Source organism: Bradyrhizobium sp. SRL28, assembly GCF_018596315.1.
GTDB lineage: Bacteria > Pseudomonadota > Alphaproteobacteria > Rhizobiales > Xanthobacteraceae > Bradyrhizobium.
Genome location: NZ_JAHEAG010000014.1, coordinates 112,614 through 168,654, shown reverse-complemented (window position 1 = coordinate 168,654; position 56,041 = coordinate 112,614). Strand labels below are relative to the sequence as shown.

Here is a 56,041-nt window from a genome sequence, read left to right as displayed (position 1 = left end):
CAGCGCGTTCCATGAGCGCGGAATAACCAACCACGTCGGCGGCCAAGATCGCCGCTAGTCGCCTTTGAACCCGGTGCTCCGTCACAGCGCCCTCCGAACGGCCAGGCAAAATTTCGTCGCTGGGGCAACGAGGAGCCTAGCACTTTGTTGCGGACCTGTGAGCGGTAATCGCGGGAGGGCCCTGTTGCCCCAAGCGGCATTTGCTGTGCCCGTGGCACGGCGGCAATATGCGTGCGGCAACTCGGGAGGTCCGAGTTGGGTCAATCGCGTCACTTTGGCCGTCGGCCGACTACTTCCGGTCTTCCCCCGTAAACGGACGTCGTCAGGGCCGGTGAACATGTCTAAAAGGTGCCACAACCGGACTCATGCACCGCAGCAAATAGCATCGCTATTCGATCACCTGGAGTTGCAAACTGGCGGCCCCCTAAACAGACGCCACCGGTCGACGTAGCGTCTTGTTGTCGCGCGAAAATGCCAGATAGATAATGGTCTATCGACAAACGATATTTGAGGAGTGGACCCATTTTGAGGAGTGGACCCATGCTCAAGAAGCCGCGCGTCGTGGCCGCAAAACTTCAGCGTTATCAGTCGTCGCCCTCGCCCATCTTGCCGATATGATTCTGCCCGTAGAGCTCAAGGCCGAGCTTGTCGACGAGATCGAGCTGCGTTTCGAGGAAATCGATGTGGTGTTCCTCGTCCGCCATCAGCTTCTCGAACAGGTCGCGTGTCACATAGTCCTGCGCGGCGTGGCAGTACGTGGCGGCTTCCTGGTAGAGCGTGCGGGCGGAAATCTCCGCCGCCAGGTCGCAGTCAAGCACCTCTTTGACGTCCTGGCCGATGCGCAGGGGATCGAGCAGTTGCAGGTTCGGGAAACCTTCGAGGAAAATGATACGCACGACCAGCTTGTCAGCGTGCTCCATTTCTTCGATCGATTCCTTACGCCACTGCTTGGCCAGATCCTTGTAACCCCAATTGTCGAGCAGCCGGTAGTGCAACCAATATTGGTTGACCGCGGTCAATTCATGCCGCAGCGCCTTATTTAGAAAATCGACGACCTTTGCTTCACCCTTCATAACCACGCTCCTGTTCTGGCCATGGTTCAAACCCTAGAAAATTTACTCTGAACTTCCCAGCAGCACGAGCACGTGATGCCACTGGATGGCGGCACCATGAAGCCTAGGGCTGCTTGTCCGCCGGCGCAGCGAGTACGGCGCCGCCATCCGCACGACCGACTTTCGCTCCGTCAAATACCTCGTCCATGATTTCTCGGATGGTGCGGGCGCAGCGACCGCACCGAGCTCTGCAGCCAAGGCAGCTATAGACATAGCTGGTAGTTCGGCGCGTCGCAGTGTTGGCGACAGCTCGCACCTCGGTTTCGCTTAGGACGTTGCAGGAACAAACGATCATAGGAAGTCCGCTAGCTCAATTCCTACGTCTGCTTTATCACGCTAAAAGCGGACATTCATCACGACAACGGTGACGTCCGTTAAGTGCCAAGACGAGAAAACGCGCGTGCACTCCTCTGGATAATTTTCTGAGTGAAGACTTAGCGTTCACGCGCAAAGGTAAAAATGAACACGCTTTTCTTGTTGGCAAGCGCTGCGGCCGCCTCTCGACGCTGTGCTTGCGCACGCAGCGGATGAGTAAGCCTTTACGAATAATTACGCATCAGATTCTATATTCACCAAAACTTCCCCGGCGATGATTTCGGGGTCTCCAAGATCAAGGTCATGCAGGCTTGCTTGAACAAACTCCAGTATTTTATCGTTCGCCGCATTGGCGCTTTCGCGGTCCTCAAATATCATCACAGCGACGCCGACGCCTTCGCCGCCATCCAGTACATAATAAGATCTGAACCCGTGCGATTCCATTAGGATCTGACCGATCCCACTTTTGGCGCGGCGGGCAGCATCCGCAACCGAACGAACCTTGGTGTACTTTCGAACGAACATGTACATAAGGCCACCCATGCATCTCAGTTCCAGCCCCACGCATCAAGCATATCGGGTTGCTGCTGGACTAGCACCATCTTCCGGGATTGGCATGTTAACCTAATGCCTCGCGCTATCCCGATGCGTCTCGATCCACTTTTTGACGGCATGCTGGAAAGCAGCGATGAAAAGACCCGTGGTGATCCCGAACATCATGAGACCATTGACGGCCTGCAGCGGAGCGATCAGCCGCGCGCGGCCGTTGATTACTACGTCCCCATAACCCAGCGACGTGATGCTGGTTCTTATAATGATTGAAGACATGCTGGCCGACCTTGGAAAGCTGTCGTTGGCAAAAATTATCGGGTCGTCGGGCTTCGTTGCGTCCGTAAACACCATTGCCATTCGAGTTGTTTCAGCGGCAACGACAAACGAGCCAAGCTCCTTCCGAAAGCTCTCGACTTCGGCTTCGGCGACTTTCTGCTGGTCAGACTTTTCCGTTAGAGGCCGCACGACATGCGTGGATGGCTCGCGCAGCCATATCCACCCGTCCGTCACATGCCGCGGTTCAACGCGATCTTCTTGAAGTCATTACCCAAGAAATCGAACTTTCGTTCGATAAGAGTCGCTAACTTATCGTTTGCAGTAGCAAAGAATATCTGACGCTTACCTCGAACCGCAATCTCCCTGAGATGGTCTAGAAAGGACAAGGCGTTCAAATCATCAACATGTGCTATAGGATCGTCAATCAACATAAGCGGCGGCGCGCTCGTTAACTGGCTATTCTGGGCGAGAAAAATTGACAATGCATAACCGTCTCTCCCACAAACGCCGAGCTTTCGACAGCGGTGCTCGCCAGCCTAAAGACGCTTCGAGGCAAGGGCTAGAGCAGCACAATAGCCGCCTTCGTTAGAGAGCCTGTCCCAACAATTCAAATAGCTGGGATGTTTGCTAGCGTGACTGCGTCCGATCGGGCGCCAGTCGCGATCGAACCCTCCAAACGCATGAATGGGCGGCTGGGGCGGCAGGGATCGAACCTGCAGCTCCCTGCTCTCGATTGCCCACGTCTTCGAAAATGTCATCTCGCGTGGCGACTCGGTGGCGATTCTTCAAAAGCAACGGCCGCCTCGAAGGGCGGCCGTTCAAATTAATGCTGATTTATCAGTACGATAGTTGGTTGCGGGGATAGGATTTGAACCTATGACCTTCAGAGCCATATCTGCACCATTTGAGTTTTTCACGAATGAACTGGACATTCCCCGCCATTTGAGTTTTACTCGAATGAGGAGATTCGCTTGCCGACACCAGCTGACATTATCGACGTGATTTCCACGAGATTGTCTTTCCCGAAAAAGACGGTCGCGCAGCAGGACAGGCTGTTAGTCATTAATGGACAGCGAAAAATCTCGGGACGTGGCCGATCAGCAATGGCATCGCCAAGGGACGCCGCAGCTTTACTTATTGCTGTTGCCGCTACACCGATCTCCGGACCGGCCATCAACATCGCCAACTACCAATCGTATGCGAACCTACACGCTGTCCATTTGCCGCAAGGGAAACTCGAGAGTTGGCGGAATATTGTCTCGCTGCGCGATCTCCCTGATGGGCACACACTCTTGGAGGCTCTCTCGCGGATAATCACTTGTCTATCGAAAGGAGCGCTGCTCGCTGACGGCAATGGTCTCATGACGCCGCAGCGTGAGTATCCTCATCACATCAATGTCCACGTCGATCTTTACGCCCCTGTATCAAGAGCGACTGTAACGATCGAGCGGACCACTGAAAATTCATCGGAGCCTGAGTTCGCGGAAGCGCTTCACTATTTTCGAACGATCGATGATGGCGAACCGATAGTACCCCTCGACGTTCAAATCGACTTCGCACAAACAAGATCATTCGGAATACGAACGCTCTGGTCTCTGGCACAGCTCTTCGATGTTGGCGCCCAATCGAAATGAGATCGGTTCGGCTACGCGAAGCGATCGAGCAGACAGGGCCGACCTCGCCTTTGAACGGTACGATCCGGCTTTTCGTGACTTTGCATGAGACTGAGCAATGACGGCAAAAATTCGGGAGAGAAAGGCAAACAACTTGAGCACCGCGACGGTTGCAGTGGTGGACCGATGACTCGCGCAACCGCACTCCCCCCTACACTGGCACCGCGTTTAATCGGCCGGGACGCAGCCGCGGCGTATGTTTCTGTTTCGCCGAACACCTTCGACGCAATGGTGGCCAGTGGAACGATGCCAAAGCCCCGTTGGCTGACCGCCGGTAGGAAGGCTTGGGACGTCCGATTGCTGGATCAGGCCGTTGATCACCTGCCAATCGATGGCGAAGATACTCGCTCGGCTAACGACGGTTGGGACGATTAGCTATGCGTCGAAAGTTGCCTCCGAACGTTGAGCGAAATGTCGTCAAGGGGCATGTCTATCTGTCCTATCGTGTTGGCAAAGGTCCACGGAGCAAGTTGCCCAGCGACCCGACGTCAGATGAATTCAAGATCGCATACGCTGCCGCTGTTACCGGTGAAATTGCGGCACGGCCCACGAAGGTCGTGGCGGCCCGCTCGATCGACGCACTCGTAACGTCATATTTGAACAGCGACGCATTTTCCTCGCTCGGCAAAGGAAGCAAATCAGGCTATCGCAGCCGTATGGATCAGATTCGCCGTGACCACGGTCACCGGGCCGTCGCTGGCCTGACGAAGGACCGGATTGATGAAAAGATTCTCAAACCGCTGCACAACAAGCCAGGCGCAAAAATCGATACACTTAAGAAGCTCCGCATTCTTATCCGCCATGCCATGGACTTGAAGTGGCTTGCGACCGATCCATCCGAAGGCATCAAACGCGGCCGGTCAAAGGAAATCCGCGCATGGACGGATGCTGAGTTAGTGGCCTTTGAAAGCCGCTGGGCCATCGGCACGAAGCAGCGCGCGGCCTACGAGCTCATGTTAAACGTAGGCACTGCGCGTGCTGACACGCACCTGACCACCTGGGTGCAGGCTGATGCCGACGACTTCGAGTACACGCGACAAAAAACGGGAGTTTCTGTCGCGGTCGAGAAAGCTATATCGCTCAAGCAAGCTCTCAGCGCCCTGAAGCGCGTTCACTTTTGCATCATCACCACCGAATACGGAAAACCATTCACGGTCGATGGCTTCAGTGGGTGGATGCGCGACGCAATCAAAGCTTCCGGCATTTCCGACCTGAAGTGTCAGCCACATGGCCTTCGCAAAACGTTCGGGAGATTGCTGGCCGATGCTGGGGCGACGGCACATGAGATCATGGCCGCAATGGGTCACCTCTCGCTCGCTGAAGCAGAGCGCTACACGCGCGAAGCTGATCGCCGCCGCGGTGGTCGCCGTGCAATCGTGAAGCTTGAAGATCACAAAGCGAACAGAAAACCCCAAACCCGAACTGAGAGTTTGGGGAAACGTGCAAAAACAGAAGGAAATTCAAGATGAAGGATAGATGGCTGGCGCTCCCTAGGGGAATCGAACCCCTGTTTCAGCCTTGAGAGGGCCGCGTCCTAACCGCTAGACGAAGGGAGCGTTGGCCTCAGGGAATAGCCGCGAAATGTGCGGCGGGCAAGGCAAGTCTGAAGGCCTTCGCACGGTTGGGTTAAACCTGTTGCCCTGCGTCCCGAGCCGGCCCCTGGGCTTTTTGGGCCGATCGCACAGGCATCAGGGCTCGTTTACGAATTTCAGCTTTCCCGCCGGTTTCAGCGTCTTGGCGTCGAACGTGCGGATTTCGGTCACCCCGGCTATATCCAGCGTCAGCACCAGCCGCTCGCCGGCCACCGCCGTCGAGACGATGCGGGCGCCTTTGGGCAGGGTTGCGATAATGTCCGTCGCGGCGGCCGCGGGGCTTCCCTCGCCACGGTAAAGACGGTACCCGACGGCGGTCAGCACCACGGCCACCGCCAGCGCCGAGGTCAGGCCCGCGATCAGCATCATCCGCCGCACCCGCGCCATCAGCGCGGCCTGCTCGGGGGTCGGTTCGGGCGCAACGGTATCGGTCATGCAGGGCTCTTTAGAGCATGATCCGGAAAAGTGGAAACCGGTTTTCCGAAAGGATCATGCTTCAAACATGAAGGAACAAGGCTCATCGAACGGCGGTCAAAGGCTGGAGGTCACCGTCGGCGGCGACGAGGGGTCGCCCCGTCTCGACCGCGTGCTCGCGGTGCTTCGCCCGGAACTGTCGCGCTCGCGGCTGAAAGCGCTGATTCTGGCCGGTTCCGTCACCGCCCGGGGCGACCCCATCCGCGACCCCGCTTATCATGTCGCGCGCGGCGATACGATCACAATCGACGTCCCCGAGGCGGTGGCGCCGGAGCCGAAGGGCGAGGATATCGCGCTCGACATCATCTATGAGGACGACGACATCATCGTCATCGACAAGCCGAAGGGGCTGGTCGTGCATCCGGCCGCCGGCCACGAGAGCGGCACGCTGGTCAACGCACTGATCGCCCATTGCGGCGCCAGCCTTTCCGGCATCGGCGGCGTCCGCCGGCCGGGCATCGTGCACCGGCTCGACAAGGACACGACCGGGTTGATGGTGGTCGCCAAGAACGACCAGGCGCATCAATCGCTGACCGCGCAATTCGCCGACCACGGCCGCACCGGTCCGATGCAGCGCGGCTATATGGCCTTCATCTGGGGCGTGCCCGGCCGGCAGCGCGGCACGGTCGACGCGCCGATCGACCGGCATCCTTATGCCCGCGAAAAGATGGCGGTGCGCCCGGGCGGACGCGAGGCGGTCACGCATTGGGAATTGCAGGCGGCGTATCAGGGGCGCGACGGCAAGCCGGTCGCCTCGTTTCTGGCCTGCCAGCTCGAGACCGGGCGGACCCATCAGATCCGCGTGCACCTCGCCCATATCGGCCACCCCCTGATGGGCGATGCCGTCTATGGCCCGCACTTCAAGACCAAGGCCGGCCACCTCGGCGGCCAAGGTAAGGATGCGCTCACCGCGCTCGGCCGGCAGGCCTTGCACGCCTATCTGCTCGCCCTGGAACACCCCCGAACCGGAGAACTTTTGCATTGGGAGGCGGCTTTGCCGGAGGATTTGCTCCTCCTGCAACGCGCGCTGGAAGCGGCGCTATGACGCAGCCTTTTCAGAAAAGCCATGATATGACAACAGGTTATAGCAGCCACACGGGGACGTGACGTCAGCATTCCTTCCCTATTAACCCCGGAATGGTGTATGTTGCACGTGCGCTGAATATCCAGCGCGGAACATCGCAGCCTGGTCGGCTTTAACACAGCGATCACCTGCCGGGCCCGCCGCTATCGGGGGCCTGAACCACTGGAGGGCGCTCAATGGCCCGTACAGCTACGCTGCCGGTTCTCAATGGAGAATCCGGCCTTTCTAGATACCTCGCCGAGATCCGCAAATTTCCGATGCTGGAACCCCAGCAGGAATACATGTTCGCCAAGCGTTGGCGCGAACATGACGATCGCGACGCGGCACATCACCTTGTCACCAGCCATCTCCGGCTCGTGGCCAAGATCGCCATGGGCTATCGCGGCTACGGCTTGCCGATTTCCGAAGTCGTTTCGGAAGGCAATGTCGGCCTGATGCAGGCGGTCAAGCGGTTCGAGCCCGAGAAGGGTTTCCGTCTCGCTACCTACGCCATGTGGTGGATCAAGGCGTCGATACAAGAGTACATTCTGCGTTCCTGGTCGCTCGTGAAAATGGGAACCACCGCGAACCAGAAGAAGTTGTTCTTCAACCTGCGCAAGGCGAAGAGCAAGATCTCCGCGCTGGACGAGGGCGATCTCCGCCCCGACCAGGTGAAGCTGATTGCCAAGCGTCTCGGCGTGACGGATCAGGACGTGGTCGACATGAACCGCCGCCTCGGCGGCGATGCGTCGCTCAACGCGCCGATCCGCGACGACGGTGAAGCCGGCGAATGGCAGGACTGGCTGGTCGACAACTCGCCCAACCAGGAAGCCGTGATGGCCGAGCACGAGGAGTTCGATCATCGCCGGCAGGCGCTGAACGGTGCCATCGGTGTGCTCAACCCGCGCGAACGCCGCATCTTCGAAGCGCGGCGCCTGGCGGAAGAGCCGATGACGCTGGAAGACCTCGCCGCCGAATTCGGCGTCTCGCGCGAACGCGTGCGGCAGATCGAAGTCCGCGCTTTCGAAAAGGTGCAGTCGGCCGTCAAGGGCACGATTGCCCGGCAGGAAGCGGAAGCGCTCGAAGCCGCGCACTGATCGCGCGATCGAGGTAACAGTTGACGAAAGCCGGCGGCAACGCCGGCTTTTTGTTTTTGGGCGGATGTTGTTTCAACGAGCGCGTCGTCGTCCCTGCGAAAGCAGGGACCCATACGCCGCGGCGGTAATGATTTTACACGCCGGTAGTCATCTTTCTTCTCCAACTACAACAGCCGCGGAGTATGGGTCCCCGCGTTCGCGGGGACGACGCGTTGAGAGTGCTCGCCCCTACTCGTCCCCCCACTCCCGCGCCATCTTGGCGAGCGCGCAGCCTTCGCAATAACGCGCATCCTTGTAGTCGATCCAGTTATGCGCGTAGACGCGATCGAGCGGGATGCCGTATCGCGCGCGCAGTACCTTAACCAGAATTCGCCACGCCGCGACCTGCGCTTCGGTCGGCCCGCGCGTCACGTCGGGATAGTTGCCGGCGAATTCGACGCCGACCGAATTGTTGCCGACCACTTTCCGATAGGTCGGGCGGTTGTCGATATACTTGTTGTCGTTGCGGTTGGCGCCGTCGCCATGGGTCGGAACGAGATGTTCGGCGACCGCCCAGTACACCGTGCCGTCGGTCTCCACCCAGACCATGACGCCGCGCCGCGTCGGGTTCTTCGACTGCGCCTGCGCGCCGCCGCGCGCCGAGCCGGCCGGTCCTTCGGTCTGGTGCACGATGATGTTGCGCCAGGGATGGGCTTTTGAAAGCTCGCCCCACGGCGCCAGCCACACCATCTTCAGGCCGGGAATATCTGGTGTGCCCGACGAGCGCGCGATTGTCGCGAGGTCAGGCGTTTGTGCGAAGGCGCACGGGGGAAATACGAGGACGAACAGTGCGGCCGCGACGAGGCGAAAATTCATGCTCGAAGTCCAGTGACGGACCAAAGGTAGCACGCCTCACGCGCGTTTGCGCAGAGCCATGTCGGACATTGGCGGGCTTGCGGGTTCGGGCGCCAGTGGCGGCGCCGGGTCGTAGGTCGCAAAGCCGTTGCGGCCGGCCTTCTTGGCGTCGTAGAGCGCATGGTCGGCGGCAGCAATCAGGCGGTCGGGATAGGCGCCCATCTCGCGGGCCCATTGCGCGACGCCGATCGAGACCGCGACCGGAATATCGTTGCCGGTGCATTGTTCGGCGTCCGCACGGCAGACCTCCAGCACGCGGCGCGCGATCATGGCGCCTTCGCGCAGCGTCGAGGACGGCAGCACGATGCAGAATTCGTCGCCGCCGGTCCGCGCCAGCATGTCGCCGGGCCGCAGCCGGGTTTGCGCCATCAGCGTGAAATGCTGCAGGCAGGCGTCACCCGCGGCATGGCCGTGTGTATCGTTGATGCTCTTGAAGCCGTCGAGATCGATCACCAGCAGCGCGAAGGGCTGACCGCTGCGTTCGGAGCGCATGCATTCTTCCGTGAGGCGCTGCAGCAGATAGCGGCGGTTGCCGACGCCGGTGAGGTCGTCGAGCAGCGCCAGATCCGCGACCTCGTTGCGCAGGCGGTCCATCGCCATCAGCAGGAAGCCGAAGTTCAGCGACATCGACAGGAACACCAGCACCAGGATGACGACCGACTGCGCCGGGCTGAAATGCATGTAGGAGAAGCCGCCCTCCGTGCTGGTCAGCGCGCCGAGCAGCCGGGCTGCGAAAATTCCGAGGATGACAATGGTAACGATGCCGGCCAGCCGGGCGCCCGGATTGACGCGCCCTTCGTGCCGCGACAGCAGCAGCTTCAGGCTGTGCAGCATCGGCAGCGCCTGGGCGATCGTAAAGACGGTCATTCGCGCCGGCACGCTGTCGTGGACGAACGTGAAGACGCACAGGCCTGCCGCGCCAAGCCCGGTGACCAGCAGGGTGTCGAGCCAGGAAACCGGCTGATTGAAAAACTTGCGGATGCCCATCGCAGCCAGGCAGATCGCCAGGATCAATGCGGTGCCGGCAAACAGCAAAGGCACGAGCGAGTCCGGGAAAACCACCCGCAGCATCGCCATCGCCGCACCGGCCGCCGCAACGAACGCCGAACCGGTCCAGAACCGCGCGGCTTCGAACGACGGATAGCTGCGCATGACGTAGGCCCAGATCAGGCCCAGCGCGAGAAAATTGATGACGAACACCGTCCAAAGCGTCGGAACGCTCAGCATCGCGAACCCGGGGCGCGCACGTCCCGTCTCCCCTGTTGTCTAACGACCGCTCAAAGACGTCCGCCTCGAGCCTTCCTCCCACGACGATCCCCGTCGTCTTGCGGGACAAAGGTGCATCCGCGCCGCTTAACGGACCCTGACTGCCGCCGGCCAATCCAAACCGTGGTTTTGAATTGATGAAGATCGTCGACGTTGGGACACCGCTAAGCATGATGCGCGCGATGCGAACGGAGGCGACGAGGCTCGTTTCGGCGAAAAATCACATCAAAATGCATAACAACTGTGGATAACGCGATGACAACGCCATGACAGCACGCGGCATGGGCCTGCGAATCTGCTGGGATTGTCATCGAGGATGTTGCGAGGCTGGCCCTCCGCCAAGCATGCCTCGGTGTCGCGTTTCAATCCATGAAAACCTTGAGAGGATACTATGGCTAAGAAAGCGAAGAAGGCGAAAAAGGCCAAGGCGAAGAAGGCCAAGAAGTCGAAGAAGAAGTGAATTTTGGCCCGGGTGGAGTGCTCAGCTCCGCCCGGGCTCCCAACTCCGGGTGCAATTTGGAGAATGGCGGGCCTTCGGTCCGCCTTTTTCGTTTTGGTACGCGCGAACACGTAGCCCGGATGGAGCGAGGCGAAATCCGGGATTATCGCAGCGGAACGACTGTCCGGATTGCGCTTCGCTCCATCCGGGCTACGGCTGAACCGCCTAGCGCTCCGCAAACGCCAGCTTGGCGCCGAGCGCGGCAAATCCCGCCGCGAAGCTCCGGCGCAGCCAAGCCATTGCCTTCGGGCGGGTGATGACGCGGTCGCGCAGCGAGGCTGCGAACAGGCCGTAGACCGCGAACACCGCAAACGTCATCGCCATGAAGGCCACGCTCAATTCCAGCATCCGCGCCAGCGGGTGCGGCTCGTCGACGGCGACGAACTGCGGCAGGAAGGCCAGGAAGAAGATCGACAGCTTTGGATTGAGGATGTTGATCAGGATCGCGGTCACGATGACGCGGCGGCTCGAGCGCGCCGAAGCCGCGGGGCGCGTGTCGATCGAAAGCGCGCCCGTCTCGCGCAACGCCTGCCAGGCCATGTAGAGCAGATACACCACGCCGCACCATTTCAGCGCGGCAAACGCCAAGGCACTCGTGTGCAGCACCGCGGCCAATCCCAGCATGGCGGCCAGCATCTGCGGCACGATGCCGAGCGTGCAGCCAAAGGCCGCCGCGATGCTCGGCCGCGCGCCTGATGTCAGCGCCACCGCCAGCGTGTAGAGTACGCCGGTGCCGGGGGAAGCGACCACGATCAACGAGGTCAGCAGAAACGACAGCGTCATATCCTGCCATTAACACGAAGACATCCGGCGTGGAAGCAGGGCGGCGCGGCCGCTCACGAACGCGCCGCGTCGGCGCGGCGCCTTTCATACACCATCCGTTCCGCCTCGCGGATCACGTCGAGCGGTGTCCACGGCTTGGCCCAGAACTGGACGCCATCGGGCAATTCCTGATGCAGCGGTTTGCCCGAGGTGACGATCACCCCTATGTCGGGATTGTACTTCCTGGCGATGTGCGCGAGCTCAACCCCGTCCATGTTACCGGCGAGCTGCACGTCGGTCAGCATCAAGACCAGACTATCGGCCGCCCGCTCCAGCACCAGCTCGGCGGCCTCCGCGCTCTCGCATTCGATGACATCGACCTCGCTCTCTTCCAAGAGCAGGCAGATCATGTCGCGCTGCATCGGGTCGTCTTCGACGACGAGCGCAGTCGCGCGGAAGGGCTTTGATTGTCCCATACGATCCTCCTTGGAATTCGCGTCGGTTTGGTGATGTCTATTTTGTCGGGTAGTCGACGTTAAGCGCGGAAACCACTTTAAGGTTCGGTTCCAATTTGCGAAAGTTTGCGGGAACCCGTTCTCGACCTGCAAGGAGCTCTCCCGACATGACTGCGATATCTGGAAGCGCGGCCGCCGTGACCGGCGCCGCCAGCGGCATCGGCCGCGCGCTCGCGCTGGAGCTGGCCGCGCGCGGCTGCGATCTGGCGCTCGCCGACCGCGACGAGGCCGGGCTGCAGCAGGTGGCCGCCGAGATCGGCAAAACCGGCACGCGCAAGGTCACGACCCACCGCGTCGATGTCGGCGAGCCCGCCCAGATCCGGGAATTTTCGAACGCGGCCATTGCCGCCCACCCCTCGCTCAACATCGTCATCAACAATGCCGGCGTCGCCCTGCTCGGCGCCTTCAACGAGGTCGACCAGGCGCAGATGGAGTGGCTGATCAACATCAATTTCTGGGGTGTGGTGCACGGCACGCGCGCCTTCCTGCCGCATCTTTCGCTTCAGCGCGAGGCGCATATTGTCAACCTCTCCTCGATCTTCGGCATCATCGCCCCGCCCGGCCAGACGGCGTATGCGGCCGCAAAATTCGCGGTGCGCGGTTTTTCGGAAAGCCTGCGGCATGAGCTGGCGATGGCGAACAGTCCGGTGAAACTGTCGGTCGTGCATCCCGGCGGGGTGCTGACCAACATCGTGCGCAACTCGCGCACCGGCGCTGGCATCACCGACAATGCGCGCCGCGCCGAATCGATCGACCGTTTCGATGCGATCGCCAAGACCACGCCGCCGCTCGCGGCGCAGCGCATCATTGCAGGCATCGAGAAAAACCAGCCGCGCATTCTGATCGGCAACGATGCGCGGTTCATGGATTTGCTGCAGCGGTTTCGCCCGGGGACGTACTGGGCGGTGCTGGCGAAGCGGATCGAGAGGATGGCGGGCGAGAAGGGGAAGTGAGAGAGGCATTCGCCATCGAGCTGGCGGTCAGTTCCCGGATCCACGTCCGACACTACCCCTCAGGTATTCCAGCCATAAGTTGGGGGCGTTCGGCCGCAAACTTCAGACTGTGGTTGCCTTGTCTTCCTTATCCACGCCTCGTGCGACGATCCTGATCGCATCGTCGGGCAATGGCCGTTGCAGCGCCTTGGCCTCATCCCGTGGCGCGCATCCTTTGGCCCGGGAAAGTCTGCCGTCTCCTAACATTTTGGTGTAGGCTTCAGTGGGACAGAGGGAGGCGCGGTGATGCTTAAAGAGAATTACGCTGCCAAGCAGCAACGGATCGGCGAGCGCCTGACGCGTGCGATGGCCAAGGCCCACATGGATCGCCGCGAGCTTGCCCAACTGACGGGCTACAGTGAGGCACAGATCGTGAGCTGGGAGCGCGGGCGCGCGCGGCTGTACCCGATCGAGCTGATAAAGCTGTGTCATGCGCTCGACGTGATGCCGGAGTCGCTGCTGTGCTGGGAGCGCCGCCTCCATTGATCCGAGTCCGTAGGGTGGGCAAAGCGCAGCGTGCCCACCATTTGGCAGCGCGATCAGTGATAGATGGTGGGCACGTCGCTAACGCGCCTTTGCCCACCCTACGAATCTTCGCTATCGCCCGACCAATCTGTCCGCAAAGTACCCGATCGTCTTGCGATAGATCGTGGCCCTGTTCCACTCGCGCATGGCTTCAAAATTCGCGGTGCCCTCGCCGTATGGTGCGCCGCCCTTGAAGCCGGACACGTGCAGCAAGTTCGCGGTTGAGGCGAGCACGTCGGGCACACTGTGGCGGAGGTCGACGTGGCCGTTGCCGTCGAAATCGACGCCGTACTTGATGTAGGACGACGGCAGAAATTGCGTCTGGCCGATTTCGCCGGCGAAGGCGCCGATCATGTCGCGCAAGGGGAGATCGCCGCGCTGCACGATCTTCAAGGCCGCGAGCAGTTCGCCCTGGAACAGCTCGGTGCGGCGGCAATCATGCGCCATGGTGGCGAGGGTGCGGATCACAGGCATCTTGCCGATGTCGCCCTTGCCGTAATCGGACTCCAATCCCCAGATCGCAACGATAATCTCCGGCGGCACGCCGAACTTCTGCTCGATCCGCGACAGCAACGATCCGTGCCGCTGCAGCATCTGCCGGCCGATGTTGATCCGCCCGGGGCCGACGCGAGTGGAAACATATTGCTCGAACGATTTGTTGAAGGTGCCGCGCTGGCGGCGGTCGAAGGCGAGCACCGCCGGATCCTGCGTGACGCCACCGAGCGCCTGGCTGATCACGGCTTGCGAAACCCCGGCCGCCGCAGCCTCCTGCGACATCGCCGCCACGAAGGTGTTGAAATCGCCGCCGCAGCGGGCGGCGTAAGTGGGGGTGGAGCAGATGACGGCACTGAGGAAAATGGCCCAACGAAACATGCGCATGCGAATCCCTTGTTACGTCCCGCGCCAATCATGCCATGGGAAAACGGCGTGCGAAACCTCGTCGTCCCCGCGCACGCGGGGACCCATACGCCGCGGCCGATGTTGTTAAAGCGGACTGGTTGACGCCTTCGCTTCAACAATTGCCGACTGTGGTTATGGGTCCCTGCTTTCGCAGGGACGACGACGCAATTGGGCCCTACTCCCCGCCGTCGATCTGGCGGCCCATCAGCGCAATCGCCTTCTGATACACGCCCGCCGCATTCCAGGCCTGGATCGCCGCAAAATTCGGCTCACCCGGCTGGTAGCCCGCGCCCGTGCGCCAGCCATGGGCTTTCAGAAAATTCGCGGTCGACATCAGCGCGTTCGCCGAGTTTTCGAGATTGCCGGTGCCGTAGGCGAGGATGGCTTTGGGCATGAACTGCGTCTGGCCGACTTCGCCATGCATTGAGCCGCGCTGGCTGGCAGAGAGCGCGCCGCGGTCGATCAATTGCAGCGCGGCGTAAAGGTGCTCGGTGAAATAGGCCGAGCGCCGGCAGTCATAGGCCAGCGTTGCGATCGAGGCGAGCATGTTCTGATTGCCGCGCTGGGTGCCGAACCCCGTCTCCATTCCCCAGATGGCGAGCAGCGGCCCCGGCGGAACGCCGTAGCGCTGCTGGATGGAAGCGAACAGTGCGCCCTGCGACTGCTTCAACTGCCGCCCCTTCGCGACGATGGTTGCAGCACCCCGCTTCGCAAGAAACTGGTCGAGCGAGAGAGAAAAACTGCGCTGGCCGCGGTCGGCATTGATGGTCGCTTGCGCATAGTTCGTCGCCATCAGGGCCTGGATGGTCGAGGCGCTGACGCCCTTGGCCCGTGCTTCGCCTGAAAATTCCTGCTTCCAGGCAGCGTAGCCGGCGGACGAGCTGCCGCATTGGGCGGCGTGGGCCTGGGAGTTGAAGCATGCGAACATTGCCAGGGTGGCGCTGAAAGCAAATGCGATGCGGAGCATGGAAAAGCCATTCCTTAGAGAGCACTGCAAATAAGCATCGGCTTCTAGCACGTCCTTGGCCCTGCTTCGAGGGTTGCGGTAAAGCCCATGGGCAGAATCTCCCCGAAAACGGCCATGATTGCGACTAATTTGAACCGGGTGATCTGCCGGAGCGACCTTTACAAGTTATACTTCGTCCTAACCCCGCCCCTCGATCGTTTCTCGAACAAATGGATTTCCCATGAGCTTGCCGCGCACACTGTTCAGGCCGGTCCTCCTGCTGCTCGCTATGTCGCTTGTCGGGATGACGAACGCCGCCGCGCAGACGCGCGACGTGATCGGCTCGAAAGATTATCCCGGCATCGGCCGCTTCGGCGGCAGCGCCATCACGGGATATCAGGTGAAGGATTTCGATGCGGCGCGGGTGCAGGGAGCTGCGTTCAAGGACGGCCAGCCCACCGATGCGCGGCGGCTGGAGGGCCGCATCACGCGCATCGCCTATCGCACCAATCCGGGCCCCTCGATACTCGAAGTGTCCCGCAATTTCGAAACCCAACTGGCGAAGGCCGGATTCGAAACGCTGCTTGCCTGTGACGTCGATGCCTGCGGCGGCATTCCCTTTTCGGAAGCAATCGACGCACTGCCGATCCCGCAGATGTGGGTGGACGGTTTCAACTACCACTATTTTGCGGGACGCAAGGTGGACGCCGGCCGCGAGACCTACGCCAGCCTCATCGTCAGCGAAAACAACCGCGACATCTATGTGCAGCTCGTCGTCGCCGAGCTAAAGGCGATCGAGAACAAGATGGTGGACGCTTCTGTCATGGCCAAGGGGCTCCGCGAGACCGGCCGCATCGCGCTCTACGGGATCTATTTCGATACCGACAGGGCCGAGGTGAAGCCCGAAAGCCGCCCCACCCTCGAGCAGATCGCGAAGCTGCTGACCTCCCAGGTCGCACTCAGCGTCTTCATCGTCGGCCACACCGACAACCAGGGGCCATACGCCTACAATCTCGATCTGTCGCGACGCCGTGCCGAGGCGATCGCCGCCGAGCTGGTGAAGAACTACGGCATCGGTGCGCCGCGGCTGCGCACCGCGGGTGTCGGACTGCTGGCGCCGGCCGGCTCCAATGCCACCGAGGCCGGCCGCGCGCTGAACCGGCGGGTGGAGCTGGTGGCGCCTTAGCTTCAACGCGTGGGCCGACGCCCGCTTTGGGTGCCAAGGACAATGGCTATGACCAGGTCCAGTGGTTTCAAAGTCGGAATGGGAATTGCGGTTGCCGCGCTGGCGGGAAGCCAGGACGCAGCCGCGCAGGCGCCAACGCTTTCCGTGGACCCGTCACGACTGCCCCGCCTCGGTACCATCGACGTGCGTTTTCAATCGTACAATTTGGAAATGGTCGAGGTCACCGGCGGACGGTTCTGGAAGCCGTACAAGGCGAGTGCCGCAGCGCAGTCAGCGCGCGGCGCTGATAATTCCGGGAATATCCCGACGGGTGCGAACCCGGACCTCTATGCGTATCGGGAGCCTATCGACCTGTCGAACCCGCGACTGCGTGCATTGGCTGCGGCGCTGGCGCCGGCCTATCTGCGCGTCAGCGGTACCTGGGCCAACACCACTTATTTTGCAGAAAGCGATGATGCGCCCTCCACGCCGCCCAACGGCTTCCGCGCGGTGCTAAGCCGCGAACGCTGGAAAGCTGTCATCGACTTTGCCCACGCCGTCAGCGCAGAGATCGTGACCTCGATGGCAACGAGCCCCGGTGCCCGGGACGCAGCGGGTCAATGGCAGAGCGATCAGGCGCGGCGCTTCTTCGCCTATACCAGATCCGTCGGTGGCAGGATTGCCGCCGCCGAGTTCATGAACGAGCCGACGCTGGCCGCGATGGGCGGCGCACCTGACGGTTACGACGCGGCGGCTTACGGGCAGGACTTCAAAGCCTTTGCTGCGTTCATCAAGGCGAGCGAACCGGATGTGATGGTTCTGGGCCCCGGTTCGATCGGCGAGACAGCAGCGCCGCAATCATCGAGGCCGTCCAGCTCCGGATTCATCTCCACGCGCGACTTGCTTGCAGCATCCGGCCCCGGCATCGACGCCTTTTCCTATCATCACTACGGCGCAGTCTCGCAACGATGCGCTCCGGGTCAAACCACGCCCGAGGCAGCGCTGTCGGAAGCGTGGCTGGCGAGCACGGGCCGGACGCTTGCGTTCTACCAATCGCTCAGGGACGAATTTGCGCCTGATAAGCCGATGTGGCTGACCGAAACCGCCGAGACAGCTTGCGGCGGCAATCCCTGGGCCTCCACTTTCCTCGATACGTTCCGATATCTCGATCAACTCGGCCGGCTTGCCAAAGCCGGCGTCCAGATGGTTGCGCATAACACGCTGGCTGCGAGCGATTATGGCCTGCTTGACGAGCAGACGTTGCGGCCACGGCCAAACTATTGGGCGGCGCTGCTTTGGCGCAGGCTGATGGGCACAATTGTTCTCGACGCCGGCGTGCACGATGGGATGCACCTCTACGCGCATTGCCGACGAGGGGCGCGAAGGGCCGTCACGCTGCTGGCCATCAATACCGACAGGACGGCCGCCGTGACCTTGCGATTGCCCGTGGCCAGCGAGCGTTACACACTGTCGGCGGATGATCTGCAAAGCGCCGAGGTGAAGCTGAATGGAACGGCTTTGGAGCTCGAACCGAATGACGATTTTCCGCGGCTTGCCGCGGTGACATCGCCGCCAGGTTCGGTTGAGATCGGACCGGCCACGATCACTTTCCTCACGGTCGAGGATGCCAAAAATCCGGCATGCGATTGAATTTTTTCCGGACGCTGGCCGCATGCTCACCCCCTCGCCTGTCCCGCGGCGCATTGACGAGGCTCACCAGCGTGTAGCTGATGATCAGCAGCAGGAACCAGGAGCCGAGCTTGTCGACGGAAACCATCGACCACCCCTGCCGCTGCGACGGATAGAGCCAGATCCGGGTGAACGTGCCGATGTTTTCCGAGAACCAGATGAAGAGCGACACCAGCAATAGCCCGAGCAACAGCGGCATTGAACGATGGTGGTGCCAAACCCTGAAATGGACGCGGGTGCGGAAGAGCAGCCAGCCGGCCCATGCGAACAGCAGCCAGCGCAGGTCGACCATGTAGTGATGGCTGAAGAAATTGACATAGATCGCGACGCTGAGCGCGGCCAGGCCGAGGCGTCGCGGATGATGGGAGAACTCTAAATCGAACAGCCGCCACGCGCGGCAGATATAGCTGCCGATGCAGGCATACATGAAGCCGGAGAACAGCGGCACGCCGCCGATCCGGAAGAAATTCGGCTCCGGGTAAATCCAGGAGCCAACCTGCGTCTTGAAGATCTCCATCACGGTGCCGACGGCGTGATAGATCAGGATCACCTTTGCCTCGTCCGATGTCTCCAATTTCCCTGCGAGCAGCGCGACCTGAACCGTGATCATGCAGAGAAACAGAAAGTCGTAGCGCGGAAGCCACGTTGCCGCCGGATAGAACCACCAGGTTGCGATCATCAGGAAAACAGCGATCCCGCCGAACAGGCAGGCCCATGCCTGCTTCACGCCGAAACGGAAGAATTCGTAAAGCGCTGATGTCCAGCGGCGGCGGGCCATGAAGCGGCCGAGCCGGTATTCGATCGCGATGAAGCGGCGCAGCGGCGGCCAGATGGCGGCGGCGCTCGGGCCAGGATGAGGGGGAGCGGCAGGCTGGTTCGGGGCGTGATGCACGAAGCGGAACGTGGCGGGGGATCGCGGTCGAAGGTAGGCGGAGATTTGCAGATTTCGCTGAGTTTTGATGCTTGCGCCGGCAAGGCAGGCGTCACGCGGAACGGCCAGTCAAGGCCCGCTATTTTTCTTTGACAACGTCGCCTTGATCGAAGAAAAGCCGCCCATGGCCAAGAAACCCGGGACCAATCCCAAAGGCGAATTCGCCTTCTTCAACGTCGTTTATGAAGACGACTCGCAACGTTCCAACCGGCGCGTGCCCTCCGAGCTGCTCGGCGGACTCGACGGCGACGAGCCGGCGCGCGGCTACATCATGGAGCAGGACCGCGAGATCGCCGAGAAATCCGGCCGCACGCCGCTGGCGATCAAGAGCATCAGCCGGGTTGGGGCGAAGAAGAAGTAGGGCTGCACACACAGCTCTATCCGCGTCATTGCGAGCGAAGCGAAGCAATCCATCGCGCCGTAAGCAGAGGCATGGATTGCTTCGCTTCGCTCGCAATGACGGCGCGAGAGCTGGATCAGAAACAAAAACGGCGGGCCAAAGCCCGCCGTTTTCATTTGGATGGATGCCCGTGAGCTTAGTTGTCCAAAAAGCTCCGCAGCTTCCGCGACCTCGACGGATGCTTCAGCTTCCGCAGCGCCTTCGCCTCGATCTGGCGGATACGTTCGCGCGTAACACTGAACTGCTGGCCGACTTCTTCCAGCGTGTGATCCGTGTTCATGCCGATACCAAAACGCATGCGGAGCACGCGTTCTTCGCGGGGCGTGAGCGAGGCCAGAACCCGCGTGGTGGTTTCGCGGAGGTTGGACTGGATCGCGGCGTCGATCGGCAGGATCGCGTTCTTGTCCTCGATGAAATCGCCGAGGTGTGAATCCTCTTCATCACCGACGGGGGTTTCCAGCGACAGCGGCTCTTTCGCGATCTTGAGGACTTTTCGGACCTTCTCCAGGGGCATGCCGAGCTTTTCGGCGAGTTCTTCAGGAGTGGGCTCGCGGCCGATCTCGTTGAGCATCTGGCGGCTGGTGCGCACGATCTTGTTGATGGTTTCGATCATGTGCACGGGGATGCGGATGGTGCGCGCCTGGTCCGCGATCGAGCGCGTGATCGCCTGCCGGATCCACCACGTGGCGTAGGTCGAGAACTTGTAGCCGCGGCGGTACTCGAACTTGTCGACCGCCTTCATCAACCCGATGTTGCCTTCCTGGATCAGATCGAGGAACTGCAGGCCGCGGTTGGTGTACTTCTTGGCGATCGAAATCACGAGACGCAGATTGGCCTCGACCATTTCCTTCTTGGCCTGGCGGGCCTCGCGCTCGCCCTTCTGCACGCCGTGCACGATCTTGCGAAATTCGCCGATCTCAAGACCCGTGAGCGCGGCCAGCGACTGGATCTCGTGGCGCAGCTCCTTGATCCGGTCCTTCTCGTGATGGACGAAATTCTTCCACCCCTTGGCGGAAAGTTTCGAGACGCGGTTGAGCCAGCGCGGATCGAGCTCCGAGCCCTGGTAGTTGCGCAGGAAGTCCTCGCGCGCGACGCCGTGGCTGTCACCCAAACGAAGCAGGCGGCCCTCGAACGAGACCAGCTTCTTGTTGATGTCGTAGAGCTGCTCGACGAGCGAATCGATGCGCGCCTGGTTGAGGCGCAGCGACTTCACCTCGACGATGATTTCGTCCTTCAGCTTCTTGTACTTGCGCTCCTGCGAGGGCGACAGCGACTCGCTCTGCAGCTGGTTGGCAATGTCCTGTTCCTGCAGGCGGCGCAGCTTCTTGTATTCGGAGGCGATCTTGTCGAACGTCTCGACCACCTTCGGCTTCAGCTCGGCCTCGATGGCGGCGAGCGACATCTGGTTTTCGAACTCGTCGTCGTCCATGTCGCCTTCGGCGGCGGCCTCGGCCGGATCCTTCTCTTCGGTTTCCGCACCGCCCGCAGGCGCGGCACGGAACGGCGTCGGAGACGGCGGAGCGGCGGGCGGGGCGACGTGCGCAGGCGCGGCCGCGCCATTGGCGTCGGCAGCGGGAGCGCCGTCAGCAGTGGCGCCGGCGATCAACGCCGGGTTCATGTTGTTCTTGGCGTCGGGGCCAGCGTAAGTCGCTTCGAGATCGATGATGTCACGGAGGAAGATCTTTCCTTCGTTGAGTTCATCGCGCCAGATGATGATGGCCTGGAAGGTCAGCGGGCTTTCGCAGAGACCCGCGATCATCGCTTCGCGGCCGGCCTCGATGCGCTTGGCGATCGCGATTTCGCCTTCGCGCGACAGCAATTCCACCGTGCCCATCTCGCGCAGATACATGCGGACGGGATCGTCGGTGCGCTCGCCGGGCTCGGACTTCTTGACTTCGGTGACGGCCTTCTGCGTGACCTCGACAAGCTCGTTGTCGGTGTCGTCGTCGGCCTCTTCCTTTTCCTCGTCGGCGTCGGCCTCTTCGGCTTCCGACACGTTGATGCCCATGTCGGAGAGCATCGACATGATGTCTTCGATCTGTTCGGGCGAGGTGGTGTCGGAGGGCAGCACTTCGTTGAGCTGATCGAAGGTCACGAAGCCGCGCTTCTTGGCCTGCTTGATCATCTTCTTGACCGCGGCATCCGAGAGGTCAAGCAACGGCGACGGCGCGTCGGGGCTATCCTTCTCAGGGGCGTCCGCTGCCTTGTCGTCTTTTTCCTTGTCTTTAACCTGCAGCGTCTTTGCCTTGGTGGCCATTCATCAAGCTCCCGAAACGCGCTCGTGCGGGATGGCGCGCAACGCCACCCGCCTCTGAATTACTGAAGTCGTCGGCAGGATGTCTTTTGTTTTAAAAGCCAACCCGCTAGATCCTTGCTCTTAGCGCGTGATCGTTTCGGAAAACCGGATATCCACTTTTCCGGATCACGCTTGTGCCCCTTGAGTATTCGCATGCGTAGGACGCGCAAAGGGCGGCGCAGACTGTCGCCACCCCTTAAACCCGCCATCGCCGGTGTTATGCCAATAGCCCTTCGGCGCCCTTACAGTAACCCTCGGACTATTAAGCTTCGCTTAACCCTGTTTTTGCCGCCAAACCATGGATTTGGCGAGTCTTTTTGCGGGCACGGCCGCCGCCGTCCGCATCATTTTTTTTATCACACGCTCTTCCGGAACCGGCCCGAAAGCTCGCCAAAACCCTCGATCAGGGCGTCCGTGCCGTCAACCGACTCCAGCCGGGCGCTGACGTCCCTCAGCCACGCCATGTTGGCGTCAGTAGGCTCATCGCCCAACGCCAGCTCGGCATCTTTCTTCTCCCTAAGTAAGGCGTGCGTTTTCTGATGCAAGACAACGAGTTGCTGCCAGGTCGCCAAAACATCCTCCCGGGCCGCGCCGGGCTTGGTGGCCCAGACGGCCGAGGTCGTGATCGCCCGCTCAACCCTTTGAAGAACCTCGCCTAATCCGCGCGCTTCGAGATCGGCCCGCATTTTCTCGGCCTGCTCCTCGACATCAGGGGAATGGTGATGGTCGTTGGCGAAGGCTGCGATAATACCGGCGCGGAGCTTGTTGGCCTCGGGATGGGCCAGTTCCAGGGCGGCCACTTCCTCCAGATGGTCGTGCAGGAGCCAGGGGTGATTGATCAGGGACTGCAAAATCAGCGCCTCGCGGCGGGACATGGCGCTGCGCTGGCCGCGCATGATCGGGCTGGTCGCGAGCTGGGGACTGGCCGCCTGGTAGGGGCCGGGCGAGATCACGGAGCTGCCGCCGGTCCCCGGTCCGCGCCTGCCCTGGGGAGCGAATCGGCCGGCCTGGCCGGGGTTGAAGCTGCTGCGGGGAGCAAAACGGCGGCCTGATTCGCCTCCCCCTCCGCCGCGGAAATTGCCCCTGGCGTAGCCGCCGCGGCCACCGTCGGGTGCAAACATGCGCTGCAGGCGATCGACCAGATCCTGGCGATAGTAACGGCGCAGCACCTCGTCGCGGATGCCGTTGGCAAGTTCGTTGATGCGCGCCTCCAGCGCCGCGCGCCGCTCGGGGGTAGCAAAGCTGCCGCCCTCGATCTCGCGCGACCAGAGCATGTCGACGAGCGGCCGCGCGGCTCCGATCACTTCCTCGATCGCGCCGCGCCCGCCGGAGCGCGCGAGATCGTCAGGGTCCTGCCCTTCCGGCAGCAGCGCAAAGCGCAGGCTTTTTCCGGGAAGGAGAGCAGGCAGCGCGAGGTCGGCGGCGCGATACGCCGCCTTCTGCCCGGCGCGGTCGCCGTCGAAACAGAGGATCGGCTCGTCCGCCATCTTCCAGAGCAGCGCGAGCTGGTTTTCCGTTAAAGCCGTGCCAAGCGGCGCCACCGCGCCAGCAAAGCCTGCGGTGACCATGGCGATGACGTCGACATAGCCTTCGACCACGATCAGCGGCGAGCCGTTATGCGTCGCCTGCCGCGCGGTGGAGAGGTTGTAGAGATTGTCGCCCTTGTGAAACAGCGGTGTTTCCGGCGAGTTCAGGTATTTTGCCGGAACGTCCTTTTCCAGCGCGCGGCCGCCGAAAGCGATGACGCGGCCACGGACGTCGGTAATCGGAAACATCACGCGGTCGCGGAAGCGGTCGTAAGGAACGGGAATGTCGTCGCCGCCGATCAGAAGCCCCGCTTCCACCATGTCGTCAGTGGAGATGCCCTGTGCGCCCAAATGCTCCTTCAGCGCAAAACGGTCCGGTGGCGCATAGCCCAGGCGAAACTGCAATTGCGTCGCCGGCGTGATCGCGCGGTCGCCGAGATAGCCGCGCGCCTTGGCGCCGTTGCGCGACGCCAGCGTGTCGGCAAAGAATTTTGCCGCGAGTTCCATCACGTCATGGAGCGTCTTGCGGCGCTGCTCGTGCCGCGCGGCATCGGGAGTAGCGGCCGGCAGCGCCATGCCGGCCATGGAAGCCAGGCGCTCGACGGCTTCCGTGAAGCCGACGCCCTCGGTCTCCATCAGGAACGAGATGATGTCGCCGTGCTTGCCGGAGGAGAAGTCGTGATAAAAGCCCTTCTGGTCGTTGACCGTGAACGAGGGCGACTTCTCCTGCTGGAACGGCGACAGCCCCTTGAACTCCCGCCCCGCCTTCTTCAGCTTGACGCGGCGGCCCACGACTTCCGAGACCGGAAGCCGGGCGCGCAGTTCGTCGAGGAATTGGGGCGTGAAGCGCATGGGTTAGGTTTTTTGCCGAATCGTGGGGCCGTGCCAACCGACCATGGATATAGGGACGGGCCGGTAAAATACGAAGGTTATTCGGCTTCTCGCCGCTATTCACAGCCCTCTCCTGCGTCATTCCCCGGTGTGCAATTGCGCACCAGGGGGCGCGCCGTCAGGCGCGAGCCCAGAATCCATACTCCGGATCGTGGTTATGGATTCCGGGCTCGCGCTAAGCGCCCCGGAATGACGGCGAATACTTGATCCCATCCCGGTTCCGCGCTTCCATCCCCTCATGTTCACGATTTTCAGAGGCGGCCGGAGCGGGGCATGGCGGGTGACGCGGTTCGGGCCGGTCAGGGGCGCGTCGCTGGCACCGACGCCGTCGCTGTCGGTCGTGCATTCGCTGTCGATCGCGCTGCCGATCATGCCCTCGCCGACCTCCTGGCGGCTGGCCGGCGTCGCCAGCCACCTGCGCTATGCCGAGCGTGACGAAAAGAAACGGCTTGATGCCGATCCAGCCGAGATCGGCCGCCCCGAGGCAACCTATGCCGCGCTGATCCCGATCAAGAAATCGGCGACGTGGTGGGAGCTGACGCAGGAAGAGCGGAGGCAGATTTTTGAGGACCGATCGCACCACATTGCCAACAGCCTGAAATATCTGCCGGCGATCGCCCGGCAGCTCTATCACTGCCGCGATCTCGGCGAGCCGTTCGACTTCCTGACCTGGTTCGAATACGCGCCAGCCGACGCCGACGCATTCGAGGAACTGGTCCGCACGCTGCGCGCCACCGAGGAATGGCGCTATGTTGAGCGCGAAGTGGATATCCGCATGGAGCGCGAGCGGCTGGACGCGGGGTGATTGAATCTCGTGCCCCGGAGGCTGCGCAGCACGAAGTGATGCGCTGCTAAGCCGGGGCCCATGGTTGTGGCTCAATGGGTCCCGGCTCTGCGGAGCAGCGCTACCGGACGATGCTACGCATCGCCTAGGCTGCACCGCGTCCGGGACACGGATATCACCTCTCCAGAAACTTCCCCGAGGCGATCTGCGGCAGGCCGGTGACCGGCCAGTTGTAGACATAGGTCCACGCTTCGCCGGCCGCGCCGTCGGCGTGCGTCACGGGCAGCATGCGGCGGAGATATTCGGTCGGCTCCGGAAAGCCGGCACCGCAGGCTTCATACATGTCGAACTCGCCGAGCAGCGCGTCGCGGTCGCGCAGGCGGTACAATTCGCCGAACACGATGTCTGCGGGATCATCCGACAGCACCAGCCCCGGATAATGCTTGATGAGGTAGAGCCGGCCGCGGCAGGTGGCCTCGCCCAGAAAATCCGCGCTGCGCGACAGAAGCTGCGCCATCGGATGGTCGAAGCCGCGCATCAGCGTGCCGTAGACGAAGAGACGATCTGAGATCATGGCTTTCTATGTCATTGCGAGCGTAGCGAAGCAATCCATAGCGGGCAGGCAGAGGCATGGATTGCTTCGTCGCTTCGCTCCCTTGCGCAAACGCTTCGCGTTTGTCGCAGGCAATGACGGTGAGAGAGTCCCCTAAGCCGGCACGACCTCTTCGCTGATCACCAGAAACTTCACCAGGTCCATCCGCCCAAAGCTGGTGGTCAGCGCGACGTCGGCGGCATCGCGGCCGGTGCCCATCAGGATGCGGCCGGCCCGGGGGACGTTGTGGCGCGCGTCGAAGGTGTGCCACTGGCCGGAGAGATAAACCTGGAACCAGCCGGAGAAATCCATCGGCGCGGGGTCGCGGGGAATACTGATGTCGCCGAGATATCCGGTGCAATAGCGGGCCGGGATATTCATGCAACGGCAGAAGGTCAGCGCCAGATGCGCAAAGTCGCGGCAGACGCCGGCGCGCTGCTCGTAGACGTCATGCGCCGATTTCATGTGATGGGCGTGCTGGTAGCCGAAGGTGACGTGATTGTGCACGAAGTCGACGATGGCCTGCACCCGCGCCCACCCGAGCGGCGAGTTTCCGAACAGCGACCAGGCGACATCGGTGAGCTTGTCGGTCTCGCAATAGCGGCTCGGCATCAGGTATTGCAGCACGTCGTCGGGCAATTGGTCGATCGGCAATTGCTGCGCGGTCGGCACCACCGCATCCGGCAGGCCGGAATCGCGCACCAGCGCGTCGCCCCGCAGCGTCAAGCCGCCGGCGGGCGCCACCAGCCGTCCGCAGACATTGCCGAAGCTGTCGCGGTAGAATCCGATCGGCACGTCAGGCCCGGCTGTGATCCGCTCGGTGCCGACGATGTCGGCAAAGCGCGACGGATGGATCGAGAGCATGATCACCATCGGCGTCGGTTGGACGGCCGCATACGAAATCTCGAATCCGACCTTGATCTCCATGCTCAGACCTTTTCCGCCTGCGGCGCTGCGCGCGGCTCGTCGCCGACCGAAACTACCCTGATGTGGACCTCCATCCCCGCAAAGGCGTCGGGTGAACCCAGATAGGCGCCGTGCAGCGGGATGGCCTGACGCGGATCGCGCGCCACGGCGACGCGGATCAGATCGCGGGTGCCGATGATGCCGTTGGTCGGATCGAACTCGATCCAGCCGGCGCTCGGCAGATAGACCTGCACCCAGGCATGGGTCGAGCCGCCGCCGACATAGCCATGCGCGCGGTCGCCGGGAATGAAGAGATAGCCGGACACGAAACGCGCGGCGATGCCGAGCCGGCGCAGCGCCTCGATCATGAACAGCGCATAGTCGCGGCAGGTGCCGGAGCCGGTCTGCAGCGTGTCGAGCGGATGCTGGGTGCCCTGCTCGTGGCGCTTGCGATAGCGGAACGCCTCGCGGATGCCATGGGTCATGCCGCTCAGGATGTTGAAGGTCGGCGTCGGCCCGTCGGGGTCGAGAAATTGCCGCGCCCAGCCCGACAGTTCGCCATTGGGATCGCCATATTGTGGCGTGATGAATTGCTGGAGGTCGGGAAACTCCTCGTCGTCGTAGAGAAACGGATAGAAATAAGCGGGATCGTCCGCGGTCAGCGCGAATTCGTCCTCCGGATTGTGCTCCACCGTGACCGTCGAGGTGAACGACAAGGTCTCGGCGCGCTCGTCGAAGGTTGCGATCGCGACGCTGTTGCCGAACACGTCATGGATCCAGCGCAGCCGCATCGGCTGCGGCTCGATATCGAGGCTGCTGGACAGCACCCGCAGATCATGGCCGTCGCGCGGGCGCAGCATGATGCGGTGCTCGCCGAACGCGACCGGGCGACTGTAGTGATAAACGGTCTTGTGGTTGATGGTCAGGAGCGGCATCGTCAAACAATCATCGATTCTGGTACATCTAATCTAGGCCGAATACTGCTCAATTGTAGATCGGGGTGCCGCTTCGATAGGCACTGCAATAAGGAAAACGCTTTGGACGCCGCCGCCAACACAACCCTACTCCTCAGCTCCGAAGATGTTCCTCCGGTCCGCGAATTCAACGCCGGGGGACGCTCGCCGTTCCTGTTGACCTGCGACCATTATGGAAGGCTGATCCCGCGCGGGCTCGGCGATCTCGGCCTGCCCGAGAGCGAGCTGGTGCGCCATATCGCCTGGGACATCGGGATTGCCGGCGTCGCGGAGGCGCTGTCAAAACATCTCGACGCCCATCTGATCGTGCAGCGTTACTCGCGGCTCATCATCGACTGCAACCGCCCGCCCCATGTCGCAGGCTCGATCCCGCGCATCAGCGAAGCCACCACGATTTCCGGCAACGAGGGCATTTCGCGCGAGGCCGCCGAGATGCGGCGCGCGCAAATCTTCGATCCCTATCACCGGCGCATCGCCGAGATCATCGATCAGCGCGCGCGCGCCGGCCTGCCGACGGTGCTGGTGTCGCTGCACAGCTTTACGCCCGTCTATGCCGGCATTGCGCGCCCCTGGCACATCGGCACGCTCTATCACCGCGACACGAATCTGCCGCCGCTCTTGCTGAAACTGTTGCGCGCCGAGGGCGATCTCGTGGTCGGCGACAACGAGCCCTATGCGGTCAGCGACGAGACCGACTACACCATCCCCGTGCACGGCGAAGCGCGCGGGCTGATGAATACGGGGATAGAAATCCGTCAGGATTTGATCTCGGATCAGGCCGGCGAGATAGCGTGGGCGGAACGGCTGGCGCGGATCCTCGTCGAGGTTGAAGTGGTGTTGCGACCGCTGCTGTTGGTTCAGCCTGGTTAGCGTAATGTCTCGACCATTGTTGGGTGGGTTGACAGCCGCCACTCTGGACCGAAAGCACTGCCGGTTTCCCTTTGGGGGAATCGACATAACTACCGATGACACCACCTGAAAGAAAACGCGCTGCCATTTCACCACGGATGGTGCGTTGGGAGTTCAGCCATGACTACACAGCCTTCCCCCCCTCAGTCCAACATCGAGCTTATCCGGAAAGCGTTCTCAGCATTGGGGCGCAAGGATGTGGATGCGGTTGTGAAGCTTATGCCGTCAGACTTCATCATAAATATAGCTGGAATGCCGTATCAAAAACGAGGAACCGACGCATGGCGTAAGCACGCTGAAATCCTCTTCTCGGCATTTCCAGACATTCAAGTAAAGATCGATGATATATTTGCTGGTGAGGACAAAGTTGCAGTTCGAGTGCGCTTTACAGGCACGCATGCTGGCGAATTCCTTGGAATTCAACCCACAGGAAAGAAAATAGAATACGAGAGCAACGAGCTATACCGAATTGCCGATGGGAAAATTGCTGAGGAGTGGATTTGCTCCGACATGCTTACGCTGATGGCCCAAATAGGAGGGCGGGGCTTTTCGATGGGCAGGCTCGCATCGATGTGGCTTGCTGGTTATCGGGTATGGTTCGCCCTTTTTCTCGGAGTTGCCATCGGCGCACTATCAATGGTGCTGCTGCGCCTCATCTTGTCCTGATCCGCGCTGGCGAATGATCGGTTAATTGTCGCCGTCGATCACCTTGACCTTGCGCACCTCGGCTTTCGAAACCACCACTTTGCCCGCAGCCGACGGCCATTCGCGCGCGGCCCGCACCTGCAGGGACTTGTAGGCGGCCGCAACGAGGAGCAGCCCGAGCGGGGCCAGCAGCATCGCATAGACGAACCACGGCAGATCGGGCAGCACGGCTTGTTCCCCAGAGACGGCTTGCGATTAGACGCGCCGCCCCCCCCCGGGTTCAACGATGGCCAGTCACTTTGCCCGTGTCAGTGCCAGCCAGATGCCGCCGCCGATCATGAAGCCGCCGGAGATGCGCGACACCAGCCGCGTCCGCTGCTTGGAGAAGAACAGCCGCGCCCGGCCGGCCAACAGTGCGTAGACCGCGTCGGTCGAGGCGGCGATCACCATGAAGGTGATGCCGAGCAGCGCCACCTGCGGGAGGTGGGGTTTTTCCATGTCCATGAATTGCGGAATGAACGCGCCGAAGAACACCAGCACTTTGGGGTTTGAGAGCAGCACCAGAAAGCCCTGCAGGAAGAAGCCGCCGCGCGGCGGCGGTGGCGGCTCGTCGGCATTGACGCCTTCGACCGGCGAACGGATCAGCTTGATGCCGAGCCAGATCAGGTAGGCCGCACCCGCAAAGCGCACCCAGTCGAACCAGTAGCCCATGGTCGCCATCAGCGAGGTCAGGCCGACCGCGACGATGCCGATCACAATGGCGAGGCCGGTCTGCGCGCCGGCGCAATTGATCAGCGCCGCGCGGGTGCCGTGCCGCAGGCCGTTTGCGATCAGAAGCGTCACCACCGGACCCGGCAACAGCGCCAGCGCGATGCAGGCGGCGACAAAGGCGAGATAGGCTTGAAGGGACATGGGGAACTCCGGCGGGCGAGCGATTTGGTCATTATGCATGGCGGCGCGAAAAACTCCAATTGACATGCAACCATCTGGTTGCCTATTATCTTACCCATGGATGAAGTCTTCAAAGCGCTTGCCGATGCGTCGCGGCGCTCGCTGCTGGACCGGCTTCACGCCAAGAACGGACAGACGCTGAACGAACTCTGCGACGGCCTCGCCATGACGCGGCAGGCGGTCACAAAACACCTTGGGATTCTCGAAGCGGCCAACCTCGTCGGCACGCTGAAGCACGGCCGCGAGAAGCTGCACTACATCAATCCGGTTCCGATCCATCAGATCGGCGAACGCTGGATCAGGAAGTTCGAGCGCGGGAAACTTGCAGCCCTCAGCGAGTTGAAACGGCAGTTGGAGAAGCGTGATGAGTAAGCGTACAGAAATTGATGTTGGGAAATTCAAGCCGGCGATCGTTTATACGATCTACATCGCCGCCACGCCCGAACAAGTATGGAAGGCACTGACGACGGCGGAGTTCAGCCGCAACTATTTTTCCGGCTTTGCGATCGAGGCCAACCTCAAGGTCGGCGGCGCCTTCATCGCCCGCGCCCCTGATGGCTCGGAGCATATCAGCGGCGAGGTAATCGAATGCGATCCGCCCAGGAAGCTGACCGTTACCTGGAACGTGAACTGGCCGGCGCTGGTGGAAAAGCTCGGGCCGACGCTCGTGACCTACGAGATCGAGCCTGCAGGCGACGTGGTCAAGCTGACGATGCTGCAGTCGCATGACCGCGACATCAGCGATGACATCCTGTCCGGCGGCCGTGCCGGCTGGCTCGCTATCCTGTCGAGCCTAAAGAGCCTGCTGGAGACGGGCCACGCGCTGGCGATCAAGATGGCGCCGCCGGAACGGATGCTGGCTGCGCTGAAGGAAATGGGGATCGGGACGCCGTAGGCGGCTCGCCTCCCCTCTCCCAATCATCACCAGCGCACGCCGTGCGTGCTATTGACGACGATTCATGGTAATCTTGCAGCTATGGCGAAACAGAAGAACGTTGCAAAAGGTGCGAAGTCTGGCCGGTTCGTGCTCGGAAGTGATCGCTTTGCCAAAATCAGCGAAGTCGAGGGTATCAAGCTCACGGCGGCAATGAAAAAGCGTGCCAGCGATGCGCGGAGCAAAGGCCTCACGGCGGAAGAACACCGCCGCGCGATTATTCGCAGCCACAGCAAGGGCTGACCGACCGCATGTATGATGCGATCGAAGATCCCTATACTTACAAGAACTCGACCGTCCTAGTGAACAAGCTCGACCTGCATGATCAGGCCGATCTCGATGCGTTTGAGGCAGAAATTTCCAGCGCCCGGGCGGAGGAGCCGCTACCGGACGGATCGATGGACTTTGAACACTACAAAGCTATCCATCACCATCTGTTTCAAGACGTCTATCACTGGGCGGGACAGGTTCGTACCGTCAGGATAGCAAAGGGCGGCAATCCATTCTGCTTTCCCGAAAACATCGAAAGCCAAGCCATCAGGCTGTTCGATAACTTGCGATTGGCGAATTACCTTCGGAATCTCGATAGGCAAACGTTCGCAGACAAAGCCGCGCATTTCCTGGCAGAGCTAAATGCCATCCATGCTTTCCGCGAAGGAAACGGCCGGTCACAGCTCACCTTCTTCGCCCTGCTGGCCGACCATGCGGGCCACCCGCTCAAAATCGAGAAACTGAATCCTGACGAAATGCTGGCGGCGATGATCGCCAGTTTCGATGGCGCCGAACGCCGGCTGGCCGATGTAATCCATGGTCTGATTGAATGATTGTGCAGCGGGACGAGTCGTCCCTGCGAACGCAGGGACCCATACTCCGCGGCCATTCTTGTTGGAACGAACTAGGTAACGACCAGCCTGCAAAACAATTAGGCCGGTGGTTATGGGTCCCTGCTTTCGCAGGGACGACGGCGGCGAAAGCCGCGTCCCCTGCCGTTCTTTCGCGAGTGGACTCAGACCTGCCTAAGGGATATTCCAGCGCGAGCATTTCGAACACGCTGCTCGCACGCAGATTTCGCTGATCCAAGAACGACGCACCGATGAGCCTGCGCACCCGGCTATTGATACTGGTTATCGCTGCGATGCTGGTGCCGGCCATCCTGGTAGGACTGCGCTTCGTCCAGAATCGCACCAGTGACATAAACGCTGCGCTGGCCAGCCTCTCGGCGACCGCCAACGATATTCTAGGCGATCTCGATGAGAAAATTCAGGGCACGGCCCAGCTTCACTATGGCCTCGCCCGCGCCCGCGATCTCGATACCAGCGACAAGGCGGCCTGTTCGGCGTTCCTGTCGGCCGTGCGCGAAGAATACACGCGGTTCACCGGCATATTGACCATCAATCCGGACGGCAGCCTGTTCTGCGACTCGCTGCGAACCAACCGGACCCTCGATCTCAGGGATCGCGCCTACTTCAAGCAGGCTCTGGTTACACACGGCGCCGTCACGCTCGAGCCCGTGTTCGGCCGGCTGACGGGGATCTCCGTGCTGCAGATCGCCTATCCCGTGCGCGCCGAATCCGGCGAGCTGAAATTCATCCTGCTCGCCTCGTTCAACCTGAAGAAATTCGCTGACGATCACGGCAGGCGCCTGTTGAACGACAGCGAGATTCTGCTCGTTGACAGGAAAGGCATGGTCCTCGTCGCGCCTGAGGGCAAGGGCTGGACCGAGCCCGCCGGCGCGTCGATTGCAAATTCGGAGCTGTTCCGGTTTGCGACCTCAGCGAATCGCGAGCCGTTCCACGAAGTGACCGGGCACGACAGCCGAGCCCATGTCTGGGCCGCGGCGAGTTCCCCTCCGCTACGCGATGCCGGACTCTATATCCTGGTCGGACGACCCAAGGACCGTCTGGTCGCCGCCGCCAACAGCCACCTGTACGAGGACCTGGCGATGCTTGCGGTGGCCTCGCTGCTGTTGTTCGCAGGCGTATGGATTCTGGCGACCGTGAGCGTCGGCCGTCAGGTCGGACGGCTGGCGGCGATGGCGACGAAGCTCGGGCTTGGCGACCTCAGCGCGCGGATTGCGCCGCCCCATCCGCGGGGCGAACTCGGCGGGCTGATGACGCTACTCAACGGCACCGCCGAGTCGCTCGAGCGCCAGCGCGCCGCCATCGATGAGCTCAACCAGAAGCTCACCCAATCCCAGAAAATGGAGGCGATGGGTCAGCTCACCGGCGGCGTGGCGCATGATTTCAATAATCTGCTGACCGTCATTCTCGGCAATGCGGAACACCTTGCCGAGAAGCTGGCGGCGCACAAAGAACTGCACGGCATCGCCGAGAGCATCGCGACCGCCGCCGAACGCGGATCGGACCTGACGCGGAGCCTGCTCGCGTTCGCGCGCAAGCAGCCCTTGATGCCGAGAGACATCGACATCGGCCAGAAAATCGTCGGCATGGAGCAATTGCTGCGCCGGACGCTCGGCGAACATATCGAGTGCGAATTCCGGCTTGATCAAAACCTGTGGCAGGCCAGCGTCGATCCCGGCCAGCTGGCCTCCGCCCTGCTCAATCTGGTGCTCAACACGCGCGACGCCATGCCATCAGGCGGCACGCTGACGGTCGAGGTGAAAAATACCTCGCTCGGTGAATCCGATGTGGACGTCAACGGCGAGGCGCGGCCCGGCGATTATGTCATGGTCGCCGTGACCGATACCGGCACCGGCATGACGGCCGACGTCGCCGGCCGCGCCTTCGAGCCGTTCTTCACCACCAAGGAAGTGGGCAAGGGCACCGGCCTCGGCCTGAGCATGGTGTACGGATTCGCCCAGCAATCCGGCGGGTCGATGCAGATACGCTCCGATCCGGGGGATGGCACTGTCGTCAAGCTGTTCTTTCCCCGCGTCGGGGCGCCTCAGGCGAGCGCCGCGCCTTCGGCCGGTCAGCAGGCCACGCTCAGCGGCAGCGAAACCATTCTCGTCGTCGAGGACGACGACGTGGTGCGCGGCTATGTCGAGAGCGAATTGAAGGCGCTCGGCTATCGCGTCATCGTGACGTCAAGCGCGCCCGCGGCACTCGCCATATTGCGCGGCCCCAAGGAGATCCACCTCCTGTTCACGGATGTCGTGATGCCCGGCGGCCTGTTCGGAACCGAGCTTGCGAAGGAGGCAGCCCGCCTGCGGCCACACTTAAAGATCCTCCTGACATCAGGCTATACCGAGCATCCCGTCGACGCGATCGACGGCGGCGGCCGCGAGGTGCGGATCCTGAACAAGCCCTACCGCCGGCACGATCTGGCGTCGATGCTGCGCTCGGTGCTCAAGGCGAATTGATCGGGCCAGGCACACGCTCCCTCAGGAGGTCGTCCCTGCGAACGAACGCAGGGACCCATACTCCGCGGCCACTGTTGTTGGAAAGAAAGCGGATAACCGCGAGCGTGCAAACCAATTGCCGCCGGTGGCTATGGGTCCCTGCGCCCGTGCGCAATTGCGCACTAGGCAGGGACGACAGTGAGCGTGTGCGACGACGGTAAGCTGTGCGCCCTATCCCAGCGCCCCACTCTGCAGCGGCCGGCATACGGGATTGCGCTTGTCAGGACCGGGACACGAGCAGCAGGGCGACAACAAGATTCGCCACGAACAGTATCGCATCGATGGCAAAAATCCGAAGCATCGGGCCCTTCAACACGGGCCAATACGCCACCCCGACCCGTCCGCCACGCATCAGGACCGGAAGGTTGTAGGCGAACTGGCTGAAGTGACACGCGGCAAAGAACAGGAATAACGCAAGCTGCGCGTCGTACACCTGAAAGAAGGGCGGCCGGAACACCAGGAGATACAACGACAGGAAACCGATCGGCAGATTGATCGCGCCCAGAAATGCCACGCTGGCCGACAAGGTCGGGGCGATTGGATTGCCACGCTCCTCCCGGGGCACCAGTATCTTCAGCGTATTGCCCTGCGCGATGCTGAACTGCATGAACGCGGCACCGAACCAGAGCGTGTTGAGGAGCAGGACAAAATCCGAAAATCGCATGGCTACTTTCCGTAGAAGGCCTCGCTGCGCACCACACGTCCGGCACCGTCGAAGTCCATGAACTCGCTGGCGCGGCTGTCGCCCAGTTGCCACCACACCGTCAGGCGCGCGATCGTGTCGTCCCAGCTCCAGTTCAGGATTTTCAGGTCTGCGCTCTCGATGCCGCCGTAAGCCCTCTGCCAGTAGGCGCGGATGTTCTCGACGCCTGCGACTACCGGGGACTCCGTCAATTTGAGCGCCAACGGGCTGCGCATCTCGGCATTTTCGGCGAAGTGCGAAACCACCGCGTCGATATCGACCTTGCGCCAGTTCGCGCACCACGCCTCGACAAAGCGTCCGGCCGCCGCGCGGTCCATTGTCTGTCCGCTCATGCTTACGCCCTCCCTCGGTGCAACTGCCGGGAAGAAATGACACGGGGCGTCTCTCACGTCAACTATATTGACATGAGAAAATTGTCAGTTGTTGTCGGCAATGACCCCCATGACGGCCATCCAGGCGGCAGCGCCGGGTGGGCCGACACGATCGAACGCCTCGCGCAGAACCTTGCGCTCATGGTCCGATGCCCGTTGCTCAATGCGTTTTCCTGCTTCCGTCAGCCGCAGCAATTTGGAGCGATGCTGCTCGGGCGACCGCTTCGATGTCAGGAGTTTACGCTCCAGCAACAGGCTTAGCGGCCGATTCACGGCTTGCTTGGATATGCCGAGGACATCGATCAGCGCGCCGATCGAGATGTCGGGCTGTCGCGCGACCACGTAGAGAATGCGATGGTGCGGACGTGAGAGGCCGAGCGTGGCGAGATACTGGTCGGCCGAGAGCGTCATGCCACGCCAGCCGTAATACATGAGCTCCAGCGCCGCGTCCAAATCGTGGAGCTTCCTGAGCGAGGCGCGGTGCAGACCCGCGGCGTGAGAAGCATTTTTTTGCATGTACCTACCGCATCGAATTGACCGAAGAGAATCTAGCCCAGCGCCCGTAATTCACGCCGTAACACCTTGCCCGTCGCCGTCATTGGCAGCGTCTCGGCGAACTGCACGAAGCGCGGGTATTCGTGGGCGGCGAGCTGCACCTTGACGAATTCCTGGATCTCGCGCGCCAGTTCGTCGCTCGCCGCAAAGCCCGGGCGTAGCACGATCCACGCTTTAATGGATTCGGTGCGTATCGGATCGGGAATGCCCACCACCGCCGACATCGCCACCGCCGGGTGCTTCATCAGCGTGTGCTCGATCTCCGACGGACCGACGCGATAGCCGGCAGTAGTAATGACGTCATCCTCGCGGCTGACGTACCAGAAATAGCCGTCCTCATCCCGCACGCCGAGATCGCCGGTGAGCAGAAATTCGCCGGCATATTTCTTCGCGGTCGCGTCCGGGTTCTTCCAATATTCGATCATGGTGCAGGGACAGGGCTGGCGCACGCCGATGATGCCGCGCTGTCCGCGCGGCAATTCCTCGCCCTTGTCGTTAACGATGCGAACGTCGAAGCCGGGCGTCGCCTTCCCCATCGCGCCGGGGCGGATCGGAAACAGGTTCGAATTGCTGCCGATCACGAGATTGCATTCGGTCTGGCCGAACACTTCGTGCGCATCGATGCCAAACGTTTCGCGCACCCACCCCAACAACTCGCCGCCCAGCGATTCACCGCCGGTGAAGATGCTGCGCAGTTTCACGCCGGGATTTTTCACAGCGGCCTGCCGCATCAGTTTCAGCGCGGTCGGCGGCAGGAACGTGTTGCGGATCCCAAGCTCGGCCATCATCACCATCGCCGCCTGCGGCTCGAATTTGCGCGCGCGATGGCCGACCAGGGGAATGCCGTGATACCAGAACGCGAACAGGGCGTTGATCAGCCCGCCGATCCAGGCCCAGTCGGCCGGCGTCCACATCAGGTCGCCCGGCTTGGGAAGGAAGTTGTGGCACATCTCGACATTCGGCAGATGGCCAAGCACGACGCGGTGCGCATGCAGCGCGCCCTTTGGATTTCCTGTGGTGCCCGAGGTGTAGATGATCAGGGCGGGATCGTCGGCCGAGGTGTCAACGGTGGCAAAATCCGGCGATGCCGCCTTCAGGGAAGACCAGAAGGGCTTTGTTCCGGCTGGCGCCTTCCCGCCGATGACATAGACGTTCTTCAGCGCGGGAAGACGATTGCGGATTTTTGCAAGCTTCTCCCAGCCGGATTCATCGGTGACGATTGCTTTGGCTTCCGAATTCGACAGGCGGAATTCCAGCGCGTCCTCGCCGAACAGCGCAAACAGCGGGATCGAGATCATGCCCGAGCGGAACGCCGCGAGATGGGCGATCGGCAATTCGAGGGACTGCGACAGGAACACCGCGACGCGGTCGCCGCGCGCAAGACCATCGGATTTCAGGACGTTCGCAAAACGGCACGACTGCTCGGCAACTTCGTCGAACGAGGTGCGCGTGGTCGCGCCGTCCTCATCGACGTAAACCAGCGCCAGCCGACCGGAGCCGTCGGCATAGCGGTCGCAGCAGGCGGTCGCCATGTTGAAGCGCGCAGGGATATCCCAGCGAAAGTTGCGGTAGAGCTCGTCGTAGGTTGAGGCTTCGGTGAGCATCGGCCTTGGTCGTCCCTGAATTTTCCGTCATGGCCGGGCTTGTCCCGGCCTTCCACGTCTTTGCTGCGATCAATCTTAAAGACGTGGATGCCCGGGACAAGCCCGGGCATGACGTGGAGAGACGTTATCGTCGCCCTGACTTAACGAGACTGCGCGTTCTCCATCGCCAGCTCGGCCTCGAGACTTGCGACGTCGCGATAGATCGAGGAGACCGCGAGCACACGGCCGTTACGCTTGTACCGCAGCAGGCAATCCTTCGCGGCGATATTGCCGTCCACGGCTATTTCGTCCCATTTCTCGGCGTGACCGACATAATTGATCGGCACATCATAGTGCTGGCTCCAGAAGAACGGCACGGCATCGAACGGCTCGCGCTGCCCGAGCATGTTTCGCGCGGCGGTCTGGCCCTGACGCTCGGCCACCACCCAATGTTCGACGCGAATGTTTTCACGGGAATGCGGATCGGGCCAGCGCGCGATATCGCCCGCGGCATAGATGCCGGGTACGCTGGTTTCGAGATAGGCATCGACGGTGACGCCGCGATCGATCGCCAACCCTGCCTTCTCGGCCAATCCGAGGCGGGGGCGTACGCCGACACCGACCACCACGATATCGGCCTCTATCGCGCCGCCGCTTTTCAGCGTCGCGCGCTTGCCGTCGATCGCGGTGACGGTGTCGCCGAGATGGAAGATGACGCCATGCTCTTCATGCAAGGCACGGACGAAGTCGCCCATTTCGGGCCCGAGCACGCGCTCCATCGGCCGCTGCTCCAGCCCGACGACGTGAACCTCGACATTTCTGGCGCGCAACGACGCTGCGGCCTCTAACCCGATAAAGCTCGCGCCGATCACGACCGCCCGTCGCGCGCCATCGGCCAAGGCAATGATCGCGCGGGAATCGGCCAGCGAGCGCAGCACGTGCACATGGGGCTGATCCATGCCTGGTATCGGCAGGCGCACCGGCTCCGCGCCGGTCGCCAGCAGCAAGCGGTCGTAGGGAATGGTCTCACCGCCCGATGTGACGACATGGCGTGCGTTGGTGTCGATTGACGTGACCTCGGTGTTGAGCCGCAGATCGATCTTCGCCTCGGTGTAGAAATCATCCGGCCGCAGCGGCAGCCAGTCCTCCGGCGCGCTGCCGGCGAGATAATCCTTTGAGAGGTTCGGCCGGTCGACCGGTGCCGCAGCCTCGGTGCTCAGCATCACGACGCTGCCGCGATAATCCTGCCGCCGCAGCATCTCGGCTGCGGCAAAGCCCGCCGCGCCACCGCCGACGATCACGATCTTGCCGGGAGCATCGGTGGCGCGCTTCACCTGCGGTTTGGGCTGCTCGCGCTTTTCCCGAACGAAGACGCGCTCACCTTCCAGTTCGACCTTCCAGACCGCGACCGGACTGAGCGCCGGCGCACGGGTAGCTTCGCCGGTGCGCAGGTCGAAACAGGCGTGATGCCAGGGACAACGGATGCCCTCGCCGGTCACGAGGCCTTCGGCGAGCGGCCCGTGATAATGGCTGCAATGGGCGCCGATCGCGAAAATCTCGGAGCCCGAACGCACCAGCACGATTTCATCGTCGCCGACATGGCCGAGCAACATTTCGCCAGCGAATTCGGACAGGGGTATGCCCTTGGACAGATCGGGACCGGCGGGAGGCGCTTGCTGATCGGCCATCTCTTCCTCCGCTGTGTCTTGCTCCGCTCGCGTTGCGCTATGTCGCCATTCCCAAAAATTCCTGGCGGGTCAGCGCGTTGTCGCGAAAGCATCCCAGCATGCGGCTGGTCACGAGGTCGGTGTCCGGCTTGTGCACGCCGCGCGTCGTCATGCAGTGATGCGACGCCTTGATAATGACGCCGACGCCCTGCGGTTCCAGGACGTCATTGATGGTGTTGGCGATCTGCGCGGTCATCTTTTCCTGAATCTGCAGACGCCTGGCATAGACATCGACGACGCGCGCCAGCTTGCTGATACCGACCACGCGGCCGTTTGGAATATAGGCCACCCAGGCCTGGCCGATGATCGGCGCCATGTGGTGTTCGCAATGGCTCTCGAAACGGATGCCGCGCAGCACGATCATCTCGTCATAGCCTTCGATCTCCTCGAAGGTCTTTCTCAGGATTTCGACGGGGTCCTGTCCGTACCCTGCGAAGAATTCCTCGAACGCGCGCGTTACGCGTGCCGGCGTCTCGCGCAGGCCGTCCCTATCAGGATCTTCGCCGGTCCATCGGATGATGGTGCGCACCGCCGACTCGACCTCGGCCCTATCGGGCCTTTGGATTTCGGACGGCCGTGCTCTTGCGCGATCCAGTGCATGTACGTTCGGATTCATTGAGATGCCTTTTCACGACGATTGCCAACGGAGCTTGAACCCGTTGGATGCTGCGTCGACGGAAAGGTTCCCGAGGAAAAAGCTATCCGGTCAGCGCCGCCTTCACCATGCCGCTGGCTTTTCCGAAATCCATCTGCCCGGCGAACTTCGCGCGCAGCACGCTGATCACCTTGCCCATGTCCTTCATGCCGGCAGCGCCGGTTTCGGCGACCGCGGCCGATATCGCGGCCTTCATCTCGTCCTCCGACATCTGCTTGGGCAGATAGGCCGAGATGATCGCGATCTCCTCGCGCTCCTGCGCAGCCAGTTCGGCGCGGCCGCCCTTGTCGTAGAGCTCGACCGATTCCTGGCGCTGCTTGATCATTTTCTGAAACACGCCAAGAAGATCGGCGTCTGACAGCGGCGGCTTGCCCTCCCCGCGCGCGGCGATGTCGGCGTTCTTGATGGTCGAATTGACCATGCGCAGCGTGGAGAGCTTGCGCTCGTCCTTGGCCTTCATGGCCTCCTTGACCGCGTTGTTGATGTCGTCGCGCAGCATGGTCGCCTCACTAAAATGGTGCCGCCGGAAGGCTCTTGGTCTATCGGAAGATTCCGCGTCTATATAGGGGCTGCGCGCGCCACGCCACTGGCATCACGGGGCGATCCGCAGGCCGACAAGGCTGGAAATCGGCGGGATTGGCTAAGGCGAGCCGGGCCGATTCGGACCGATTTGGCCAAAAAACGCTGACGCGGCGGAACCGGCTGTCAAATATGCGGCAAACGCATGTGAATCCACGTCTTCCGGCTTTGACGGGCGGGGGCGCTTGCGACTATGAAGTGCGCTCATGACAACATCTGAAAACGCCTCAGCCTGGCCGGACCACAAACCGACCGCGCTCCTCGTGCTTGCCGACGGTACCGTGCTGGAGGGTTTTGGCCTCGGCGCGGAAGGCCACGCCGTCGGCGAGGTCTGCTTCAACACCGCGATGACCGGTTATGAGGAGATCCTCACCGATCCCTCCTATGCCGGGCAGCTGATCACCTTCACCTTCCCGCATATCGGCAATGTCGGCACCAACGATGAAGACATCGAGACGGTGAACATGGCCGCGACGCCGGGCGCGCGCGGCGTGATCCTGCGCTCGGCCATCACTGATCCCTCGAACTACCGCGCCACCAAACATCTCGACCAGTGGCTGCGCGCCCGCGGCATCATTGGTCTCTCCGGCATCGATACCCGCGCGCTGACCGCACTGATCCGCAGCAAGGGCATGCCGAATGCGGTGATCGCCCATTCGAAGAGCGGCGAGTTCGACCTGCATGGCATGAAGGAAGAGGCGCGCGAATGGCCGGGCCTCGAAGGCATGGACCTGGTGCCGATGGTGACGTCGGCCCAGCGCTTCACCTGGGACGAGACGCCATGGGCCTGGGAAAAGGGTTTTGGCCGGCTGAGCGACCCGGAGTTCAACGTGGTCGCGATCGACTACGGCATCAAGCGCAACATTCTGCGGCTGCTCGCCGGTGAAGGCTGCAAGGTTACGGTGGTGCCGGCAACGACCTCGGCCGAAGACATTCTGGCGATGAAGCCGGACGGCGTGTTCTTGAGCAACGGCCCGGGCGACCCGGCCGCGACAGGCAAATACGCGGTGCCCGTCATCCAGCAGGTGATTGCATCGGGCACGCCGACCTTCGGCATCTGCCTGGGTCACCAGATGCTGGGCCTCGCCGTCGGCGCCAAGACCATGAAGATGCATCAGGGCCATCACGGCGCCAATCATCCGGTCAAGGACGAGACCACCGGCAAGGTGGAGATCACCTCCATGAACCACGGCTTTGCCGTGGATCAGGCGACGCTGCCGGAGGGCGCGACGCAGACCCACATCTCACTGTTCGACGGCTCCAATTGCGGCATCGAGCTCAAGGGCAAGCCGGTATTCTCGGTGCAGTACCACCCCGAAGCCTCGCCGGGCCCGCGCGACTCGCATTATTTGTTCAAGCGGTTCGCCGATCTGATGCGGGCGAACAAGCGGGCGTAAGGCGCCCTCCCCGTCATTGATCGCGCATGCGACGACGACGTGCCTGGTTTTCGAGATTCCAAGGGGAACGTGAGGCACGGACGGCGGTTTGAAGATGTAGAATCGTATGGTGGGCAAAGCGAAGCGTGCCCACCATCTTGCACATAGCAAGACAATGGTGGGCACGTCGCTAACGCTCCTTTGCCCACCCTACGGTTCTACGACTCGCGGAGGAAGCCCATGTCCGTCGTCAGCGCCGATATCGAGCCCCTCACCTTCATCTTTGAAGACGACGGCCTCGTGCCGAACAACCCGATGCCGTTCCTGGTCTACAAGGGCGCGGTCGATGTCGCCAACGATCACCCGGAAAAAACCATCGAGGGACTGTTCGGCGCGAATGGCTGGGGCGCGATGTGGCGCAATGGCGTCTACGACTATGCGCACTATCATGCCACCGTGCACGAGGTGCTCGGCGTCGCCCGCGGGCATGCGCGCGTGCAGTTCGGCGGTGACCACGGCGAGGCACTGGAGATATCGGCCGGCGACGTTGCGATCCTGCCCGCGGGGACCGGCCACCAGTTGATATCGGCCAGCGAAGATTTCTGCGTGGTCGGCGCCTATCCGCCGGGACCGCCGATGCAGATCACGCGGCCGACGCCGGAGAACCACGCGAAAGCATTGAAGACGATTCCGGAAGTGAAGCTGCCGAAGACCGATCCGGTCAGGGGCGCAGACGGCCCGCTGGTCAGGCTGTGGAAGCGCAGCGCGCGATAATGCGGCCGCGACCGTCAGCCGCGGCGGGCGATCGGCAAGTTCGAGTTGGCTGAAACATCCGCTGCCTGCTCGCCGGAAGACAGCCGCATCGCGGCGACCCGGGCGACAAAAAGCCCGATGACGAGATTTGCCCGTTCAGTCTCCAGTCTGTCGCGGATCGGCCCGATCGGCTCGGTCGCGCACATGGTCTTGATGCAATCGAGGGTGCGGGACAATGAATCCACCACCGCCAATATCGGCTCCATGGCCGGCGGCGCCGCCTGCGGCTCCGACACGGCTTCAGACTGCGGGCCACGAAATTCAATTACTTTCTGCATCGCTCGATTCCAAATCAGAACAGCCAGTAACGCACGGCCCGATTGCACCCCGCATCATCCTGTATGGGCTCACGGGCGGCTTTCATCATAGCGAAGCCTCCCACAGCCTCGCTTAAATTGATTATCGGAATCTTGCAGCACAATCTAAAGACGCGCGCTTTTTTCGCGCATTCTGATCATTTTTCTCGCTGGCTAGAGATATGCCGTGTAGGAGGTCACCCGCACCAGAATGGACGCCAGAAGACCGATCACGCCCGCGTTGCCGGCAAACGCGGAGGCGCTGCCGGACATTCCCGGCCGATAAATCCGCCTGTTAACAGCGAGATAGTCCCGGACAACAGGCCCATCGCACCAGCTTGAATTTCGGGAGCACGGCCTACAGCGCGACGAGATGGAGGCACAGAATATTGATCATCGCTGGCCCTCGTTGTTAGGTTGTGCTATCCTTCTGCCCGTGGAGGTAGCCGAAGTCTCACTTCGAAGTGCCCTACAACGACAACCTTTATAGCATCGAAATTCCAGCAATCCTGTTTCGATTCTGCAGACGCCATACAGCGTTGAATGCAGCGGGTGTTGCACATTCAGTTGCACGCTCTTTCACGCGCCCAAGCGCGAGCGCCTCAAGTCGTTCCGTGGTTTTCGTACAAGGAATGATGTCATGCGTATCGCAACACTGAATCAGATTTTCGGAATGCTCGCCGTAACCGCGACGTTGTGCGAGACCGAAACAGCGCTCCATTCGGCATTTCGCGGCGCCATGGATGCCGGCGCCGCTGGCGCCGCCGCATTTGGTGCGGCCACGTACTACCACCCATACGCCCGTCCGGCCTGCGGCTATTACCCCTATCCGCCCTGTTACTGAGACGAGACGGCAGGGCAGGCGCGCGACGCCGGGAGCCAGGGCGCCGCCGATATGCCGTAGCGGTATCTGGTAGATACAAATGGAGGTTAAGGCCATGAAACTCGCTTACAGTAATCTCCCTATCCTGACAGTCATTCTCGCCGCAACTCTTGCTGCCAACGGAGAAACCGTCGCCCAGACTGCCGCCGCAATCCCTCCTTCGCTCACAACGCCGGACCGGGTCGAGACCCGGATCGGCACCCTTGAGTTCAAGGACGGCGCACCGACGGTGGAAACCGCAGAGAAGGTGCGCGACACGCTGGACTTCACGCGCGCGCTGGATGTGTACAACAACAGCTTCCGCGGCGCCTCGGCCTATGCCATCGGCAAGGGCCTCCAAGGCATCGGCGCCGAGGACAACACGCCGGTCATCTACTCCGAGCTGATGGACGCAAAGTCGCTGTTTCTTACGGCCAACGCCGACACCATCTACTACTTCGCAATGGTGAACCTGTTGAAGGGCCCGATGGTGGTGGAGCAGCCGCCGAAGGGACTGGGCACCATCAACGACATGTGGTTCTCGTGGATCGTCGATATCGGCTTCCCCGGCCCCGATCGCGGCGAAGGCGGCAAGTACCTGCTCGTGCCGCCCGGTTACGACGGCCCGCTGCCCGAAGGCGGCTTCTACATCGCGCGCTCGAAGACCAACCGCGTGATATATGCAGCGCGATCTTTCCTGGTCAACAACGATCCCAAGCCAACCGTTGAGCTGATCAAGAAACACCTCAAGATCTATTCCTACACGCCGGGTGGCGAAGGCACGAGCATCGCTACAGCTCTCGAAGGAACTGTCCGTCTCGGCAAGAACCCGCCGGTGCCTGAAACCAAGTTCGTTGAAGGTAGCGGTAAGGCGTTCAACACGATTCCTCCAGGCGACTACGGTTTCTACGAAATGATCAACGAGAACGTTCAGCAGGAGCCGGCGACCAGTTACGATGTCGAACTGGCCGGTCAACTCGCCGCCATCGGCATCGTGAAGGGCAAGCCGTTCAAGCCCGATGAACGGATGAAGAAGATCCTCACCGATGCTGCCGCCGTGGGCAACGCGACCGGCCGCCTGCTGAACTGGCGCTCCGCCGTGTCTCATCCGGAATGGTCGTATTACCCCGGCTCGATGTGGGCCAACATGCTGTGGGAAGGTGGCGCCAACTTCGAGACGCCGCCGCCGGAGTTCACCAAGGACGGCATGTTCAAGCCACTTCCGCCGACCGGCGCGCGGACTCTCGACTCGCGGACGGCGTTCTACTACGGCTACACGCTCGATTCGCCGGGCATGATCATGCGCATTCCCGATGTCGGCTCGCAGTATCTCATGGGCTTCGTCGATTCCGCCGGCAACCCCTACGACGGCGGCAAGACCTACAAGGTGACGCTCCCCAAAGATATCCCGGCGCGGGCGTTCTGGTCGTTCACGGTTTACGACAACCAGACTCGATCGATGCTTGATACGCCACAGCGCTTCCCGCGTGCCGGCAGCCAGAGGTATCCGTCGCCCGCCGCCGAAGCCAGCGCCGACGGCTCCACAACGATATACTTCGGCCCGACGCAGCCGCAGGGGGTGCCGCGCGGAAATTGGATTCAGACCACGCCCGGCAAGGGCTGGTTCACGCTCCTGCGTCTCTACAGCCCGCTCGAGCCGTTCTTCGCCAAGACCTGGCGGCCGAGCGAGATTGAACTCGCTGCCGCTGGTCCAGATACGGTCGGGCGGAAGAACTGAGAAGATCGACAAGCGGGAATGCTTCAACAGGCGGACGCACGGAAGCTTGGTGAGATCGAGCGCCTTCGGTTCATCGAGCGCCGTGTTCGATAGGTCGTGATGCGGCTGCTTCGTATCGGTCCCGCTGGCGTGCGGCGGGACCGGCACGACGCTGCGATGGGAGTTTAAGGACTGCACGCAAATGATGGAGGCGAGCCCCACGAAGGCACGCTTAAACTGACTATCGGAATCTGGCAACCTGCTCTTTGTCCGCGCGCATCTCTGCCGTGCCCGGTATGAATGGAAACGCCACTGACCGTTCGGCGATCACTGCACGGCGTGCCGTGTGAGACAAATTAAAGCGCGCCAAAACGCCGCAAGAAATTCCTCGGCAAGAAATTCCTCGGAAGGAGTACGCCGAACGAGATGACGAGCACGGCTCGCCGTCATTTCACGCCGGTGCTAGCGTAACGCGCATGGAGGTGGCTGAAGACGCGTTTCAGCCGTTAGCTTCCTGGCATCACTTTTCCGAGAACCTTGACTTAAATCAGCAAACACCGCGGCGTTTTGTGTCGCCGATAACACGTCAAGACACCGATTTGAACGCCTGGAGTGACAAGCACTTCCGCGTCGACTGCCGTCTTTTGCAAAAGCAATGGAGCATCACCAAGCGGCGTTCGGTTACCGCCACACGAGCGAGACCACCCCCCCTGCACAACATCAGAAGAGGAGGATTCGACATGCATCGAGGAATTCTGACGCTGACATTGTCTCTCTGCCTCGGCGCGGCCGCTGCGCCGGCGACGCTGGCCCAGACAGCGGCGCCCATCAACGAGGATGAAGCGCGCGCCATTGCGGTGGACGCGTACCTCTATTTCTACCCGCTGCTGTCGATGGACGTCACGCGCAAGCAACTCACAAACGTTGAAGCCGGAAAAGAGAGCCTTAAAGGCCCGATGAATACGTTCGCCAATGCGCGCGAATACCCGCCGGCCGATTTCAAGGGTGTGGTGCGGCCGAATTTCGATACGCTCTATTCCTCCTCCTGGTTGGACATGACCAGAGAGCCTGTCGTCGTCAGCGTTCCCGATACCAATGGACGCTACTATCTGCTGCCGATGCTCGACATGTGGACGGACGTATTCGCATCGCCGGGCTGGCGAACCACGGGCACCAAGGCCGGCACCTTCCTGCTGACGCCGGCCGGCTGGCGGCCGGATTTGCGCGACAGGTTTGTCGAGGAGTTCAAGCTTCCAAAGGACACGCAGCGGATCGAAGCGCCAACACCCTATGTCTGGGTGATCGGCCGCACCAAGACAGATGGTCCGGCGGACTACAATGCGGTTAACCAGATCCAGGCGGGTTACAAAGTCACGCCGCTTTCAGAATTTGGAAAGACACCCAAGCCGGCCGAATTCACGGCCGACCCGAGCGTGGATATGAAAACGCCGCCCAAGGTCCAGGTCGATACCATGACGGCTGCCGCCTATTTCGCCTATGCAGCCGAGTTGCTCAAGCTCCATCCGCCGCACGTCACCGACGAGCCGATCATCGCCCAGATGCGGAGAATCGGCATCGAACCCGGCAAGAGCTTTGATATCAGCAAGCTCGATCCCGCCGTGCAGCGGGGGCTGGAAGCCGCGCCGCGGGAAGCCCAGAAGCTGATGGCGTGGAAGGTGCCGACACTGGCGCGTGTCGCCAACAACTGGTCCATGAACACGGACACCATGGGCGTTTACGGCAATTACTACCTGAAGCGGGCGATCATCTCGCAGGTGGGGCTCGGGGCCAACCTGCCCGAGGACGCCATCTATCCGCTCAATCTCGCCGACGAATCCGGCAAGCCGCTCGATGGCGCAAACAAATACACGATCACGTTCGAGAAAGGCGCCGCCCCTCCGGTCAATGCGTTCTGGTCGATCACCCTTTACGATCCGGAAGGCTTCCAGGTCGGCAACGTACTGAACCGCTTTGCGGTCTCTAGCTGGATGCCGTTCAAATACAACCCGGACGGTTCGCTCGATCTCTATTTCCAGAACGCGAGCCTCGGCAAGGAGCTCGAAGCCAACTGGCTTCCGGCGCCGAAGGGAGCCTTCAATCTGACCATGCGCCTTTACGGGCCGAAGTCAGAGGCGCTGACCGGTAAATGGAATCCGCCGCCGGTCGTGAAGTCGCAAACGACGGTGGGCATTTCGGCCCAATGAAAGTTGACGGCACGCCGGCGCTTCGGCGCCGGCGTCGGCTCTCTCGCCGGCCGCTGGCTTGCCGGCTTCAGACTGGAAGACCAAGTCCTTTCTGGGTGAATCCAGTCGTGCAGAAGTGCGTCCGATGGTGGGCGCTGCGATCGGGCGAGTTGACTGCAGGCTGCTCCAGGAGCCCGTCATGCTTATCATCCTGACGCTCTATCTGGTTCTCGTGTGGCTCATCTTTTCCAAGCTCAAGCTGGTCAGATGGGGCTGGGCCTCCGGCACCGTCGCGGTGCTGATCGGCGCGTTCATCCTCTCGGTGTTCGTAGCATTGTTCAATTACCTGACCCCGTCGGGAAGCTTCGTGGTCGGTTCTCCCGTTATGGAGATTACGCCCAATGTTTCCGGCCAAGTGATCGAGATACCGGCCAAGCCAAACGAGCCGGTGAAAGCAGGCGCCGTCCTGTTCCGCATCGATCCAGCGCCGTTCCAGTTCAAGGTCAACCAACTCGAGGCGTCAATCGCTCAGGCACGCCAGCAGGTCAAGCAACTGACGGCCAACTATGAGCAGGCGACTGCGAACGTCGACGGGCTGACCAAGCAACTCGCCTATCACAAACAGAGGCTTGCCGATTACAGCAAGCTCACCGACGCGGGCGCGCAGAGCCAGTTTCGCCTGCAAGACACCCAGGTCCAGTACGAAACGGTAGAGTTTCAGTTACAGGCGGCCAAAGCCGCGCAACTGAACGCGCAGTTGGCCAAGGACTCGGAGATCGGCGGTATCAATACGACCGTCGCTCAAACCCAGGCCCAGCTCGAGAATGCCAGATGGGAGCTCGACCAGACGACCATCCGTGCGATCGCCGACGGCAAGGTTACGCAGATGGCGGTGACGGTCGGCGACCGCGCCCTGCAGGCTCGCTCGGTGATGTCGTTCATCATCGCCGACGAAATCGTCATCGTCGGCATGTTCTCGCCGAACGGATTCCAGACCATCAAGCCCGGCGCGCAGGTCAAGCTCGTGTTCGACGACGACCCCGGGCGTATTCACGACGCGACGATTACGGCCATCCCGCAAGGCGTCGGTGAAGGCCAGCTTGCCGTATCGGGGATGCTGGCGCGGGGCAGCTCGATCCGAGGCGCCAAGACCTATCCCGCGATCATTTCCATACCGAAGGATATCGACCGCAGCCAGCTCAAGCTCGGAATCCCCGGCACCGCCACCGTGTTCGCAGAGAACGCCGGCGTCATTGGCTTGATCATGTCGATCCTGGTCTGGATCAGCTCGTATACGGCGTATCTCTGACGGTACTAGTCTAACATTCACGGCGGCCCGTCGCCGAAAAGATGATGGCGGTCGCAGCCGCACCGCCCCATGCGCGCCGACTACCGCCGGGCGTCATCGTCCCGCGACCCATCCGCTGCTGTCACACTCCCGCAATGCCCATTGCAGTGAATAGCAGACGATAATCTCGCGGCTTTAGCGCAACAGTCGCGACAGATTTTCGATCTGGATCGTTTCAGCACGCCAATAGCTTACGACGAGACATTCAATCTATGTCAATCTCGGATTGATCACTGTGATCTCAGGGCATTGGGAGCAGCAGATGACGCAAAAACCATTCAATCGAGGACTCAACGCCCTTCTCAAATATACAGGTGCCGGCCTGTCGATTGCGATGCTGGCCGCCCTTCCCGGCGTGGCACACGCCGATGAAAACGGCGTCAGCTTCTGGGTCCCCGGCTTCTTTGGTAGCCTCGCGGCCACGCCGCAGCAGCCGGGTTGGTCGCTGGCGACGGTCTACTACCATACCTCCGTCTCCGCGGGCGCCGACGTCGCGCGTGCGCGTAACTTCACGCTCGGCAGGGTTCCAGGCAACGTTACCTTAAACGCAAATCTGAATTTGAGCGTCAACGCCACCGGCAATCTTGGCTTTGTGATCCCGACCTATGTATTCGAGACGCCGGTGCTCGGCGGCCAGGCGTCGGTGTCCCTCGTGGCAGCCTATGGCGTCGTCGGCACCAGCCTGGCGGGGACCTTGTCAGGCGTGATCACGGGCCCGTTGGGCAACACCATCCCCTTCTCGCGGTCCGACAGCGTCAGCGACACGACGTGGGGCTTTGGGGATCTGGTCCCGCAATTCGCCTTGCGCTGGAACGCCGGCGTCCACAACTACATGACCTACATCACCGGCGACATCCCGGTCGGCGCTTACCAATCCGACCGCCTGTCGAACCTGGGTATCGGACACGGCGCGATCGATGGCGGCGGCGGCTACACCTATTTCAATCCGCAGACCGGCCACGAATTCTCCGGCGTGCTTGGCTTCACCTACAATACCAAGAATACATCGACGCAGTATCAGAGCGGCGTCGACATGCACTTCGACTGGGGTGCATCGCAATTCCTGTCGAAGCAGGTCATGGTTGGCCTCGTAGGCTATGTCTACAAGCAGCTCGGCTGCGACAGCGGTCCAGGCGACCGTGTCGGCTGCTTCCAGTCCCAGGTGGTTGGCGTCGGTCCCCAGATCGGATTCCTTTTTCCGGTCGGTGACATGCAGGGCTATCTCAATTTGAAGGCTTACGGAGAGTTTGCCGCAGAGAATCGTCCCAGTGGCTGGAATGCCTGGGTCACCTTCGCCATCTCGCCGCCGGCGCCCGGCGCGCCTCCGACAACAAAACCCATCGTCAGAAAATATTAGGATCAGGGTGGCCTGACGTTCGCGATCTCTCCAATGGCTCCCGCCACCACGGACGCCAACGCGCCGGGTGGTGATGAAGCAGCCGCCCGCGATGGTGGCGGCGAACTGCGTTCATTCCATCCTGGCTACTGACAGAAAATCACACCGGGCATTCACCTGGTCCACTGACCCATCTGCAGGCATGTCAGCAAACTGACGTAACTTGGCGTGCCACCGATGCTCTCCTGCGAGGTGCAGCTTGCCCGGCTTGGCGCGGGGAATTTCGACCACTGGCCTGCGAGCTGCCGCTTCGCCTTCTGTTCATCGTTCACGCAGTTCTTCATCGACTGGTCAACGGAGAGGCCGGTGGTGGCGGCGACATCGAGCTTGCAGCTCCGGGCAACGTCGAATTTCGGCACGCCGTCTGCCACCGCAACGATCAACTGCGAGTTCAAAACGATCATCGAGAAAGAGATAGGCATTTCCGGCTCCTCCAGATCGCAGCGAAAGCTTCCGGGCCGCGGCTCCTGTCTGGAAGCTGCAGCGCCAGTCTATGCCAGAACCGGCCGGCACGCGACGAGAATGTCCGATCAAAGGCAGCCGCCGCAGGACGCAGGCCCGCAAAGCCACCGGGTCGCCGCCAATGCGCCCCCGTCGGCCGACCCTGCGCGCCTGCGCAGCGCAACCGCGCTTACGCCGCGTTGGCGCCTTCCTGACGGCTGGCCTCGAACAGGAACCAGGTGCGGCGCTCGGTCTCGTCGATGAAGACTTCGAGCAGGCTTGCGCTGCCGGAATCCTCATGATCGTCGCAAATCTTGTGGGCTTTGCGCATCGCCGCCGCCATGTGCTTGTTGTCTTGCATCAGTTCGCGCAGCATTTCGCGCGGCGGCACATAGGCGTCGTTGTTGTCCTGGATGGTCTGCAGCTTGGCGATCTGCCCGATCGAGCGCAGCGTGGTGCCGCCGAGCTTGCGCACCCGTTCGGCGAGCTGGTCGGTGGTGGCGAAAATCGCCTCCGACTGCTGGTCCAGCATCAGATGATAGTCGTTGAAATGCCGGCCGCTGACATGCCAGTGGAAGTTCTTGGTCTTCAGGTAGAGGGCGAATGCATCCGCCAGCAACGTATTGAGCGATGCGGAGATCTTGTCCACCGCGGCCTGCGGCAGGTCAGTCGGCGTATCAAGTTCGGGGGATACCTTGTCGGATTTGTTGCTGGTTTTGCTCACGTTGCACCTTCCTGTTAGGAACCGGATAGCGGCGGCAGTGGACATTGGCCGTCGGACGACCTAACGCATCACTTTCAGGCTGGTTCCGGTGCCGGAACCAGCCGTCTTGCCGGACGCGCGCGATGGACGAATGGATCGACTATTACGATTCCACGCATACGATTTATGCGAGCAGGCTGCATCGCGACCTGCATTTCCAGATCATCGCGCGCGACATCATCGGCTACATCTCATCGCCCGACTCCGTCGTGCTGGACTATGCCTGCGGCGAGGCGCTGTCCGCCGCCAGGGTGGCCGACGCCTGTGCCAAGCTCTATCTGGCCGAGCCCGCCCCCGGTGTCCGCGGCCGGCTGATCGCGCGCTTTGCGCCGAACACCAAGATCCGCGTCCGTTCGCTCGAGGATCTCACGCGAATGACGGAAAGCTCGATCGATCTCGTCGTCATGAATTCGGTCGCGCAATACATGACGCCCAAAGAGCTGGATTCGGCGCTCGCCGTCGTTCGCCGGCTATTGAAGCCCAACGGCCGCCTGGTGCTGGGCGACATCCTGCGGCCGGAAGTCGGCATGGCCAGGGACGTCCTGGCGCTGTTGAAATTCGCAAAGACCCACGGCTTCCTGAAAGACGCACTGTATGGCCTCGCGAGCACCGCGCTATCGGACTACCGGCAGTTACGCACCCGCGTCGGGCTGCAGCGCTACGGCGAGAATGAGATGATCGAGAAGCTCGCCCGGGCCGGCTTCTCTACCTCGCGCGCGCATCAGAACATCGGCCACAACCCCTGGCGGATGACCTTCGTGGCCCGCCACGCTCTAAAGCTCAATTGAGTCCTGCTGCGCCCTAAGGTTGTTAACCCTAAAGCGCGGTAAGGTATGGTTCACCGCGCCGTGATCGGCGATGATGCCTGCGGCCCGGTGGCGGAAGCGACGACGCGGGAGCAGTGCAATGCTCTTTATCCTGGTTCAAATCCAGGCCGGGCCTCCACGCTTCGCCCTGACGGGCTACGCGTGGCGCAGCCACGCCGGAGACCGGCGGGGCAAAGCGTGTCCGGCGTAGCTTGAGCAAAGCGAAAGCGTAGACGGACCGGGGCCGCCCCGTAGAGCGAAGGCGGACCGAGCGCCAAATCCCCTAATTTCCCCGTTGATGGCCCGTTTTTGGGGGTTTCGCGGGTGCGGAATCTGGTCTAAAGACCACCCGCGCGCGAGGGTGACCCGCGCTCTTGGCTTAGGGGACGCGCAGCATGCGCGCCCTTTTTTTGTGCCTAAAATCCAGTCTGAGAGCTGATGCCCAAAAGAACAGATATCTCCACCATCCTGATCATCGGCGCCGGTCCCATCGTGATCGGCCAGGCCTGCGAATTCGACTATTCCGGCACCCAGGCGGTGAAGACGCTGAAGGAAGAGGGCTACCGCATCGTCCTCGTCAATTCCAATCCGGCCACCATCATGACCGACCCGGAATTGGCGGACGCCACCTATATCGAGCCGATCACCCCCGAAATCGTCGCCAAGATCATCGAGAAGGAACGCCACGTTATCCCGGGCGGCTTTGCGCTGCTGCCGACCATGGGCGGCCAGACCGCGCTGAACTGCGCGCTATCGCTGCGCCGGCAGGGCACGCTCGACAAATTCGACGTCGAGATGATCGGCGCCACCGCCGATGCCATCGACAAGGCTGAAGACCGCCAGCTTTTCCGCAACGCCATGGAGAAGATCGGCCTGCAGACGCCGAAGTCGCGGCTCGCCAACGCCTCGGCGCTGAAGAAGTCCTACCGCGACAAATACCTCGCCGAACGCGAAAAGCTGTCGGGCGCCGCGCTGGAAGAGTGCGAGCGGCAATGGACGCTCGGCGAGAACGAGCGCCGCAAGCGCTACCAGGAGCACGCGCTCGGCGAAGCGCTGATGGCGCTGTCCGAAATCGGGCTGCCCGCTATCATCCGCCCCTCCTTCACCATGGGCGGCACCGGCGGCGGCATCGCCTACAACAAGGAAGAGTTCCTCGACATCATCGAACGCGGCCTCGACGCTTCCCCGACCAACGAAGTTTTGATCGAGGAATCCGTGCTCGGCTGGAAAGAGTTCGAGATGGAGGTGGTGCGCGACAAGAAGGATAATTGCATCATCGTCTGCTCGATCGAGAACCTCGATCCGATGGGCGTGCACACCGGCGATTCCATCACGGTGGCGCCGGCGCTGACGCTGACCGACAAGGAATACCAGATCATGCGCGACGCCTCGCTGGCGGTGCTGCGCGAGATCGGAGTGGAGACCGGCGGATCCAACGTGCAGTTCGGCGTCAATCCCGACGACGGCCGCATGGTGGTGATCGAGATGAACCCGCGCGTGTCGCGCTCCTCGGCGCTGGCTTCCAAGGCCACCGGCTTTCCGATCGCCAAGGTCGCCGCCAAGCTCGCGGTCGGCTACACGCTCGACGAAATCGCCAACGACATCACCGGCGGCGCGACGCCCGCCTCGTTCGAGCCGACGATCGATTACGTCGTCACCAAGGTTCCCCGCTTCGCGTTCGAGAAATTTCCCGGCGCCTCCACCACGCTGACGACGTCGATGAAGTCGGTCGGCGAAGTGATGGCGATCGGCCGCACCTTCCAGGAGAGCCTGCAGAAGGCGCTGCGCGGGCTCGAGACCGGCCTGACCGGGCTCGACGAGATCGAGATCGAGGGGCTGGGCCGCGGCGACGACAAGAACGCGATCCGCGCTGCATTGGGCACGCCGACGCCGAACCGCATCCTGCAGGTGGCGCAGGCGATGCGGCTCGGCTGGTCGAACGAGGAGATCTTCAATTCCTGCAAGATCGATCCGTGGTTCCTCAGCGAGATGCGCGGCATCGTCGACATGGAAGCAAAGGTCAAGGCGAACGGCCTGCCGCCGAACGGCTACGGCATGCGCATGCTGAAGGCGATGGGTTTTTCGGACGCGCGGCTGGCCGTGCTGTCTGAGTCCACCGAGGCCGAGATCACCGCAAAACGTCACGCGCTCGGCGTTCGTCCGGCGTTCAAGCGCATCGACACCTGCGCCGCGGAATTCGCCTCCCCCACCGCCTACATGTATTCGACCTATGAGGCGCCGTTCGCGGGCGCGCTCGCCGATGAGAGCGCACCGTCGGACAAGAAGAAGGTCGTCATCCTCGGTGGCGGCCCGAACCGGATCGGCCAGGGCATCGAATTCGACTATTGCTGCTGCCACGCCTGCTTCGCACTCGCCGACGCCGGCTATGAGACCATCATGGTCAACTGCAATCCGGAGACGGTGTCGACCGACTACGACACCGCCGACCGGCTCTATTTCGAGCCGCTCACCGCCGAGGACGTGCTGGAAATCATCGCCACCGAACGGCAGAACGGCACGCTGCATGGCGTGATCGTGCAGTTCGGCGGCCAGACCCCGCTCAAACTCGCGCGTGCGCTGGAAGCCGCCGACGTGCCGATCCTCGGCACCTCGCCCGACGCCATCGACCTCGCCGAAGACCGCGACCGCTTCAAGCGGGTGCTCGACAAGCTGAGATTAAAGCAGCCCAAGAACGGCATCGCCTATTCGGTCGAGCAGGCGCGGCTGGTGTCGGCCGATCTCGGCCTGCCGCTGGTGGTGCGCCCGTCCTATGTGCTGGGCGGCCGTGCGATGCAGATCATCCGCGAAGAGAACCAGCTCAACGATTATCTGCTCGGCACCCTGCCCGAACTGGTGCCCGGCGACGTCAAGGCGCGCTACCCGAACGACAAGACCGGCCAGATCAATACGGTGCTCGGCACCAATCCGCTGCTGTTCGACCGTTATCTGTCCGACGCCACCGAGATCGACGTCGACTGCCTGTGCGACGGCAAGGACACCTTCATCGTCGGCATCATGGAGCATATCGAGGAAGCCGGCATTCACTCCGGCGATTCCGCCTGTTCGCTGCCGCCGCATTCGCTGGATGGAAAGATGATCGAGGAGCTCGAGCGGCAGACCCGCGAGCTCGCGCTCGGCCTCGACGTCGTCGGCCTGATGAACGTGCAATATGCGATCAAGGACGGCGAGATCTACGTGCTCGAGGTCAATCCGCGGGCGTCGCGCACCGTGCCGTTCGTCGCCAAGGTCGTCGGCACGCCGGTGGCGAAGATCGCAGCACGGATCATGGCCGGCGAGAAGCTCGCCGATTTCAAGCTGAAGAAGAAGCAGCTCGGCCATGTCGGCGTGAAAGAGTCGGTCTTCCCCTTCGCACGTTTCCCCGGCGTCGACACCGTGCTCGGTCCGGAGATGCGCTCGACCGGCGAGGTCATGGGCATCGACCGCTCCTTCGAGGTGGCGT

56 protein-coding genes and 2 tRNA genes (2 of these 58 only partly in view) are annotated in these 56,041 nt (G+C 61.9%); 27 read left to right on the top strand and 31 right to left on the bottom strand.

Annotated elements, in window-relative coordinates:
• The 5 genes from KIP88_RS25210 to KIP88_RS25190 all read right to left on the bottom strand — a co-directional run.
• Nucleotides 1-46 carry the beginning of an adenylate/guanylate cyclase domain-containing protein gene (locus tag KIP88_RS25210; protein WP_214490723.1) on the bottom strand. It extends 1,661 nt beyond the left edge of the window, so the window shows 46 of its 1,707 coding nt (coding positions 1-46); the start codon lies at nt 44-46; its stop codon lies off the left edge, out of view.
• Between the two features lie 538 nt (nt 47-584).
• Complete coding sequence (gene bfr / locus KIP88_RS25205; RefSeq protein ID WP_214490722.1) at nt 585-1,073, bottom strand: bacterioferritin; 489 nt, start codon at nt 1,071-1,073, stop codon at nt 585-587.
• A gap of 588 nt (nt 1,074-1,661) precedes the next feature.
• Nucleotides 1,662-1,958 (bottom strand): hypothetical protein, encoded by a 297-nt coding sequence (locus KIP88_RS25200; protein ID WP_214490740.1) that lies wholly within the window; start codon nt 1,956-1,958, stop codon nt 1,662-1,664.
• 93 nt (nt 1,959-2,051) lie between these two features.
• Nucleotides 2,052-2,489: an ion channel gene (locus KIP88_RS25195; protein WP_308163637.1), complete on the bottom strand. Its 438-nt coding sequence runs from the start codon at nt 2,487-2,489 to the stop codon at nt 2,052-2,054.
• Nucleotides 2,486-2,737 carry a hypothetical protein gene (locus KIP88_RS25190; RefSeq protein ID WP_214490721.1) on the bottom strand — a complete coding sequence of 84 codons (252 nt, stop codon included), beginning with the start codon at nt 2,735-2,737 and terminating at the stop codon, nt 2,486-2,488. The genes KIP88_RS25195 and KIP88_RS25190 overlap by 4 nt, the downstream gene beginning before the upstream one ends.
• Before the next feature lie 489 nt (nt 2,738-3,226).
• On the opposite strand from KIP88_RS25190, the gene KIP88_RS25185 reads away from it, so the two are divergent.
• Together KIP88_RS25185 and KIP88_RS25180 are read left to right on the top strand one after the other, a co-directional pair.
• Nucleotides 3,227-3,889 (top strand): hypothetical protein, encoded by a 663-nt coding sequence (locus KIP88_RS25185; RefSeq protein ID WP_214490720.1) that lies wholly within the window; start codon nt 3,227-3,229, stop codon nt 3,887-3,889.
• A 416-nt stretch (nt 3,890-4,305) separates the two neighbouring features.
• On the top strand, nt 4,306-5,397 hold the full coding sequence (locus KIP88_RS25180) for a tyrosine-type recombinase/integrase (protein ID WP_214490719.1): 1,092 nt from the start codon (nt 4,306-4,308) through the stop codon (nt 5,395-5,397).
• A gap of 12 nt (nt 5,398-5,409) precedes the next feature.
• Here the strand turns inward: KIP88_RS25180 and KIP88_RS25175 are convergent.
• Both KIP88_RS25175 and KIP88_RS25170 read right to left on the bottom strand, forming a co-directional pair.
• A tRNA-Glu gene (locus KIP88_RS25175) sits at nt 5,410-5,484 on the bottom strand.
• A 132-nt stretch (nt 5,485-5,616) separates the two neighbouring features.
• Nucleotides 5,617-5,955 (bottom strand): hypothetical protein, encoded by a 339-nt coding sequence (locus KIP88_RS25170; RefSeq protein WP_214490718.1) that lies wholly within the window; start codon nt 5,953-5,955, stop codon nt 5,617-5,619.
• Here KIP88_RS25170 and KIP88_RS25165 point away from each other — a divergent pair.
• Both KIP88_RS25165 and rpoH read left to right on the top strand, forming a co-directional pair.
• Entirely contained in the window at nt 5,879-7,039 is a 1,161-nt protein-coding gene (locus KIP88_RS25165; RefSeq protein WP_374226508.1) for an RluA family pseudouridine synthase, read from the top strand. The two genes, KIP88_RS25170 and KIP88_RS25165, sit on opposite strands and share 77 nt — an antisense overlap.
• 215 nt (nt 7,040-7,254) lie before the next feature.
• The gene (gene rpoH, locus KIP88_RS25160; RefSeq protein ID WP_108520299.1) at nt 7,255-8,154 is read left to right on the top strand and encodes an RNA polymerase sigma factor RpoH; all 900 of its coding nucleotides are present in this window, start codon (nt 7,255-7,257) and stop codon (nt 8,152-8,154) included.
• A 228-nt stretch (nt 8,155-8,382) separates the two neighbouring features.
• Here rpoH and KIP88_RS25155 read toward each other — a convergent pair whose 3' ends face one another.
• The 4 genes from KIP88_RS25155 to KIP88_RS25140 all read right to left on the bottom strand — a co-directional run bounded on the left by KIP88_RS25155 (nt 8,383) and on the right by KIP88_RS25140 (nt 12,051).
• Complete coding sequence (locus KIP88_RS25155) at nt 8,383-9,009, bottom strand: N-acetylmuramoyl-L-alanine amidase (RefSeq protein ID WP_214490716.1); 627 nt, start codon at nt 9,007-9,009, stop codon at nt 8,383-8,385.
• A gap of 36 nt (nt 9,010-9,045) precedes the next feature.
• Nucleotides 9,046-10,275, bottom strand: coding sequence for a GGDEF domain-containing protein (locus tag KIP88_RS25150; RefSeq protein ID WP_214490715.1), 1,230 nt, complete (start codon nt 10,273-10,275; stop codon nt 9,046-9,048).
• Between the two features lie 703 nt (nt 10,276-10,978).
• A complete protein-coding gene (locus tag KIP88_RS25145) occupies nt 10,979-11,596 on the bottom strand; it encodes a LysE family translocator (protein WP_214490714.1) in 618 nt (205 codons plus the stop codon).
• A gap of 53 nt (nt 11,597-11,649) precedes the next feature.
• Nucleotides 11,650-12,051: a response regulator gene (locus tag KIP88_RS25140; RefSeq protein ID WP_214490713.1), complete on the bottom strand. Its 402-nt coding sequence runs from the start codon at nt 12,049-12,051 to the stop codon at nt 11,650-11,652.
• Between the two features lie 146 nt (nt 12,052-12,197).
• Here KIP88_RS25140 and KIP88_RS25135 point away from each other — a divergent pair, with 146 nt between their 5' ends.
• Both KIP88_RS25135 and KIP88_RS25130 read left to right on the top strand, forming a co-directional pair.
• Entirely contained in the window at nt 12,198-13,043 is an 846-nt protein-coding gene (locus tag KIP88_RS25135) for an SDR family oxidoreductase (RefSeq protein ID WP_214490712.1), read from the top strand.
• Between the two features lie 285 nt (nt 13,044-13,328).
• A complete protein-coding gene (locus KIP88_RS25130; RefSeq protein ID WP_214490711.1) occupies nt 13,329-13,568 on the top strand; it encodes a helix-turn-helix transcriptional regulator in 240 nt (79 codons plus the stop codon).
• Between the two features lie 111 nt (nt 13,569-13,679).
• Here KIP88_RS25130 and KIP88_RS25125 read toward each other — a convergent pair whose 3' ends face one another.
• A complete protein-coding gene (locus tag KIP88_RS25125) occupies nt 13,680-14,486 on the bottom strand; it encodes a lytic transglycosylase domain-containing protein (protein ID WP_374226505.1) in 807 nt (268 codons plus the stop codon).
• A 196-nt stretch (nt 14,487-14,682) separates the two neighbouring features.
• Nucleotides 14,683-15,435 carry a lytic transglycosylase domain-containing protein gene (locus tag KIP88_RS25120; protein WP_249791010.1) on the bottom strand — a complete coding sequence of 251 codons (753 nt, stop codon included), beginning with the start codon at nt 15,433-15,435 and terminating at the stop codon, nt 14,683-14,685.
• Nucleotides 15,436-15,742: 307 nt separating this feature from the next.
• On the opposite strand from KIP88_RS25120, the gene KIP88_RS25115 reads away from it, so the two are divergent.
• Together KIP88_RS25115 and KIP88_RS25110 are read left to right on the top strand one after the other, a co-directional pair.
• Complete coding sequence (locus tag KIP88_RS25115; RefSeq protein ID WP_374226506.1) at nt 15,743-16,639, top strand: OmpA family protein; 897 nt, start codon at nt 15,743-15,745, stop codon at nt 16,637-16,639.
• A 48-nt stretch (nt 16,640-16,687) separates the two neighbouring features.
• The gene (locus tag KIP88_RS25110) at nt 16,688-18,268 is read left to right on the top strand and encodes a hypothetical protein (protein WP_249790999.1); all 1,581 of its coding nucleotides are present in this window, start codon (nt 16,688-16,690) and stop codon (nt 18,266-18,268) included.
• Here KIP88_RS25110 and KIP88_RS25105 read toward each other — a convergent pair.
• Nucleotides 18,231-19,199, bottom strand: a complete 969-nt coding sequence (locus tag KIP88_RS25105) for a DUF817 domain-containing protein (RefSeq protein ID WP_308163636.1) — start codon at nt 19,197-19,199, stop codon at nt 18,231-18,233. The two genes, KIP88_RS25110 and KIP88_RS25105, sit on opposite strands and share 38 nt — an antisense overlap.
• A gap of 163 nt (nt 19,200-19,362) precedes the next feature.
• Here KIP88_RS25105 and KIP88_RS25100 point away from each other — a divergent pair, with 163 nt between their 5' ends.
• Nucleotides 19,363-19,599, top strand: a complete 237-nt coding sequence (locus KIP88_RS25100; protein WP_057849867.1) for a hypothetical protein — start codon at nt 19,363-19,365, stop codon at nt 19,597-19,599.
• Nucleotides 19,600-19,774: 175 nt separating this feature from the next.
• Here KIP88_RS25100 and rpoD read toward each other — a convergent pair whose 3' ends face one another.
• On the bottom strand, nt 19,775-21,895 hold the full coding sequence (gene rpoD / locus KIP88_RS25095; RefSeq protein WP_214490707.1) for an RNA polymerase sigma factor RpoD: 2,121 nt from the start codon (nt 21,893-21,895) through the stop codon (nt 19,775-19,777).
• Between the two features lie 395 nt (nt 21,896-22,290).
• Nucleotides 22,291-24,312, bottom strand: coding sequence for a DNA primase (dnaG, locus tag KIP88_RS25090; RefSeq protein WP_214490706.1), 2,022 nt, complete (start codon nt 24,310-24,312; stop codon nt 22,291-22,293).
• 277 nt (nt 24,313-24,589) lie between these two features.
• On the opposite strand from dnaG, the gene KIP88_RS25085 reads away from it, so the two are divergent.
• A complete protein-coding gene (locus KIP88_RS25085) occupies nt 24,590-25,156 on the top strand; it encodes a chlorite dismutase family protein (protein ID WP_214490705.1) in 567 nt (188 codons plus the stop codon).
• A 154-nt stretch (nt 25,157-25,310) separates the two neighbouring features.
• On the opposite strand, the gene KIP88_RS25080 is transcribed toward KIP88_RS25085, so the two are convergent.
• The 3 genes from KIP88_RS25080 to KIP88_RS25070 form a co-directional block, all read right to left on the bottom strand.
• Nucleotides 25,311-25,709: a gamma-glutamylcyclotransferase gene (locus KIP88_RS25080; protein ID WP_214490704.1), complete on the bottom strand. Its 399-nt coding sequence runs from the start codon at nt 25,707-25,709 to the stop codon at nt 25,311-25,313.
• A gap of 132 nt (nt 25,710-25,841) precedes the next feature.
• The gene (locus tag KIP88_RS25075; protein WP_214490703.1) at nt 25,842-26,654 is read right to left on the bottom strand and encodes a transglutaminase family protein; all 813 of its coding nucleotides are present in this window, start codon (nt 26,652-26,654) and stop codon (nt 25,842-25,844) included.
• 2 nt (nt 26,655-26,656) lie between these two features.
• A complete protein-coding gene (locus KIP88_RS25070; RefSeq protein ID WP_214490702.1) occupies nt 26,657-27,568 on the bottom strand; it encodes a transglutaminase family protein in 912 nt (303 codons plus the stop codon).
• A 102-nt stretch (nt 27,569-27,670) separates the two neighbouring features.
• On the opposite strand from KIP88_RS25070, the gene KIP88_RS25065 reads away from it, so the two are divergent.
• Entirely contained in the window at nt 27,671-28,477 is an 807-nt protein-coding gene (locus tag KIP88_RS25065; protein ID WP_214490701.1) for an N-formylglutamate amidohydrolase, read from the top strand.
• 159 nt (nt 28,478-28,636) lie between these two features.
• On the top strand, nt 28,637-29,182 hold the full coding sequence (locus KIP88_RS25060) for an ester cyclase (protein WP_214490700.1): 546 nt from the start codon (nt 28,637-28,639) through the stop codon (nt 29,180-29,182).
• A gap of 21 nt (nt 29,183-29,203) precedes the next feature.
• Here KIP88_RS25060 and KIP88_RS25055 read toward each other — a convergent pair whose 3' ends face one another.
• Nucleotides 29,204-29,389 carry a hypothetical protein gene (locus KIP88_RS25055; RefSeq protein ID WP_308163635.1) on the bottom strand — a complete coding sequence of 62 codons (186 nt, stop codon included), beginning with the start codon at nt 29,387-29,389 and terminating at the stop codon, nt 29,204-29,206.
• A gap of 66 nt (nt 29,390-29,455) precedes the next feature.
• Nucleotides 29,456-30,073, bottom strand: a complete 618-nt coding sequence (locus KIP88_RS25050) for a LysE family translocator (protein ID WP_214490699.1) — start codon at nt 30,071-30,073, stop codon at nt 29,456-29,458.
• Nucleotides 30,074-30,169: 96 nt separating this feature from the next.
• Between KIP88_RS25050 and KIP88_RS25045 the strand changes: the two genes are divergently transcribed.
• From KIP88_RS25045 to KIP88_RS25025, 5 genes are all read left to right on the top strand, one after another.
• The gene (locus tag KIP88_RS25045) at nt 30,170-30,484 is read left to right on the top strand and encodes a helix-turn-helix transcriptional regulator (protein WP_214490698.1); all 315 of its coding nucleotides are present in this window, start codon (nt 30,170-30,172) and stop codon (nt 30,482-30,484) included.
• Nucleotides 30,477-31,007, top strand: coding sequence for an SRPBCC family protein (locus tag KIP88_RS25040; protein ID WP_249790998.1), 531 nt, complete (start codon nt 30,477-30,479; stop codon nt 31,005-31,007). The genes KIP88_RS25045 and KIP88_RS25040 overlap by 8 nt, the downstream gene beginning before the upstream one ends.
• Nucleotides 31,008-31,088: 81 nt before the next feature.
• On the top strand, nt 31,089-31,289 hold the full coding sequence (locus KIP88_RS25035; RefSeq protein ID WP_214490697.1) for a hypothetical protein: 201 nt from the start codon (nt 31,089-31,091) through the stop codon (nt 31,287-31,289).
• An 8-nt stretch (nt 31,290-31,297) separates the two neighbouring features.
• The gene (locus tag KIP88_RS25030; RefSeq protein WP_214490696.1) at nt 31,298-31,870 is read left to right on the top strand and encodes a Fic family protein; all 573 of its coding nucleotides are present in this window, start codon (nt 31,298-31,300) and stop codon (nt 31,868-31,870) included.
• Between the two features lie 269 nt (nt 31,871-32,139).
• Nucleotides 32,140-34,368: an ATP-binding protein gene (locus KIP88_RS25025; RefSeq protein WP_214490695.1), complete on the top strand. Its 2,229-nt coding sequence runs from the start codon at nt 32,140-32,142 to the stop codon at nt 34,366-34,368.
• Between the two features lie 259 nt (nt 34,369-34,627).
• Here KIP88_RS25025 and KIP88_RS25020 read toward each other — a convergent pair whose 3' ends face one another.
• From KIP88_RS25020 to KIP88_RS24990, 7 genes are all read right to left on the bottom strand, one after another.
• Complete coding sequence (locus KIP88_RS25020; protein WP_214490694.1) at nt 34,628-35,071, bottom strand: hypothetical protein; 444 nt, start codon at nt 35,069-35,071, stop codon at nt 34,628-34,630.
• Nucleotides 35,072-35,073: 2 nt separating this feature from the next.
• The gene (locus tag KIP88_RS25015; RefSeq protein WP_214490693.1) at nt 35,074-35,442 is read right to left on the bottom strand and encodes a nuclear transport factor 2 family protein; all 369 of its coding nucleotides are present in this window, start codon (nt 35,440-35,442) and stop codon (nt 35,074-35,076) included.
• 84 nt (nt 35,443-35,526) lie between these two features.
• Nucleotides 35,527-35,997, bottom strand: a complete 471-nt coding sequence (locus KIP88_RS25010; protein ID WP_214490692.1) for a MarR family transcriptional regulator — start codon at nt 35,995-35,997, stop codon at nt 35,527-35,529.
• 32 nt (nt 35,998-36,029) lie between these two features.
• Entirely contained in the window at nt 36,030-37,640 is a 1,611-nt protein-coding gene (locus KIP88_RS25005; RefSeq protein ID WP_214490691.1) for an acyl-CoA synthetase, read from the bottom strand.
• Nucleotides 37,641-37,780: 140 nt separating this feature from the next.
• The gene (locus tag KIP88_RS25000) at nt 37,781-39,307 is read right to left on the bottom strand and encodes an FAD-dependent oxidoreductase (protein ID WP_214490690.1); all 1,527 of its coding nucleotides are present in this window, start codon (nt 39,305-39,307) and stop codon (nt 37,781-37,783) included.
• A 37-nt stretch (nt 39,308-39,344) separates the two neighbouring features.
• Nucleotides 39,345-39,962 (bottom strand): GTP cyclohydrolase I FolE, encoded by a 618-nt coding sequence (gene folE, locus KIP88_RS24995; RefSeq protein WP_214490689.1) that lies wholly within the window; start codon nt 39,960-39,962, stop codon nt 39,345-39,347.
• 82 nt (nt 39,963-40,044) lie between these two features.
• Entirely contained in the window at nt 40,045-40,500 is a 456-nt protein-coding gene (locus tag KIP88_RS24990; protein ID WP_214490688.1) for a GatB/YqeY domain-containing protein, read from the bottom strand.
• A 286-nt stretch (nt 40,501-40,786) separates the two neighbouring features.
• Here KIP88_RS24990 and carA point away from each other — a divergent pair, with 286 nt between their 5' ends.
• A complete protein-coding gene (carA, locus tag KIP88_RS24985; RefSeq protein WP_214490687.1) occupies nt 40,787-41,977 on the top strand; it encodes a glutamine-hydrolyzing carbamoyl-phosphate synthase small subunit in 1,191 nt (396 codons plus the stop codon).
• Nucleotides 41,978-42,196: 219 nt separating this feature from the next.
• Nucleotides 42,197-42,730: a cupin domain-containing protein gene (locus KIP88_RS24980; RefSeq protein ID WP_214490686.1), complete on the top strand. Its 534-nt coding sequence runs from the start codon at nt 42,197-42,199 to the stop codon at nt 42,728-42,730.
• A 14-nt stretch (nt 42,731-42,744) separates the two neighbouring features.
• Here KIP88_RS24980 and KIP88_RS24975 read toward each other — a convergent pair whose 3' ends face one another.
• Nucleotides 42,745-43,047, bottom strand: a complete 303-nt coding sequence (locus KIP88_RS24975; RefSeq protein WP_214490685.1) for a hypothetical protein — start codon at nt 43,045-43,047, stop codon at nt 42,745-42,747.
• A 658-nt stretch (nt 43,048-43,705) separates the two neighbouring features.
• Between KIP88_RS24975 and KIP88_RS24970 the strand changes: the two genes are divergently transcribed.
• From KIP88_RS24970 to KIP88_RS24950, 5 genes are all read left to right on the top strand, one after another.
• A complete protein-coding gene (locus KIP88_RS24970) occupies nt 43,706-43,909 on the top strand; it encodes a hypothetical protein (RefSeq protein WP_214490741.1) in 204 nt (67 codons plus the stop codon).
• 94 nt (nt 43,910-44,003) lie between these two features.
• The gene (locus KIP88_RS24965; protein ID WP_214490684.1) at nt 44,004-45,665 is read left to right on the top strand and encodes a DUF1254 domain-containing protein; all 1,662 of its coding nucleotides are present in this window, start codon (nt 44,004-44,006) and stop codon (nt 45,663-45,665) included.
• 719 nt (nt 45,666-46,384) lie between these two features.
• The gene (locus KIP88_RS24960; protein WP_214490683.1) at nt 46,385-47,848 is read left to right on the top strand and encodes a DUF1254 domain-containing protein; all 1,464 of its coding nucleotides are present in this window, start codon (nt 46,385-46,387) and stop codon (nt 47,846-47,848) included.
• 178 nt (nt 47,849-48,026) lie between these two features.
• Complete coding sequence (locus tag KIP88_RS24955) at nt 48,027-49,136, top strand: HlyD family secretion protein (RefSeq protein WP_214490682.1); 1,110 nt, start codon at nt 48,027-48,029, stop codon at nt 49,134-49,136.
• 373 nt (nt 49,137-49,509) lie between these two features.
• A complete protein-coding gene (locus tag KIP88_RS24950; RefSeq protein ID WP_214490735.1) occupies nt 49,510-50,532 on the top strand; it encodes a transporter in 1,023 nt (340 codons plus the stop codon).
• A 152-nt stretch (nt 50,533-50,684) separates the two neighbouring features.
• Here KIP88_RS24950 and KIP88_RS24945 read toward each other — a convergent pair whose 3' ends face one another.
• Nucleotides 50,685-50,993 carry a hypothetical protein gene (locus KIP88_RS24945; RefSeq protein WP_214490681.1) on the bottom strand — a complete coding sequence of 103 codons (309 nt, stop codon included), beginning with the start codon at nt 50,991-50,993 and terminating at the stop codon, nt 50,685-50,687.
• Between the two features lie 209 nt (nt 50,994-51,202).
• A complete protein-coding gene (locus tag KIP88_RS24940) occupies nt 51,203-51,781 on the bottom strand; it encodes a DNA starvation/stationary phase protection protein (protein ID WP_214490680.1) in 579 nt (192 codons plus the stop codon).
• Between the two features lie 77 nt (nt 51,782-51,858).
• Here KIP88_RS24940 and KIP88_RS24935 point away from each other — a divergent pair, with 77 nt between their 5' ends.
• From KIP88_RS24935 to carB, 3 genes are all read left to right on the top strand, one after another.
• The gene (locus tag KIP88_RS24935; protein WP_214490679.1) at nt 51,859-52,563 is read left to right on the top strand and encodes a class I SAM-dependent methyltransferase; all 705 of its coding nucleotides are present in this window, start codon (nt 51,859-51,861) and stop codon (nt 52,561-52,563) included.
• Between the two features lie 81 nt (nt 52,564-52,644).
• Nucleotides 52,645-52,720 (top strand) — tRNA-OTHER (locus KIP88_RS24930).
• Between the two features lie 299 nt (nt 52,721-53,019).
• Nucleotides 53,020-56,041, top strand: partial view of a carbamoyl-phosphate synthase large subunit gene (gene carB, locus KIP88_RS24925; protein WP_214490678.1) — the 5' portion only. It continues 443 nt past the right edge of the window; only the first 3,022 of its 3,465 coding nucleotides appear in the window; its start codon is at nt 53,020-53,022; its stop codon lies off the right edge, out of view.

What these genes read in the sequence shown, in the direction of transcription:
- dnaG (WP_214490706.1), bottom strand. Translation starts at nt 24,312, where the DNA reads ATGCGCTTCACGCCCCAATTCCTCGACGAACTGCGCGCCCGGCTTCCG.
- KIP88_RS24950 (WP_214490735.1), top strand. Translation starts at nt 49,510, where the DNA reads ATGCTGGCCGCCCTTCCCGGCGTGGCACACGCCGATGAAAACGGCGTC.
- KIP88_RS25050 (WP_214490699.1), bottom strand. Translation starts at nt 30,073, where the DNA reads ATGTCCCTTCAAGCCTATCTCGCCTTTGTCGCCGCCTGCATCGCGCTG.
- KIP88_RS25155 (WP_214490716.1), bottom strand. Translation starts at nt 9,009, where the DNA reads ATGAATTTTCGCCTCGTCGCGGCCGCACTGTTCGTCCTCGTATTTCCC.
- KIP88_RS24975 (WP_214490685.1), bottom strand. Translation starts at nt 43,047, where the DNA reads ATGCAGAAAGTAATTGAATTTCGTGGCCCGCAGTCTGAAGCCGTGTCG.
- bfr (WP_214490722.1), bottom strand. Translation starts at nt 1,073, where the DNA reads ATGAAGGGTGAAGCAAAGGTCGTCGATTTTCTAAATAAGGCGCTGCGG.
- KIP88_RS25045 (WP_214490698.1), top strand. Translation starts at nt 30,170, where the DNA reads ATGGATGAAGTCTTCAAAGCGCTTGCCGATGCGTCGCGGCGCTCGCTG.
- KIP88_RS25170 (WP_214490718.1), bottom strand. Translation starts at nt 5,955, where the DNA reads ATGACCGATACCGTTGCGCCCGAACCGACCCCCGAGCAGGCCGCGCTG.
- carA (WP_214490687.1), top strand. Translation starts at nt 40,787, where the DNA reads ATGACAACATCTGAAAACGCCTCAGCCTGGCCGGACCACAAACCGACC.
- KIP88_RS25140 (WP_214490713.1), bottom strand. Translation starts at nt 12,051, where the DNA reads ATGGGACAATCAAAGCCCTTCCGCGCGACTGCGCTCGTCGTCGAAGAC.
- folE (WP_214490689.1), bottom strand. Translation starts at nt 39,962, where the DNA reads ATGAATCCGAACGTACATGCACTGGATCGCGCAAGAGCACGGCCGTCC.
- KIP88_RS25070 (WP_214490702.1), bottom strand. Translation starts at nt 27,568, where the DNA reads ATGCCGCTCCTGACCATCAACCACAAGACCGTTTATCACTACAGTCGC.
- KIP88_RS25135 (WP_214490712.1), top strand. Translation starts at nt 12,198, where the DNA reads ATGACTGCGATATCTGGAAGCGCGGCCGCCGTGACCGGCGCCGCCAGC.
- KIP88_RS25015 (WP_214490693.1), bottom strand. Translation starts at nt 35,442, where the DNA reads ATGAGCGGACAGACAATGGACCGCGCGGCGGCCGGACGCTTTGTCGAG.
- KIP88_RS25060 (WP_214490700.1), top strand. Translation starts at nt 28,637, where the DNA reads ATGACTACACAGCCTTCCCCCCCTCAGTCCAACATCGAGCTTATCCGG.
- KIP88_RS25000 (WP_214490690.1), bottom strand. Translation starts at nt 39,307, where the DNA reads ATGGCCGATCAGCAAGCGCCTCCCGCCGGTCCCGATCTGTCCAAGGGC.
- KIP88_RS25030 (WP_214490696.1), top strand. Translation starts at nt 31,298, where the DNA reads ATGTATGATGCGATCGAAGATCCCTATACTTACAAGAACTCGACCGTC.
- KIP88_RS25080 (WP_214490704.1), bottom strand. Translation starts at nt 25,709, where the DNA reads ATGATCTCAGATCGTCTCTTCGTCTACGGCACGCTGATGCGCGGCTTC.
- KIP88_RS25110 (WP_249790999.1), top strand. Translation starts at nt 16,688, where the DNA reads ATGACCAGGTCCAGTGGTTTCAAAGTCGGAATGGGAATTGCGGTTGCC.
- KIP88_RS24965 (WP_214490684.1), top strand. Translation starts at nt 44,004, where the DNA reads ATGAAACTCGCTTACAGTAATCTCCCTATCCTGACAGTCATTCTCGCC.
- KIP88_RS25005 (WP_214490691.1), bottom strand. Translation starts at nt 37,640, where the DNA reads ATGCTCACCGAAGCCTCAACCTACGACGAGCTCTACCGCAACTTTCGC.
- KIP88_RS25040 (WP_249790998.1), top strand. Translation starts at nt 30,477, where the DNA reads ATGAGTAAGCGTACAGAAATTGATGTTGGGAAATTCAAGCCGGCGATC.
- KIP88_RS25120 (WP_249791010.1), bottom strand. Translation starts at nt 15,435, where the DNA reads ATGTTCGCATGCTTCAACTCCCAGGCCCACGCCGCCCAATGCGGCAGC.
- KIP88_RS25115 (WP_374226506.1), top strand. Translation starts at nt 15,743, where the DNA reads ATGTCGCTTGTCGGGATGACGAACGCCGCCGCGCAGACGCGCGACGTG.
- KIP88_RS25150 (WP_214490715.1), bottom strand. Translation starts at nt 10,275, where the DNA reads ATGCTGAGCGTTCCGACGCTTTGGACGGTGTTCGTCATCAATTTTCTC.
- rpoH (WP_108520299.1), top strand. Translation starts at nt 7,255, where the DNA reads ATGGCCCGTACAGCTACGCTGCCGGTTCTCAATGGAGAATCCGGCCTT.
- KIP88_RS25145 (WP_214490714.1), bottom strand. Translation starts at nt 11,596, where the DNA reads ATGACGCTGTCGTTTCTGCTGACCTCGTTGATCGTGGTCGCTTCCCCC.
- KIP88_RS24990 (WP_214490688.1), bottom strand. Translation starts at nt 40,500, where the DNA reads ATGCTGCGCGACGACATCAACAACGCGGTCAAGGAGGCCATGAAGGCC.
- KIP88_RS24980 (WP_214490686.1), top strand. Translation starts at nt 42,197, where the DNA reads ATGTCCGTCGTCAGCGCCGATATCGAGCCCCTCACCTTCATCTTTGAA.
- rpoD (WP_214490707.1), bottom strand. Translation starts at nt 21,895, where the DNA reads ATGGCCACCAAGGCAAAGACGCTGCAGGTTAAAGACAAGGAAAAAGAC.
- KIP88_RS24970 (WP_214490741.1), top strand. Translation starts at nt 43,706, where the DNA reads ATGCGTATCGCAACACTGAATCAGATTTTCGGAATGCTCGCCGTAACC.
- KIP88_RS25100 (WP_057849867.1), top strand. Translation starts at nt 19,363, where the DNA reads ATGGCCAAGAAACCCGGGACCAATCCCAAAGGCGAATTCGCCTTCTTC.
- KIP88_RS24960 (WP_214490683.1), top strand. Translation starts at nt 46,385, where the DNA reads ATGCATCGAGGAATTCTGACGCTGACATTGTCTCTCTGCCTCGGCGCG.
- KIP88_RS25085 (WP_214490705.1), top strand. Translation starts at nt 24,590, where the DNA reads ATGTTCACGATTTTCAGAGGCGGCCGGAGCGGGGCATGGCGGGTGACG.
- KIP88_RS24940 (WP_214490680.1), bottom strand. Translation starts at nt 51,781, where the DNA reads ATGTCCACTGCCGCCGCTATCCGGTTCCTAACAGGAAGGTGCAACGTG.
- KIP88_RS25025 (WP_214490695.1), top strand. Translation starts at nt 32,140, where the DNA reads ATGAGCCTGCGCACCCGGCTATTGATACTGGTTATCGCTGCGATGCTG.
- KIP88_RS25035 (WP_214490697.1), top strand. Translation starts at nt 31,089, where the DNA reads ATGGCGAAACAGAAGAACGTTGCAAAAGGTGCGAAGTCTGGCCGGTTC.
- KIP88_RS24955 (WP_214490682.1), top strand. Translation starts at nt 48,027, where the DNA reads ATGCTTATCATCCTGACGCTCTATCTGGTTCTCGTGTGGCTCATCTTT.
- KIP88_RS25075 (WP_214490703.1), bottom strand. Translation starts at nt 26,654, where the DNA reads ATGGAGATCAAGGTCGGATTCGAGATTTCGTATGCGGCCGTCCAACCG.
- KIP88_RS25020 (WP_214490694.1), bottom strand. Translation starts at nt 35,071, where the DNA reads ATGCGATTTTCGGATTTTGTCCTGCTCCTCAACACGCTCTGGTTCGGT.
- KIP88_RS25010 (WP_214490692.1), bottom strand. Translation starts at nt 35,997, where the DNA reads ATGCAAAAAAATGCTTCTCACGCCGCGGGTCTGCACCGCGCCTCGCTC.
- KIP88_RS25180 (WP_214490719.1), top strand. Translation starts at nt 4,306, where the DNA reads ATGCGTCGAAAGTTGCCTCCGAACGTTGAGCGAAATGTCGTCAAGGGG.
- KIP88_RS25130 (WP_214490711.1), top strand. Translation starts at nt 13,329, where the DNA reads ATGCTTAAAGAGAATTACGCTGCCAAGCAGCAACGGATCGGCGAGCGC.
- KIP88_RS25125 (WP_374226505.1), bottom strand. Translation starts at nt 14,486, where the DNA reads ATGCGCATGTTTCGTTGGGCCATTTTCCTCAGTGCCGTCATCTGCTCC.
- KIP88_RS25200 (WP_214490740.1), bottom strand. Translation starts at nt 1,958, where the DNA reads ATGTACATGTTCGTTCGAAAGTACACCAAGGTTCGTTCGGTTGCGGAT.
- KIP88_RS24935 (WP_214490679.1), top strand. Translation starts at nt 51,859, where the DNA reads ATGGACGAATGGATCGACTATTACGATTCCACGCATACGATTTATGCG.
- KIP88_RS24945 (WP_214490681.1), bottom strand. Translation starts at nt 50,993, where the DNA reads ATGCCTATCTCTTTCTCGATGATCGTTTTGAACTCGCAGTTGATCGTT.